Raw genomic sequence first — 55567 nt, forward strand, 5'->3', positions numbered from 1 at the left:
AACTCCAACTCCAACTCCACGCTGAGTCTGGAGCGAGGGAGCGCACCCAGCGCATGGCCGCGCTACAATGGCACAGCGTCTGTCGGCGCTAGCTGCTCACCAAGGCAAACCCGGTTCGCTGGGACGACGGTATTTCTCTTTCTTCCATTGCATTTTCCCGAACTTCTCGGAGTGCGGCAGTGAGCACCGATGTCCTCCGGTTCAGGAGCTGCAATGCACCTTTTCCCTATCACGAAGACCCGCGCTCAGAAGGTTGAACGCGAAGCCAAGCGTCTTCGCAAGCTGAATCCTGCTTTGAAGCACCCGCAGTCGCTAGACCAGGCTGCACAACAGCATGGCTTCCTTCACTGGAAGCACGTAACGCTTTGCCGCATCGAGGGCGAGAAAGCGTTGCAGAAAGCCCCACTGACAAAGCGCATGCAGCGGATCTTGGTACAGGCTGCGAAGCGCTACCCTGTGTCTGATGACACGTCTAACGCCTTTGCCGGTGGCCTCGTGGTAGCCGTCGACATCAAAGATGCTGAGCATCTGGTTTCATCGCCGATGTGCACCGAAATTGCCGATGGGTGGCCGATAGCTGCAGCCGACATTTGGCCTGTGATTCTGTTTGGTCGAAGGAGCGAACGTCCGAAGGAGGCAGAAGATCAGGCGGATTTAAAAGTACTCGACGACTTCACTTGCCTGCGCTTCTTTCGAGCCAACATGGTTTGCGATGAAAGTACATCGCTCGAATCCCTTGAGCAGCGGTTTGGAGTCGCGCTTCAGTGGTGCTGGATTCGCGGAAAGGCGGTGCATGCGACCAAGGTCGAGTGGGTCGGCCCCGAGCGCTCTCGCTTCGAGCGATTTCGCCATCTGATCGATGCGCCCTCAATGTCGTTCATCGAAAAGGAACCGCCTCACCTGGCGAACGACAGCGCGTTTCTGTATGAGAAGAAGACTCCACTTGGATCGCTGCGGTATCAGTCAGTGTCAAGCAGCGTGCAATTGAGGTGGAGCCGCGCTGTGCCCGTGGAGAAGAGCGTCGAGCAAAACGGGGCTTGAACCTCGACGTACCGAATAGGTTTGCACGAACCTATTCGGTACTAGGTCCATCCTATGCAGCCACAGCGAACCCTTCGTCGTTCTCGATTGCATGGCGAAGAGCTTCCTCTGCAAGCTGATTGAGGCTCTTTCCACCAGCAGCAGCAGCAATGGACGCCGCAGCATGCAGCTTCGGGTCCACGCGAACCACGAACTTCCCAGAGTACGGCTTGACAGGCTCTATGCCTGCCTTCTGGCATTCATCAAGGAAGATGTCCAGCGACTTCTGCCCCTCATCGCGCAGACCATCCACGGTAGAAGCGTAAAAGTCCGCACCACCGTTCAGGTTGACAAACTCGCCCCGAAACATCTCGATCTCTGGGTCGTAGCTAATCACGGCCTGGTGATCACCGAACTTCATGAGATTTTTGATCATGGCGAGACTCCGTTCTCTTCCAGCCACTTGCGGACTGATGCGACCGCGCCTTTATCAACGTCAGGTGATGGGTGCGGTCGGTGCATCACCTTGATCTGTCCAAAGAGATGGATCGCGACTCTTGATCCTTCCCTTTCAGTGAACTGCGCCCCTAGCTCGGTAAGCATAGAGACCAGATCTGGCCATTTCAGGCCAGCAGGGGTAGGCCGAGAGAAGATCAGTTCTAGGGTCTTCTGATGCTTGGCCTTCATGCAGCCATAGTATCAAAAAATGATATCAACGCGCAAGCGCATTGGTATCGAAGTGCTTCAAAAGGGAGTCGCCTGGACAAGCGTGAACGATCTTGGACGCGCATTTAAAGCAAAAGGCTACACCAAAGGCCTGAGCCTGGGCGTGTGAACGTGGTGGATGTGGCGGCGCGGAGTGGGTCTGCCCGCAGAACATCCACCGGGCTTCGGGCATTCAACAAGGAGCCCCATGAGCCAAACAATCATCAATCCTGAAACCTTGCTGCGCCTGCCCAAGGTGCTTCAGCGATTCCCCGTCTCGCGGTCTGACTGGTACGCCGGAGTGCGTGCAGGCAAGTACCCTGCCCCGCTCAAGCTGGGCGAGCGCTCGGTGGCCTGGCGAGCATCAGACATCGATGCCCTGATTGACGCGCTGCCACTGGCGCGCTGAGAAGGAGGACACACAACCAATGTGATGCGCCGATGCCACACGCAGGGGCACTCGTCGCGAAACTGGTAATGCTCTGGTAACGGAGCCACAAACAAAAAAGCCCGCTACCGTTTTAGTAGCGGGCTTTCCTTGTCCCACAAGGGGATTTTGGTAGGACGTGGCAGGCTCGAACTGCCGACCAACGGATTAAAAGTCCGCTGCTCTACCAACTGAGCTAACGTCCCATCAAACTCGAACGATCACCCTGGCTTGTGCAAGAGCTTCAAATAACCAATGTACTGGTGGGGCGTGAGTGACTCGAACACTCGACCTACGGATTAAGAGTCCGCTGCTCTACCAACTGAGCTAACGCCCCGCACACATGCCGTTGTTTTATCAATCGGATAGCGCGAAGCCTCAGATTATAGCGTCATTTCAGGCCGTTTCGAAAGTGCGCTCAGTTTGTTTGATGTGCTTTCCGCGAGAGCATTGAGCACGCTCCCCGCCGCACACAGCCCAAAGCTTGCAGTCACGCTGACCACCGACCCATAACCATGGCAGTTGAGCGATCCGTCGGATGGCGAAAGGTCGCACGACGCATCGGGCGGCGCCACGGCCTCGCGGCTGAACACGCAGTTCACACCCATGCGACCAGTTCGCGATGCACCATGTTCCCTGCGCAGTCTGTACCGCAACTGGGCCAGCAGCGGGTCGTGGGTGACCTCGGCCAGGTCGCCAACCTCGATGGCCTGCGGCTTGCGCTTGCCTCCGGCAGCGCCCACGGTCACAAACCTCTGCCGGTGCGACAAGGCCCACGCCGCCATGGCCGTTTTGGCGCGCACCTGGTCACAGGCATCGATGATCGCGACCGCGCCTGCATGCTCCAGCAGCTTGGCACCGAGCAACGGCCAGTTCGCCTCCGTCACGAAGTCATCGACCGACTCGACCACGCATGCGGGATTGATCAGCGCAATCCGCTCCCGCATGGCCTCGATCTTGGCCATGCCCAGGGTGTCGGTCATCGCATGGATCTGCCGGTTGACGTTGGACTCGGCCACGTGGTCCATGTCGACCAGCGTCAGGCGTCCCACACCACTGCGTGCGAGACCTTCCGCCGCCCAGGACCCCACCCCTCCAATGCCCACCACCACCACGTGCGCATCAAACACCGCTTGTGCGCCCTGAACACCGTAGAGACGGCGCATGCCACCGAAGCGCCGGTCGAAATCTGAGTTCATTCGCGTTCCAGCAGCCAGATCTGGAAACGGAAGCCCAGCACGGCTCCGATCATGATGCCGGTCACGGCAATGACACTGGTCAGGCTCAGCGTCGACAGACCCGACAGTCCCTGTCCGACGGTGCAACCCATGGCAGTCACACCGCCCACGCCCATGCAGGCGGCCCCGGCCAGGTGCAACGCCGTGTCCTGGGTGTCGCGAAAGCCCTCCCAGCGAAAGCTGCGAGACAGCAGTGCCTGAACGAACGAGCCAACGACCACACCGACCACTGTCACCACACCCAATGTCAGCACCTTGGAGGTGTCGCTGTAGTGAATGAGCCAGTCCAGCAGGTAGGCCATCGGCGCCGTGAAAGTCAGTGATTCCATGCGGCCGCTGTTGGTCGCGATGTACACAGACTCCAGCGTTTCGGGGTGCTCGGGCACAAAACCAAGGTGGCCACTGATCCACCACATCCCTGCGATCACCCCGCCCAGCCCGATCCCGGCCAGCAAACCATCCGCCGTACGGAAGTCCTTCCCCAGCAACGCCCAGACCATCAGCCCACCACCCACCAGCAGCGCGGCAATCAGACCAGACAGGCCGGGCACCAGATTGAAAAACTGCGTCAACCACATGGGCAGGCTCCCACCAGCGGCGATGTCCACAGCAACCTGATCGACCGTGTTCACGCGCAGCACGGCAAAGACTCCGCGCAGGGTGGCGAACGCAAAAAAACCCATGACGAAGAACACGACCAGCGACTTCAGGCTGCCCGCCCCGATGCGCACCAGCGTCTTGCTGCCACAGCCGGACGCCAGCACCATGCCGAAGCCGAACAGCAAACCACCCACGAGTGCCGACAGCCAGACGATGCGCCCGGAGCTGTAGATGGTCTTGCTGGTGTCGATCCAGCCCAGCCAGCCCATGCCGTAGAACCCGATCATGGCCACGCCCACCGCCATGCCCCACATCCGCATGCGGGTCCAGGACCCCATGTTGACGATGTCGCTCACCGCCCCCATGGTGCAGAACTGGGTCCGCTGGGCGATGAAGCCGAAAAGACAAGAGGCCGCGAATGCGGCCCAGAGAACAGTGGCTTGAAGAGTTTGAATGCCGGCGAGATCCATCCGGCGATTGTAGAAGCGGCCCTCCACCCCGGGCAGGGTGGAGGCTTCTTGCGGAATCAGCGCAGACGGGACAGCCGCTCGCGGCCTGCGGCAGCGGCCTCGGACTGGGGATAGGTCCGGACCAGGGTCTCCAGCGTGCGCTGGGCCGACTTGTTGCCCTTGAGTTCGACCTGGCTATTGGCCATGGCGAGCATGGCTTCAGGGGTGCGCATGTGGGTCGGGTACTGGCTCACCAGGCGCCGGTGGCTGTCAATCGACTCCTTGTAGGCACGGGTGGCGTACAAAGCATTGCCCTGCCAGTACAAGGCAGACGGGATGTAGCCACTGCCAGGAAAACGCCGCAGGAAAGCCGAGTAGGCAGAGGCGGCTCCGGCGAAATCCGACTTGCGCAGCAGTTCCATGGCCGCATCGTACTCGCGCTTTTCCTCTGGCGATGCGGAGAACTCCACGCCGTCGACCGACACCTTGCTGGGCTCGACCTGCTTCAGACGCTCGTCGACCCCTGCCTGGACATCCTTCTGCTGACGCTGCAACTCCGACACATCGCGAGCCAGCTGCTCGTTCTGGCCACGCAGACGGGCGATCTCAGCCCTGAGCTGTTCGTTCTGGTTGGACAGCTCAAGAAGGCTTCGCTGGCTGGCCGAGCCAGAATCGCGCGACTCCGCCGCCATGCGATTGAGCTTTGCATCGACTTCCAGCTTGTACGCGTCGAACTTCTGCCGAAGGTCCAGGATCGCCTTGCGCGCTTCGTCGTCATCAAACAGGGCGTGGGCCTGCAGCGGCCACAGGCAGGCGCCAACCAGCGCCATGGCCACCGCCACACGAACAGACAGGACAGCAGATGTGCGCACGGCCATGTCAGCGGTAGGTCATTTCCACACGGCGATTCTTGGCATAGGACGTCTCATCCATGCCCATCGCGGCAGGCTTTTCTTCCCCGAAGCTCACCGGCTCCATCTGGGACTCGCTCACACCCAGCAGTGCCAGCGAACGGCGAACGGCCTCTGCGCGCTTCTGACCGAGCGCCAGGTTGTACTCACGGCCACCGCGCTCGTCGGTGTGTCCTTCCAGGGCGACCTTGCGGTTCGGGTTGGCCTTGAGATAGCGGGCGTTGGCTTCGAGCGCTGCGGTGTACTCGGCACGAACCTCGAAGCTGTCGTAGTCGAAGTAGACGATGCGGGAGAGCGCAGCAGGCTGCTCCGTGTCCATGCCCGGAACCTGCACCCCGGTGACACCACGCGGATCGACGCCGGAACCTGAGCCATCCTGACCGGCCTGGCCAGTGGTGGTGTTGCGGTCTTCGACCGGCGCTTCATCCAGCTTCACGCTGGAGCCACAGGCCGCGAGCGACGCCACTAGGATCAGGGCGCCGAGCCGGGAAGCCCAATGGGAAGTTTTGCGTTGCGCAGCTGGGGTCGAGGAGTTATTCATTGACAGGTCCCTTTCTGAATCGGGTTGGTTGGTTTTAAAAAGAGGCAAGGCACCAAAGCGGCACGACGTCAGCGGGCGAACGGACCCCACTCGGGCTCTCGGATGTCGCCCTGGGCACCGGTCAGCCGCGTCTTGACGCGTCCGTCGACGGTCGACGTCATCAGTGCCTCTTGGCCTCGATCACGGGTGGCGTATACGATGAGTCGGCTATTGGGTGCAAAACTGGGGCTTTCGTCTGCGCTCGCATCGCTCAGCGCGGTCACGTTGCCGCTGGACAGCTCCATCACATGCAAGCGGAACGCTCCGCCCACGCGGGAGATGAAGGCCAGCCAGCGCCCGTCCGGGCTGGGCGCCGGAGAGATGTTGTAGTTGCCGGTGAAGGTCAGGCGTTGAGGGTTCTCGCCGCCGGCACCCATGCGGTAGATCTGGGGCGAGCCACCACGGTCGCTCACGAAGTAGATCGAGCGGCCATCAGCGCTGAACACCGGCTCGGTATCGATGCTGCCCGACTGGGTCAGCCTGCGCGGCTGGCCACCGTTGGCATCCATGGCGTACACCTGCGCATTGCCGGAGAGCGACAGCGTAGCCACAACCTGCCGGCCATCAGGCGACCAGGAGGGTGCACTGTTGGAGCCGCGGAAGTTGGCCAGCAGGCGGCGTTTGCCGGTGGCGACATCGTGCGAGTAGATGACGGGCTTGCGCGACTCGAACGACACATAGGCCAGTTGCCCACCACCGGGCGCCCAGCTCGGGGAAATGATCGGCTCAGGACTGCTCAGTGTGGCCTTCGCATTTTCGCCATCCGAGTCTGCCACCAGCAAGGTGTATCGCGGACCGTTCTTGGTCACGTACGCGATGCGAGTGGCAAACACCCCTTTTTCACCCGTGAGCTTCTCGTACACGTAATCGGCGATGCGGTGCGCCGCGTAGCGCAGATCGCCGGCGTTGACCGGGTAGCTGAGCCCTCCGAGGTCCTGTCCGCGAACCGAGTCCCAGAGCCGGAAGCGGATGTCAAAGCGACCATCGGCCAGCCTGGACACGCTGCCGGTGAGCACAGCGTCTGTGCCCTTCTCGCGCCAGGCGGCCAGATCTGGGCGGGAAGTCTCGTCCAGACGAACCGGCAGCGGCTCGAGAAACCTGAACTGTCCGCTGCGCTCGAGGTCGGCCCGGACGATCGCGATCATGTCCTGGTTGGCCAGACCGTTGTCGCGGAAGGTCACACCAGAAATCGGAATCTGGGTAACGCCGGCGCCAGAGACTTCGACGCGAAACTGCGCCAGAGCGTTTTGGAGGGGGAGGACCGCCAGCGGGAGCACGGCGGCTTGGGACAACAGATGCCGCCGCGTGGGCAGCCATTCGGGTCGATTCAAATCCAGCATGCGTCGGGTGTTGGTGTCAGCGACAGAAAGCGCAACCGTCGGATAATACCGGAAGCGCATCACGGGGCCGTGACAAGATGTGCCATATCCTTGCAGCGCGCGGGCTCTGGAGCCTGCTGTTGACCCACACGAACCACTGATCGCCGTCTTGACCTCGCCCTCCACACCTGCCGCACCGCCCACCGCCACCATCCGCGAGCGCCTGGTGAGGTTCTGGCCGTACTTCCGATCGGCGTCGGCGGGCATCGTGCTGGCGGTGATCTGCACCATCATCGGAGCACTCACCGAGCCGATGATTCCCGCACTGCTCAAGACGCTGCTGGACAGCGGCTTCTCTGAAGGAAACATCGACCTCTGGATGGTTCCGGTGGCCCTTTTGGGACTGTTCGGCATCCGCGGCCTGGCTGGCTTCCTGGCGCAGTATGCGTTGTCCTACACCGCCAGTCTGGGCCTGCTCAATCTGCGCCGCGCCATGTTTGCCAAGCTCAACGACGCGCAGCTGACGCTGTTCGCCCGTCAGAGTGCCAGCAAGCTCTCCAACACGCTGGTGTACGAGGTGCAGACGGGCTCCACCCTGCTGGTCAACGCCCTCTTGACCCTCGCCAAGGACAGCCTCACGCTGCTGGCACTGCTGGGTTATCTGATGTATCTGAACTGGAAACTCACCCTCATCGTGCTCTTCCTGTTCCCGGCGCTGGTGGTGGTGATGCGGGTGCTCTCGCGCCGCCTCTACAGCCTGACCAAGTCCAGCCAGCAGGCCACCGACGAACTGGCCTATGTGGTCGAGGAGAACGCCCTCGCCCACCGGATGGTCCGCCTGCACGGCGCACAGGAGCGCCAGTCCGAACGCTTCGAGTCGCTGAGCGTGCGCCTGCGCCGGCTGGCGCTGAAGTCGACCATCGCGCAGGCGGCCATGACACCGCTCACGCAGATGCTGGCGGCAGTGGCCCTGTCGGCGGTGATCGCCGTGGCCTTGTGGCAGAGCAGCCGCAGCGGCGTCACCGTCGGCAACTTCGTGGCCTTCGTGACGGCCATGCTGATGCTGGTGGCGCCCATCCGGCACCTGGCCGAGATCGCGGGCCCCATCACCAGGGGCCTGGCGGCGCTGGAACGCGGTCTGGAGCTGATCGAGGACACACCCGAACAGTCCAGCGGCGCCCACCAGGCCGATCGCGTCCAGGGTGCCATCGAACTGAGGGAGGTCTGGGTGCGCTACCCGTCGCGAGACGACGAGAACACCAGCGACGACGAGGTGAACCGCACCGCGCTGTGTGGCGTGTCCCTGCATGCCCAGCCGGGTGAAGTGCTGGCATTGGTGGGGCCTTCGGGCTCAGGCAAGACCACGCTCGCGAACCTGCTGCCCCGTTTTGTCGAGGTGCTGCATGGCGATGTGCTGCTCGACGGCGTGGCCCTGCCGGACTGGGACCTGCACTGCCTTCGCCGACAGTTTGCGATGGTCAGCCAGGACGTGATCATGCTCAACGACACCCTCGCCGCAAACGTGGCGCTGGGCGCTGCGGAAGGCGCCATCGACGAGGAGAAAGTGCTCGCGGCCCTCCACTCGGCCAACCTGGGCGAGCTGGTTTCGCGGCTGCCACGCGGCATCCACAGCAACGTCGGACACAACGCGGCCGAGCTGTCGGGCGGACAGCGCCAGCGGCTGGCGATTGCCAGGGCGATCTACAAGGATGCGCCGGTCCTGATCCTCGACGAAGCCACCTCCGCGCTGGACAACGAGTCCGAGCGGCTGGTGCAGGAAGCGCTGGCACGCCTCATGAAAGGCCGCACGACGCTGGTGATCGCCCACCGACTCTCGACCATCGAACACGCCGACCGTGTGGTCGTGCTGGCCAACGGCCGCATCGCGGAGCAAGGCACCCACCAGGAGCTGCTGCGCGCGGGTGGCCTGTACGCACGGCTGCACGCCCAGGGCTTCTCACCGGAGCCGGAGGCGGTGTGAACCAGGACTCAGAGCAGGACGATGTCGTACTGCTCCTGGGTCATCGAACTCTCGGCCTGCAGCGAGATGGGCTTGCCGATGAAGTCCGAAAGGCCTGCCAGGTGCTGCCCCTCTTCGTCCAGAAACAGCTCGATCACCCGGGGTGAAGCCACCACCCGGAACTCGCGCGGGCTGAAGGCCCGCGCCTCACGCAGGATTTCGCGCAGGATGTCGTAACAGACGCTGCGCGCTGTCTTCACCACACCTTTGCCATCGCAAGATGGGCACGGCTCGCTGAGCATGTGGGCCAGGGACTCGCGGGTGCGTTTGCGGGTCATCTCCACCAGGCCGAGCTGCGAGAAGCCGCCCGTCATGGTCTTCACACGATCCCTCGACAACTGTTTGCGGAACTCGGTCAGCACGGCGTCGCGGTGGTCTTCGCGCACCATGTCGATGAAGTCCACGATGACGATGCCACCCAGGTTGCGCAAGCGCAGCTGGCGGGCAATGGCCTGGGCCGCCTCCAGGTTGGTGCGGAAGACCGTGTCGTCGAAATTGCGTGCCCCGACGAACCCGCCCGTGTTCACGTCGACCGTGGTCAGCGCCTCAGTCTGGTCGATCACCAGATAACCGCCGGACTTGAGATCGACCCGACGACTGAGCGCGCGAGCGATCTCCTCGTCGATGTTGAACAGGTCAAAGATCGGCCGTTCGCCGGTGTAGAGCTGCAGCTTGCTGGCGGTGTCGGGCATGAACTCAGCCGCAAAGGCCTGCAGCAGCCCGAACTGCTCGCGGGAATCGATGCGGATCGAGTGCGTCTGCGCGCCCACCAGGTCGCGCAGCACCCGCTGCATCAGGTTGAGGTCCACATGCAGCACGGTGGCGGCGGGCTGGCGCGAAGCCGCGTCCTTGATGCGTTGCCAGGTCTTGCGCAGATAGGCGATGTCTTCGCCCAGTTCTTGGTCGCTGGCGTCCTCGGCGTTGGTGCGCAGGATGAAGCCGCCGGCCGCGCTGCCATCGGGCATGGCTGTCAGCGTCAGCAGGCGCTGGCGCAGCGACTCGCGCTGAGCCGAGGGGATCTTCTGCGACACGCCGATGTGGTTGTCCTGCGGCAGAAACACCAGCAGCCGGCCCGCGATGCTGATCTGCGCGGTCAGGCGCGCGCCCTTGGTCCCGATGGGGTCCTTCAGGACCTGAACCATCAGCGCCTGTCCCTCGAAGATCTGCCGCTCGATCGGCTGCACCGGGTCAGGGGCCAGCACGCGGTTGCCGCCGCCGTTGGGGGCATCGGAACCCGGCTGGGCGGCGGCCCGCTCGCGCGGCGCCGCGTGTTTGGCCGTGATGTTGGGCATCAGGTCGGCCACGTGCAGGAAGGCCGCACGGTCCAGGCCGATGTCGATGAAGGCCGACTGCATGCCCGGCAGCACGCGGGACACCTTTCCGAGGTAGATGTTGCCCACCAGGCCGCGCTCAAGGGTCCGTTCCAGGTGCACTTCCTGCACCGCACCCTGCTCCACCACGGCCACACGGGTTTCCTGGGGTGCCCAGTTGATCAGGATGTCCTGGCTCATCGATGCCTCGTATTTGTGTTCAGGGTTCAGCAGGCCAGCCGCACACCTGCAGCCCGCAGGAGTTGCGCCGTTTCATGCGCTGGCAAGCCCATGATGCCCGAGTAACTGCCGCTGATGTGCCGGATGTGCAGGGCCGCCGCGCCCTGTATGGCATAGGCTCCAGCCTTGCCCATGGGCTCGCCGCTGTCGACGTAGCGTCGGATGTCCGCGCCACTCCATGGGTCGAACTCGACCTGCGAGATGGACAGCGCCGCCCACTGCCGGCCCGGCCCCCGGACCGCGGGTCGCGCCACCGCCACCGCCGTCAGCACGCGATGGCGCCGGCCGGACAGATCGGACAGCATGCGCCGGGCCTCGGTGGCGTCGGCGGGCTTGCCCAGAATGCGGCGCCCGAGCGCCACGGTGGTGTCTGCGCACAGCACCGGCGCCAGCGGCCACCCCTTGCGCCGGAGCCTGTCCACGGACGCCTGCAGCTTGAGACCCGTCACCCGCTGCACGTAGGCGGCAGGCGCCTCCTCTGGTTTCACCGCCTCCAGAGCCTCGACATCCTCGTCGGCGTCGGGCAACAGCAGCTCGCAACGCACCCCCCATTGCTCCAGCAGTTGCTTGCGTCGGGGGCTCTGGGAGGCCAGGTAGATGAAGTCACTCACGGCGGATCATTCCCGGTGGTAGGGGTGGTTGGCGTTGATCGACCATGCGCGGTAGAGCTGCTCGATCAGCAGCACCCGGACCATGGCGTGGGGCAGTGTCATGTCCGACAGGCGGATGCGCTGGTGGGCCACCTCCCGAAACGCCGGTTCGAGGCCATCCGGGCCACCGATCACCAGCGCCACATCGTCGCCACCGAGCTGCCAGGCCTTGAGCTGCTGGGCCAGTGCCTTGGTGGTCAGCTGCGCTCCACGCTCGTCGAGCACCACCACGCGGCAGCCCTTGGGCAGGGCGGCCACGATGCGCTCGCGCTCGGCAGCCATGACGGTTTCCACCGTCTTGGCGCCACGCGGCTCGGTCTTCACAGTTTTGATCTCCACCCGGAGCTCGGGCGGAAATCGCTTGGCGTAGTCGTCGTAGGCGGTCTGGGCCCAGTCGGGCATGCGCTGCCCAACCGCGACGATCACCAGCTTCATGTCTTCTTCTTGGGCGCGGCTTTTTTCGCGGCGGCGGGTTTCTTTGCAGCCGGCTTGGGCTTGTTGACCACCAGCTTGGGCAGTGCGGCCTTGGGTTTGGTCGTCTTCGCTGCAGTGGTTGTCTTGCGCGGGGCCTTGGCCGCAGGGGTCTTGACGGCCGCCGTCTTGGCAGCAGCCTTCTTGGCGGGCGCCTTAGCCGGTGCGGCTGCCGCTGCCGCGGCGGCCGCCTTGGCCTGCTTGCGGGCCACGGACTTTGCGTCCACCGGCTTCACTTCCTTCTCGGCACCCTTGCGGGTGGTCTTGCTCGCCGGCTTGGCGGCCGCGCGCGCCTCGGCGGCCTTCTCCGCTGCGCTCTTGAGCCGCACCGGCTTCTGGCCCCAGATCTCTTCGAGGCGGTAGTACTGCCGGATCACCGGTTGCATCACATGGGCCACCGCCTGACCACAGTCGATGATGATCCACTCACCGTTGTCTTCGCCCTCGATGCGGGGCTTGTCGAAGCCGGCCTCCCGCACCGCGTCGCGAACGCTGGAGGCCAGCGCCTTGGTCTGCCGGTTGGAGGTGCCACTGGCGATGATCACGCGCTCGAACAGCGGCGACAGTGTTTCTGTGTTGAAGACCACGATGTCCTGGCCCTTGACGTCCTCCAGTCCGTCGACGATGGCACGCTGGAGTTTCTGAATGTCTTTTTTGGCGGTGGTTTCGCTGGTCATGAAGGCTGTCGGTAAAGGGAATGGGTGGAAATATAGCCGGCGACGGCCTCGGGCACCAGCGCGGCCAGTTCCTGGGGCGCCGCACCGGACGAAGCCATCGAGCGGAGAGTGGTGGAGCTGATGGGCGAAAGCGGCACCGGCAGCCGGAGGTGCGGCACGGGCGAGTCGTCGCTGGTATCACCAGACAACGGGGTCGCAGCAGATGGGAAACCGGGACGACCCGCCACCACCAGCTGCGCCGAATCGAGCACATCCGGCCAGCGCTTCCATGTCCTGAAGGCGGCCAGCTGGTCTTCGCCGATCACCAGGAACAACTCGGCACCCGGGTACTGGCGCGCCAGTTCATCCAGGGTGTCGATGGTGTAGGAGTCGCCCGGGCGATCAATTTCGCGGCGGTCCACGCACACGCGCCCCAGGTCGCCAAAGGCCAGCGCACACATGGCGAGCCGGTGCTCCGCCGAGCTGAGCGCGCGCGCCTTGTGCCAGGCGCGCCCGGTGGGCAGGATGTGTAGGCGGTCGAGCTGCAACACGTCCAGCGCAGACTCCACCAGCAGGCGGTGCGCACGGTGCGGCGGATCGAATGCGCCACCGAACAGGCCGACTCTCTGTACGGGCGCCGTCCGGTCATTCGACCGCGCAGAAGGCATCAAACCCAGTCCTTGCGCACCAAAAAGTCGCTGTAGAGCCGTGCCTCGTGGGAGTCGGGCGCTTCCTGTCGCTGGTAGGACCAGCTCACCAGGGGAGGCATGGACAGCAGGATGGACTCGCTGCGCCCGCCCGACTGCAAACCGAAGTGGGTGCCGCGGTCCCAGACCAGGTTGAACTCCACATAGCGGCCACGACGGTACAGCTGAAACTCCCGCTCACGTTCGCCGCAGGGAAGCGACTTGCGGCGGTCCACGATAGGCAGGTAGGCGTCCAGGAACGCATCGCCCACCGAGCGCATCATGGCGAAGCTGCCCTCGAAGCCCAGCTCCGAGAAGTCGTCGAAGAACACACCACCGATGCCACGCTGCTCGTCGCGGTGCTTCAGGTAGAAATACTCGTCGCACCACTTCTTGAAGCGGGGGTACTTGTCGACACCAAACGGGTCCAGCGCGGCCTTGCAGGTGCGGTGGAAGTGTTCGGCGTCTTCTTCAAAACCGTAGTACGGCGTCAGGTCCATGCCCCCGCCGAACCAGCACACCGGCTGTCCGCCCTTCGGCGTGGCAGCGATCATGCGAACGTTCATGTGGACGGTCGGCGCCATGGGGTTGCGCGGGTGAAACACCAGCGAGACGCCCATCGCCTCGAAGGGTGCCCCCGAGAGCTCCGGCCGGTGCTGGGTGGCCGAAGGCGGCAGGGCGGGCCCCGTCACATGCGAAAAACCGCACCCTGCCCGCTCGAACACGGCGCCGTCTTCGAGGATCTGGGTGATGCCACTGCCTTGCAGGCGCTCGCCCGCCGGCTTTTTCCAGTGGTCCACGACGAAGCTCCCGCCGTCCACCACAGCAATGGTGGACGTGATACGGTCCTGAAGATTGACGAGGTAGTCGCGGACAAGCCGTGCGGGATTGTTCATGGTCAGAGCGCCCGGTAACCGATGTCGCGGCGGCACTGCATGCCGTCAAAGCGGATGCCATCGACCACGCCGTAGGCCTTGTGCTGCGCGGCGGCCACCGTGTCGGCCAGCGCCGTCACGCACAGCACGCGGCCGCCCGACACCACCACCTCACCGTTGGCGTCGGCCGTTCCGGCGTGGAACACCATGCGGTCGGCCTCGTCGGCCGGTAGGCCACTGATGGCGTCGCCCTTGCGCGGGTTCATGGGGTAACCGGCGGCGGCCAGCACCACGCCCAGCGCCACGCGCGGATCCCATTCCAGCGTCACCTGGTCCAGTTCGGCGCGGGTGGCCGAGAGCAGCACCTGGGCCAAGTTGGAGCGCAGGCGCATCATGATCGGCTGCGTTTCCGGGTCGCCCATGCGGCAGTTGAATTCGAGCGTCTTCACACGGCCATCGGGCGTGATCATCAGGCCGGCATATAGGAAACCGGTGTAGGGAATGCCGTCGGCGGCCATGCCACGCAGCGTGGGCAGGATCACCTCGTCCGTGGCGCGCTGGTGCACCGCAGGCGTCACCACCGGCGCGGGCGAATAGGCGCCCATGCCGCCGGTGTTCGGACCCTGGTCGGCGTCCAGCAGGCGCTTGTGGTCCTGGCTGGTGGCCAGCGACAGCGCGTTGACACCATCGCACAGCACGATGAAACTGGCCTCCTCGCCTTCGAGGAACTCCTCGATGACCACGCGGGCGCCGCCTTCGTTGTGCGCCACGCCCAGCTTGTTGTCCAGCAGCATGAAGTCGATGGCCTCGTGAGCCTCGGCCAGCGACATCGCCACGACCACGCCTTTGCCTGCCGCCAGGCCGTCGGCCTTGATCACGATGGGCGCGCCCTTGGCGTCCACATAGGCGTGGGCCTGCACCGCGTCGGTGAAGGTCTGGTACTCGGCCGTGGGAATGCCATGGCGCTGCATGAAGGCCTTGCTGAAGGCCTTGGAGCTTTCCAGTTGCGCGGCCTTCTGCGTCGGACCGAAGATGGCCAGACCATGGGCACGGAACTCGTCCACCACACCGGCCGCCAGCGGCGCCTCGGGGCCGACCACCGTCAGACCAATGCCATTGGCCTGCACCCACTCGCGCAGCGCCACCTTGTCGGTAATCGGCAGATTGGTCAGTTGCGCGTCGCGCGCGGTGCCCGCATTGCCCGGTGCGACAAACACCTGCTCAACGCCCTCGGACTGCTTGAGCTTCCACGCCAGCGCGTGCTCGCGGCCACCGCCGCCAATCACCAGGACTTTCATTCGTTGATCTCGGCGTTGTGAAAGACTTCCTGCACGTCGTCCAGGTCTTCGATGATGTCCAGCAGCTTCTGCATGCGAGCGGCGTCCTCGCCGGTGAGCTCGATGGTGTTCTCGGGCCGCATGGTCACTTCGGCCACCTCGGGCTTGAGGCCTGCGGCCTCCAGCGCATTTTTCACGGCCTCGAAATCGGTGTAGGCCGTCAGCACCTCGATCGCGCCATCGTCGTCGGTGATCACGTCTTCGGCGCCGGCTTCCAGCGCCACTTCCATGACCTTGTCTTCGCTCGTGCCGGGCGCAAAGATGATCTGGCCGCAGTGCTTGAACTGGAAGGCCACCGAACCTTCGGTGCCCAGGTTGCCGCCGTGCTTGCTGAAGGCGTGGCGGATCTCAGCCACCGTGCGCACCTTGTTGTCGGTCATGGTGTCGACGATGATCGCCGCGCCACCAATGCCGTAGCCCTCGTAGCGGATTTCTTCCAGCGCCTGGCCTTCAAGGTTGCCCGAGGCCTTGTCCACGTTGTACTTGATGCGGTCGGCCGGCATGTTGGCCGCCTTAGCCTTGTCAATCGCCAGCCGCAGACGCGGATTCATGGCCGGGTCGCCGCCACCGGTGCGGGCCGCGACGGTGATCTCGCGGATCACGCGCGTCCAGATCTTTCCCCGCTTCTCATCCTGCCGGCCCTTGCGGTGTTGAATGTTGGCCCATTTGCTGTGTCCAGCCACGAGAGAGTCCTTTTTTCTGACCAGAATTTGGTGTAATAACCTTCGATTTTACGACCCACCCTCTTCTCTCTCTGCAAGGATGCCCGACATGGCCGAACCGATGCTGATCGCCCAGAACGCCAGTACACAGTGCCACCTGCTGCCCGGTCTGGCCAACCGCCACGGGCTGATCACAGGCGCCACCGGTACGGGCAAGACGGTGACGCTGCAGACCATGGCCGAGCAGTTCTCCAACATCGGCGTGCCGGTGTTCATGGCCGACGTCAAGGGCGACCTCACCGGCATCAGCCAAACCGGCAACCTGCCCGACAAGGTCCGCAAGATCCTGGCCGACCGGGGCCTCACCCCCACTCCGCCCCAGGCGTGCCCCACCACGCTGTGGGACGTGTTCGGCGAGCAGGGCCATCCGGTGCGGGCCACCGTGTCCGACATGGGGCCGCTGCTGCTCTCGCGCATGCTCGACCTCAACGAGACCCAGGCCGGCGTGCTCAACCTGGTCTTCAAGATCGCCGACGACAACGGACTGCTGCTGCTGGACATGAAGGACCTGCGTGCCATGCTGCAGCACGTGGGCGACAACGCCAAGCAGTTCACCACCGAGTACGGCAACATCAGTGCCGCCAGCATCGGCGCCATCCAGCGCGGCCTGTTGCAGATCGAACAGCAAGGCGGCGACAAGTTCTTCGGCGAGCCCATGCTCGACATCAGCGACTTCATGCAGACCGTTGGCGGCAAGGGCGTGATCAACGTGCTGACGGCCGACAAGCTGCTGAACGCGCCGCGCCTGTACGCGACCTTCCTGCTGTGGATGCTGTCCGAGTTGTTCGAGACCCTGCCCGAGATCGGTGACCCCGAAAAGCCCAAACTGGTGTTCTTCTTCGACGAGGCCCACCTGCTGTTCGACGAGGCGCCCAAGATCCTGGTCGAGCGCATTGAGCTGGTGGTGCGCCTGGTGCGCTCCAAGGGCGTGGGCGTGTACTTCGTAACGCAGAACCCGCTGGACATCCCTGATTCGGTGCTCGGGCAGCTGGGCAACCGCGTTCAGCACGCGCTGCGCGCCTTCACCCCGCGCGACCAGAAGGCCGTCAAGGCGACGGCCGAAACCATGCGCCCCAAGGCCGGGCTGGACATCGAGGCCGCCATCACCGAGTTGGCCGTTGGCGAGGCGCTGGTCAGCCTGCTCGACAGCAAAGGACGCCCGAGCGAGACCGAGCGCGTGTTCGTGCTGCCTCCGGGCAGCCAGCTTGGGCCCATCGCTCCCGAACAGCACAAGGCGCTGCTCCAGGGTTCGCTGGTCGCCGGTGTGTACGAAAAGGTGGTGGACCGCGAAAGCGCCTACGAGATGTTCCGCAAGCATGCGGGTGCTGCAGACGATGCCGACACACAACCGGCAGACGCACCCAAGACCCCGCGCATCCCCGGTGCTGCAGGCAAGAAGACCGAAGCAGAAGGCGGTGGTATCGGCGGCATGCTGAACGAAGCGCTGTTTGGCCGGACCGGCCCGCGCGGAGGCCAATACGACGGCATCGTCCAGACCATGGCCAAGACAGCCGCCCGGAGTGTGGCCAGCGGTATCGGTCGCCAGATCGTGCGCGGCGTGCTGGGCAGCCTGCTCGGCGGCAAGCGCTGAACCGGCCCCGAACACCAAGGACCTGTATGTCCCAGCGCTTTTTCGCTCATGCCTGCGTGGTGGTCGGCCTCAGTACCCTGTTGAGCGCCTGCGGAGGCGGCGATAGCGGCGACGACGCAGGGGGTGGTGGCAGCTCGGCCGAGAAGGTGGCCAGCTGTGGCCTCAACGGCGGCCCGCTGCGCATCATGCCTCTGGGCGACTCGATCACCGAGGGCGAAGCCGGCCACAACAGCTACCGCAGGGTGCTGTGGCAGCGCCTGAACGGCGCGGGGTGCTCGGTCAATCTGGTCGGCAGCAAGTCGGGCGTGTCCAAAGGCTCACGCGACAGCGGGTCGGTCAACCCACCCAACGCCGACTTTGATCTGGACCATGAAGGCTACTGGGACTATTCGGTCAACGAGCTCATTCCCCGGGTCGGCGGACTGGTGGCCCAGGCACAGCCCGATGTGGTTCTGGTTCACCTGGGCACCAACGACGTGCTCGGAGGTCAGTCGGCCGGCGGCGTTGCCCAGGAACTGGGTGGGCTGATCGACGCCATCCGCGCCGGCAAACCGGATGCACACATCCTGCTGGCCAAGATCATCCCGGCCGCCCCAGATCCCTCCGGTACCGCCGCCCTCAATCGCCAGATCGACGGCGTTGCGTCGAGCCGGTCCAGCGCCACCTCGCCGGTGGCGGTGGTCAACCAGGCCAGCGGGTACTCAACAGGTGACAACTACGATGGCGTGCATCCGAACCTCGGCGGCGAGGCCAAGCTGGGCAATCGCTGGGCTGATGCGGTGCTGGCCTGGCGCACCCAGTGACCGACTGACTCCAGCCATCAGACAAAAAGAAACCCGGCAGCGCCGGGTTTCTTTTTTCGTGACCTGGGCGACGGCTTAACCGGCGGTGGCTTCCTCGGGCTTGGCTTTGCCCTCTTTCTTGGGCAGCGGCTGGATGTCGAGCTTGACCTCCTGCGTTTCCTTGCCGTCCTCACCGACCTTGGACTCCAGGTCCACCGTCAGACGCCCACCCTCGGTCAGACGCCCGAACAGCAGTTCGTCGGCCAGTGCGCGGCGAATGGTGTCCTGGATCAGACGCTGCATCGGACGGGCACCCATCAGAGGGTCGAAACCCTTCTTGGCCAGGTGCTTGCGCAGCGTGTCGGTGAAGGTAACCTCCACTTTCTTCTCGGCCAGCTGGCCTTCCAGCTGCAGCAGGAACTTGTCCACCACGCGCATGATGATCTGCTCATCCAGCGCCTTGAAGCCGACGATGGCGTCCAGCCGGTTGCGGAACTCCGGCGTGAACAGGCGTTTGATATCGCCCATTTCGTCGCCGGCCACACGCGGGTTCGTGAAGCCGATGGTCGCCTTGTTCATGGTCTCGGCGCCCGCATTGGTCGTCATGATGATGATGACGTTGCGGAAGTCGGCCTTGCGACCGTTGTTGTCCGTCAGCGTACCGTGGTCCATCACCTGCAGCAGCACGTTGAAGATGTCTGGATGGGCTTTCTCGATCTCGTCCAACAGCAGCACGCAATGCGGCTTCTTGGTGATGGCCTCGGTCAGCAGACCGCCCTGGTCGAAACCGACATAGCCCGGAGGCGCGCCAATCAGGCGGCTGACCGCATGGCGCTCCATGTACTCCGACATGTCGAAGCGGATCAGGTCGATGCCCATGATGTAGGCCAGCTGCTTGGCGGCTTCGGTCTTGCCGACGCCGGTGGGGCCGCTGAACAGGAAAGCGCCGATCGGCTTGTCAGCCTTGCCCAGACCCGAACGCGCCATCTTGACGCTGGCGGCCAGCACTTCCAGCGCCTTGTCCTGGCCGAACACCACGCTCTTGAGGTCGCGCTCCAAGGTCTGCAGCTTGCCGCGGTCGTCGTTGGAAACGTTCGCGGGCGGAATGCGCGCGATCTTCGCCACGATTTCCTCGATCTCGGCCTTGCCGATGGTCTTCTTCCGCTTGGAAGGCGTGAGGATGCGCTGCGCCGCACCGGCCTCGTCGATCACGTCGATGGCCTTGTCCGGCAGATGGCGGTCGTTGATGTACTTGGCCGAGAGCTCTGCGGCAGCCTGAAGGGCGGCCACCGCGTACTTGACGCTGTGGTGCTCCTCGAAACGACTCTTGAGCCCCTTGAGGATGTCCACCGTCTGCTCCACCGTCGGTTCGACCACGTCCACCTTCTGGAAGCGGCGGGAGAGCGCAGCATCCTTCTCGAAGATACCGCGGTACTCGGTGAAGGTGGTCGCGCCGATGCACTTGAGCTGGCCGCTGGACAGCGCCGGCTTGAGCAGGTTCGATGCGTCCAGCGTTCCACCCGAAGCCGCACCGGCTCCGATGAGCGTGTGGATCTCGTCGATGAACAGGATGGCGTTGGGCTTGTCCTTCAGTGATTTGAGGACCGCCTTGAGGCGCTGCTCGAAATCGCCCCGGTACTTGGTGCCCGCCAGCAGTGCGCCCATATCGAGCGAGTACACCATGGCCTCGGCCAGGATGTCGGGCACATCGTTCTGGGTGATGCGCCAGGCCAGGCCTTCGGCGATCGCGGTCTTGCCCACGCCAGCCTCGCCAACCAGCAGCGGGTTGTTCTTGCGGCGGCGGCACAGGATCTGGATCGTGCGCTCGACCTCGTACTCGCGACCGATCAGCGGGTCGATCTTTCCTTCCTTGGCCGCCTGGTTGAGGTTTTGGGTGAACTGCTCCAGTGGCGACTGCTTTTCATTGCTCTTGGCCTCGGCGCCCTGCTCTTCATTGTCCGCAGCACTTTCGCCGGGCTTGGACGACTCGGGCGGATCACTCTTGCGGATGCCGTGGGCAATGAAGTTCACCACGTCCAGGCGCGTCACGCCCTGCTGGTGCAAGTAGTAGACAGCGTGCGAGTCCTTCTCGCCGAAGATGGCCACCAGCACGTTGGCGCCGGTCACCTCTTTCTTGCCATTGCCGGTGGATTGCACGTGCATGATCGCGCGCTGGATCACCCGCTGGAACCCCAGCGTGGGCTGCGTGTCCACCTCGTCGGTGCCAGCGACCTGGGGGGTGTTGTCCTTGATGAAGTTCGTCAGGGACTTGCGCAGGTCGTCGATATTGGCCGAGCAGGCACGCAATACCTCGGTTGCACTGGGGTTGTCCAGCAGCGCCAAGAGCAGGTGCTCAACCGTGATGAATTCGTGCCGTTGCTGGCGGGCCTCAACGAAGGCCATATGCAAGCTGACTTCAAGTTCCTGGGCGATCATGGACGCTTCCTTTGGGCTGGTGAGAATCTGAAACGCAAGCGTTCGGGTAGAGGTTTACAGGGAAGAGACCATCAGTTGGGGTAGACCCATCTTTATTCAACCGGTTCACTCAGGCATTGCAACGGATGACCTGCGGCACGGGACGCTGCCAGCACCTGATCGACCTTGGTGCTGGCCACGTCCCGGGTGTAGATGCCGCAGATGCCTTTGCCCTCCAAGTGGATCTTGAGCATGATCTGGGTGGCGGTTTCCCGGTCCTTGCTGAAAAATTCCTGAATCACATGCACGACGAACTCCATGGGTGTGAAGTCGTCGTTGAGCAACACGACCTGAAACATCTGAGGTGGCTTGGTGCGCTGCGTGCGCCGCTCAAGCACCACCGAGTCGTCGCTGCCGACGCCTGTCGGAGCTGCTGGAACTGGGGGTTTCTTCGGGATCTGAGTGGCCATGAAAATGATTCTAGCGGCCAGCCGCCCCGAAGATCCGGCTGTGGACATGTCCAGACAAGCCCCGGCCGGTGCGTTGCGCCCGCCGGGTGTCTGGTACATCTGCTGCTGACCCTTTCCATGGATCCATTGTCGGCCTTGCCGCCAAGAAAAAACCGCCAAGGAACGGCAATTCCTGGCGGCTTTTGTGCCCTTTCGTCGAAGGGAGAAAGACCAGACCTACATGTGGTCAATCATGACCTGTCCGAAACCGGAGCACGACACTTGGGTTGCACCGTCCATCAGCCGGGCGAAGTCGTAGGTCACCCTCTTGGACAGGATGGCCTGCTCCATGGCCGAAATGATCAGGTCGGCCGCCTCCGTCCAGCCCATGTGGCGCAACATCATTTCAGCCGACAGAATCTCGGACCCGGGGTTCACGTAGTCCTTGCCAGCGTACTTCGGCGCGGTGCCGTGGGCGGCCTCGAAGCAGGCCACCGAGTCGGACAGGTTGGCACCCGGGGCGATGCCAATGCCCCCCACCTGCGCCGCCAGGGCATCGGAGATGTAGTCGCCATTGAGGTTGAGCGTGGCGATCACCGAGTATTCGGCCGGCCGCAGCAGGATCTGCTGCAGGAAGGCGTCGGCGATCGAGTCCTTGATCACGATGTTGCGACCAGTCCTGGGATTCTTGAACTGGCACCACGGACCGCCGTCAATGGGCTGGGCACCGAACTCCTTCTGGGCCAAGGCGTAACCCCAGTCACGGAACCCCCCCTCGGTGAACTTCATGATGTTGCCCTTGTGAACCAGGGTCACGCTGGGCTTGTCGTTGTCGATGGCGTACTGGATCGCCTTGCGCACCAGCCGTTCGGTGCCTTCGATCGACACCGGCTTGATGCCGATGCCAGAGGTCTCCGGGAAGCGGATCTTGGTCACGCCCATCTCGTCCTGTAGGAACTTGATCAGCTTTTTCGCCTTGTCGCTCTGGGCGGCGTATTCGATGCCGGCGTAGATGTCTTCCGAGTTCTCGCGGAAGATCACCATGTTGGTCTTCTCGGGCTCCTTCAGCGGCGACGGCACGCCCTTGAAGTACTGCACAGGCCGCAGGCATACGTACAGGTCCAACTCCTGGCGCAGCGCCACGTTGAGCGAACGGATCCCGCCGCCCACCGGCGTGGTCAGAGGTCCTTTGATAGAGACCACATACTCTTTGAGCGCGGCCAGCGTCTCTTCCGGTAGCCAGACGTCGGGGCCATACACCTTGGTCGATTTCTCGCCTGCGAAGACCTCCATCCAGTGGATCCTGCGCTTGCCGCCGTAGGCCTTCTCCACCGCAGCATCGACCACTTTGAGCATCACCGGCGTGATGTCCAGACCGGTACCATCGCCTTCGATGTAGGGCACGATGGGCTCGTCCGGCACGTTCAGCGACATGTCCTGATTGACAGTGATCTTCTGGCCCTGGGCTGGCACCTTGATGTGCTGATACATGGAAAACGATCTCCGGTGGGATGATGGATGCGGACAACTCTGGGGCCAGGATCGGCCCAGACAGCCAGAAATTCTATTCCGCCTGACAAGACTGATCGCGCACAATGCGCGCTTGCACGACACGAGAACCTCCCCATGATTCGCCGGACCACCCTCATCGGCCTGCTGGCCCTGTTTGCTTCTTCCGCATGGTCTCAGACCGCGCCACAACTCGACCTACCCAAGGTCACACTGAAGGCCGGCATGCACCTGATCCACGCCCAGGTGGCCTCCACGCCTGAGCAGCGGGCGACGGGCCTCATGTTCCGCGCCGAGATGCCCGCCAACGAGGGCATGCTTTTCGTGTTCGAGGAGCCTGCCGGGCAGTGCTTCTGGATGAAGAACACCCTCCTGCCTCTCACCGCTGCCTTCGTGGCAGACGATGGCACCATCGTGAACCTGGCCGACATGATGCCCAAGACGCTCGACTCGCATTGCTCGGCCAAGCCGGTGCGGTACGTGCTCGAAATGCACCAGGGCTGGTTCGCCAAACGCGGCATACAGGCAGGGTCTCGGCTTGGGGGCCCTCCGTTCGACGGACGGCGTTGAGCCACAACGTGACAAAAAAGCCCGCTGGATGGCGGGCTTTTTTCATGGCGAGTGGCGTAGACCTCAGGCCACGGACTCCAGCGCAGCGTTGAGCGTCTTGCTCGGCCGCATCACGGTGGAGAGCTTGTCGAAGTCGGGCTTGTAGTAACCGCCGATGTCCACCGGCTTGCCCTGCACTTCGGTCAGCTCAGCGACGATGGCCTGCTCGTTGTCCGCCAGCTGCTTGGCCAGCGGCGCAAACTTGGCCGCCAGTTCGGCGTCCTCGGTCTGTGCAGCGAGTTCCTGCGCCCAGAACAGCGCCAGGTAGAACTGGCTGCCCCGGTTGTCGAGCTGACCCGTCTTGGGCGACGGATTCTTGTTGTTGTCCAGCAGCTTGCCGGTGGCGCTGTCCAGGGTCTTGGCCAGCAGCTTGGCCTTGCTGTTCCCCGTCTTCAGGCCCAGATCTTCCAGCGAAACAGCCAGTGCCAGGAACTCACCCAGCGAATCCCAGCGGAGGTGGTTTTCCTCCACCAGCTGCTGCACGTGCTTGGGTGCCGATCCGCCGGCACCCGTTTCGTACATGCCGCCGCCGGCCATCAGGGGCACGATGGACAGCATCTTGGCCGAGGTACCCAGTTCCATGATGGGGAACAGGTCGGTCAGGTAGTCGCGCAGGATGTTGCCCGTGGCACTGATGGTGTCCAGGCCACGGATCACGCGCTCAAGCGTATAGCGCATGGCACGAACCTGGCTCATGATCTGGATGTCCAGACCGTTGGTGTCGTGCTCGTGCAGGTACATCTTGACCTTGCGGATCAGCTGGGCCTCGTGCGGGCGGTAGGCGTCCAGCCAGAACACCACTGGCATGCCGGAGTTGCGCGCGCGGTTGACGGCCAGCTTGACCCAGTCGCGAATGGCCGCGTCCTTGACCTGGCACATGCGCCAGATGTCACCGGCTTCCACGTTCTGGCTCAGCAGCACCTCACCGGTTTCCAGGTCGGTGATGTTGGCAATACCGTCTTCGGTGATCTCGAAGGTCTTGTCGTGAGAGCCGTACTCCTCAGCCTGCTGCGCCATCAGGCCGACGTTGGGCACCGTGCCCATGGTCTTGGGGTCGAAGGCGCCGTGCCACTTGCAGAAGTTGATCATCTCCTGGTAGATGCGGGCGAAGGTCGACTCGGGCATCACGGCCTTGACGTCCTTGAGGCGGCCGTTGGCATCCCACATCTTGCCGCCATTGCGGATCATGGCCGGCATCGACGCGTCCACGATCACGTCGTTGGGCGAGTGGAAGTTGGTGATGCCCTTGGCCGAGTCCACCATGGCCAGTTCGGGGCGGTGCTCGTGGCAAGCGTGCAGGTCGCGCTTGATCTCGTCCTGCTTGGACTGCGGCAGCGTGGCGATCTTGTTGTACAGATCAACCATGCCGTTGTTGACGTTGACGCCCAGCTCTTTGAACAGCTCGCCGTGCTTTTCGAAGGCTTCCTTGTAGAAGATCTTCACGCAGTGACCGAACACGATGGGGTGCGAGACCTTCATCATCGTGGCCTTGACGTGCAGCGAGAACATCACGCCTGTCTTGCGGGCGTCTTCAATTTCTTTCTCGTAGAAAGCCAGCAGGGCCTTCTTGCTCATGAACATGCTGTCGATCACTTCGCGGTCGAGCAGGGAAACCTTCGGCTTGAGCACGATGGTCTTGCCGCTCTTGGTGATCAGCTCCATCTTCACGTCGCGCGCCTTGTCCAGCGTGATCGACTTTTCACCGTGGTAGAAGTCGCCGGCGTGCATGTGAGACACGTGCGATTGCGAGGCCTGGCTCCATTCGGCCATGCTGTGCGGGTTCTTGCGGGCGAACTCTTTGACCGCGCGCGGGGCGCGGCGGTCCGAGTTGCCCTCGCGCAGCACCGGGTTTACGGCCGAACCAGTGCACTTGGAATAGCGGGCCTTGATGGCCTGCTCTTCTTCGTTCTTCGGGTTTTCGGGGTAGTCCGGAATCGCATAGCCCTTGCCTTGCAACTCCTTGATCGCGGCCTTGAGCTGGGCGATCGAGGCGCTGATGTTGGGGAGCTTGATGATGTTGGCTTCGGGGCGCAGCGTCAGCTTGCCCAGCTCGCCCAGGTAATCCGGGACGCGCTGTTCTTCGGTCAGGTGTTCCGGGAACTGAGCCAGGATGCGGGCGACGACGGAGATGTCGCTGGTGGTCACGTTGACGCCCGCAGGGGCGGCAAAGGTGCGGATGATGGGCAGGAACGACGCCGTCGCCAGCAGGGGCGCTTCGTCGGTGAGGGTGTAAACGATGGTCGAGGACGGTTGGCTCATGGCATGGCTCCTGATGTCGTTGTTGGAAATCCGCCGCTCCCGACAAGCTCGGGGCAAGCGATCGATGGTGTGGGATTTTGCTTTCAGTCCTCTGACCTCGGCTTCAAAATTCGAAGCGTTATCTCACATAACAAAATTGAACATCAAAAATCCCAACTTTTTTCGCTGTTGCCGCGACTGCATGGGCCCGAGGCCATGAAAAAAGCCCGGAGGCACGACACCTTCGGGCTTTGTAGAACCGGATCGGTTCGTCGCCGTCAGGCGAAGTTGCTTTCAGCAAACGACCAGTTGACCAGCTTGTCCAGGAAGGTTTCAACGAACTTCGGGCGCAGGTTGCGGTAGTCGATGTAGTAGGCGTGCTCCCACACGTCAACGGTCAGCAGGGCCTTGTCGCCGGTCGTCAGGGGCGTGCCGGCGGCACCCATGTTGACGATGTCCACGGTGCCGTCGGCCTTCTTGACCAGCCAGGTCCAGCCGGAACCGAAGTTGCCCACGGCGGACTTGACGAAGGCTTCCTTGAAGGCGGCATAGCTGCCCCACTTGGCATTGATAGCAGCGGCCAGCGCACCGGAAGGCTCACCACCACCGTTGGGCTTCATGCAGTTCCAGAAGAAGGTGTGGTTCCAGATCTGGGCGGCGTTGTTGTAGATGCCACCGCTGGACTTCTTGACGATCGATTCGAGGTCCATGGACTCGAACTCGGTGCCTTTCTGCAGGTTGTTGAGGTTCACCACGTAGGCGTTGTGGTGCTTGCCGTGGTGGAACTCCAGCGTTTCCTTGGAGTAGTGCGGCGCCAAGGCGTCGATGGCGTACGGCAGTGCGGGCAGGGTGTGTTCCATGTGGGGTCCTCGTCTGTTGAGTGGGAAAAGTCCGGCGCATTGTAGGCAACACGTTGAACCGCTGCTGCCCTCAGGGGAAAAGAGGTCCGCCCATCAACGGTCTGCTGTCAGATCCACCGAACCGTCTGCCAGGGTCGCAGTGACGGATTGGCCGGGCTGCACCAGAGCGGCTTTGGTGATCGCTCGCCCATCACGGTCGGATAGAAACGCATAGCCGCGTTCAAGCACAAGCATCGGATCCAGCAGACCGAGTGCAGTCTCACAGCGTTCCAGCCGCTGCGCGTGCGCCGACAGAGCGCGCGCGACCGCCTGGGGCAACGTGGAAGACAACCGCTCCAGATGGAGCGCGTGGCGCTGCTGGCGCAACTGCACCGCCGACGTGAGCCGGTGCTGCAGGGCCGACAGCCGCTGGCTGCTGTCGTGCAGGCGACCAGAGGGGCGCCCCAGCCGCTGAGCCAGCCGGTCCAGCCGCTGCGCCCGCAGGTCCAGACCCCGCCACACCAAATCCCTGAGATCGGTTTCGAGCTGCTCCAGTTCGTCGAGCCGTTGTTGACGGGTTGGTGCGCACAGCTCTGCTGCCGCGGTAGGCGTGGGGGCCCGCAGGTCGGCCGCAAAGTCGGACAAGGTGAAATCGGTCTCGTGCCCTACGCCGCAGACCACCGGCATAGGCGCGCGCACGACCGCGCGCACCACCGATTCGTCGTTGAACGCCCAGAGGTCTTCCAGCGATCCGCCTCCACGAACCAGCAGAAGCACATCGCCTTCACCGGAGTCCCTGAAGCGATGGTAGGCCTGCTCCAGCGCCCGGCAGATCTCCTGCGGCGCCTGCGCGCCCTGCACCGACGCAGGATGCACCAGCACCGGTATGTGGGGCACCCGCCGCCGCAAGGCAGTCACCACGTCGCGCAGCGCAGCCGCTCCCATCGAGGTGACGACAGCGATGCTCCGGGGCTGCGAGGGCAGAGCCCGTTTGCGCTGGGGATCAAACAGCCCCTCAGCCTCCAGCCTCGCCTTGAGCCGGATGAACTGTTCGAACAATGCGCCCTGCCCCGCCGGCTTGAGCGATTCAACGATCAGTTGCAGGTCACCGCGCGGACCATAAACATCCAGCCGGCCCTGAGCCTGCACCAGCACCCCATCCCGGGGAGCAAACTGCAGCTGATCAGCCGCACGGCGGAACATGGCACAACGCAACTGACCCGATTCGTCCTTCAGCGAAAAGTAGCAGTGCCCGCTGGCGGCACGGGAGAAGCCCGAGATCTCGCCACGCACCGCCACCGGGTTGAAACGAACAGACAAAGCGTCCGCAATCGCTTGCATCAGCGGCCCAACCGCCCACACGCGCCGCGCAGAGCTGTCGTCCGGCGTGAAAAACGGCTCAGACACAGGCATCTCCGGGTTGAACCTGTCCACAAGGCGCGCCGTTGCTGGAATCCGAGCCATCCACCCCCGTGTCGTCTGCGATCCGCAGGAAGTGGCTTGATTTCAAAGCACTTTGGGCTGCCTGTTTTGTCATCGAACTGTTGAAATGCAGACGTTTGGCGGGATCCACCGGTGTCGGGGCGCTGTTTTGCACAAAGTTATCCACAGAATCTGTGCATGGCCCCAGGGTTGGCTGCCGATGGCCGACCCCGGTCGTTGGAGCGAAAGGCCACGCCGGGCGGGCGCAAGGCCTGAGACATAATCAAAAGATTGCACCGGAGCCCTGATTTGTTTTCCATCATACAAGCCGCTGGCTGGCCGATCTGGCCCCTCATCTTCTGTTCAGTGATCGCTCTCGCCCTCGTGATCGAGCGTTTTGTCAGCCTCAAGGCGGCCAAGGTTCTGCCCCCGAAGCTGCTCGACGAAGCCATCATGGTCTCCCGCAATGGCGTGCCCAACCCGGATGTGGTCACCCAGCTGGAGCAGAACTCGGTGTTCGGCGAGGTGCTCGCCAGCGGCTTTCGCACCCTGAACAGCAACCCCAGGGCCACCGAAGACGACCTGAGATCTTCGCTGGAGGGGGCGGGCCGTCTGGCCGGTTCGCGCCTGCAACGCTACCTGGGGGCTCTGGCCACAATCGCCTCCGCAGCCCCTCTGCTGGGTCTGCTGGGCACGGTGATCGGCATGATCGAGATTTTCGGTTCCCAGGGCGGCGACGCCGGCATGGGCACCATGCCTGGCGGCGGCAATCCCACCCAGCTGGCGCACGGCATCTCGATCGCGCTTTACAACACGGCCTTCGGCCTGATGGTCGCCATTCCAGCGCTGATTTTCTGGCGCTACTTCCGCGCCAGGGTCGACGATTACCTGCTGACCATGGAGGTCGCCACGGAGCGGTTCGTCCGCCACCTGGTGACACTGCGCAACAAGTAAGCAGCGCCCGGGAACCACCGCATGAACTTTCGTCCTGGCACCCGCGATGAGCCGGAGATCAACCTGATCCCCTTCATCGACATCCTGCTGGTCGTGCTGATCTTCCTGATGCTGACCACGACCTACAGCAAGTACACACAGTTGCAGGTCAATCTGCCTGTGGCCGATGCCGAGGCCCAGCGCAGCGCTCCGAAGGAAGTCATCGTCTCGGTCAGCAGCGATGGCCGCTATGCGATCAACCAGGCGTTGCTGGACAGCTCGTCCGTCGAGTCGCTGACCCGTGCGCTCGAAGAAGCAACGCAGGACACCCGCGACATGGTGATCATCATCAGCGCAGATGCCGCGGCCACCCACCAGTCGGTGATCAACGTGATGGACGCAGCCCGCCGCGCGGGGCTGGTGCAGATCACCTTCGCCACCCAACAGTCCGGCTCGGCCCCGTCGCGCGGCAAGTCCTGACACCCGCCACATGACACGCCCGGACACCGAGGCCCGGTGGCAAGCGATCTGGGCGCAGCGGGGTTGGAAAGCCCGCCTGTTGTGGCCGCTGTCCCAGATCTACCGGGCGCTGATCGCCTGGCGGCGGCGGCGCTATGCACAGGGTCGGCAACCGGTGGAACGCCTGCCCGTGCCGGTGATCGTGATCGGGAATGTGGTCGTCGGTGGCGCGGGCAAAACGCCGACGGTGATGGCGCTGATCGCCCATCTGCGCGTGCGGGGCTGGTCGCCGGGCGTGGTGTCCCGGGGGCACGGAAGGCTGGGCGATGGACTGCTGGAGCTCACACCGGGGACAACGGCCGCGGAGGCCGGGGACGAACCCACCTTAATTCACCGGAGCACAGGCGTGCCGGTCGTGGTCGCAAAGCGTCGCGCAGACGCCGCCCGCGCCCTGCTGGCGGCGCACCCCGAGGTGAACCTACTGTTGTGCGACGATGGGTTGCAGCATCTGGCGCTGGGACGGGACATCGCCATCGCGGTGTTCGATGACCGGGGCACCGGCAATGGATGGTTGTTGCCAGCAGGCCTGCTCAGGGAGCCCTGGCCTCCTGCCGCCAAAGATCCGTTCTCGCCGCAGTTTGTCCTGCTTCAGCGGCGAGCCGGTTCGGCACCGGTTTTGCCACCTGCCTTGCCCGCGGGCGCGACCTCGTTTGCAGCCACCCGACGTCTCGCCGGTGTCGCCCGCGGCCCCGGTGGCGATGAACGGCCTTTGTCCGGGCTGACGGGCCAAGACCTGGTGGCCGTGACTGGCATCGCTAGGCCAGAGGTCTTCTTCGAAATGCTGCGTGACCAGGGGCTGACCTTGTCCAGGTGCGTGGCCCTGCCGGACCACGCGCCACCGGACGCCTACCAGGCGGTCCTGGATTCACCCTCATCCACCGTGGTGTGCACAGAAAAGGATGCGGTCAAGCTGTTCGCCTTGGCGCAAGCATTGCCCGCCGACAAACGTCCCTCGCTGTGGACTGTGCCATTGGAGCTTCAGCTCGACCCGGCCTTTCTGGCTGCGCTGGATCAGCGGCTGGAGGGTCTGCATGCAAGCGCGCGACTATCATCGCCGCATGGACACCAAACTGCTTGATCTGCTGGTCTGCCCGGTCACCAAAGGCCCTCTAATCTTCGACCGCGAGGCCCAGGAGCTGATTTCCCGCAGCGCCCGCCTGGCTTATCCGGTGCGCGATGGCATTCCCATTCTCCTGGAGCACGAAGCCAGAACACTGAGCGACGAAGAAGCCGCCCGGCCACCGGCACCCACCACCTGACCATGGCGGCTCAGACATCGGTTTTCAGCGTGCTGATTCCAGCGCGCATGGCCTCCAGCCGCCTTCCGGACAAACCGCTGGCCGACATCGAAGGCCTGCCCATGGTCGTTCGTGTGGCCCGGCAGGCGCAGCTCAGCGGTGCCCGTCAGGTGCTGGTGGCGGCCGACGATCCTCGCATCCTGAGCGCCTGTGCGGCGCATGGCGTGACGGCGTTGCTCACACGGGCCGACCATCCCTCCGGCAGCGACCGGCTGGCCGAAGCCTGTGAACAGCTGGGGCTGGCCGACGACGAACTCGTGGTGAATGTGCAGGGGGATGAACCGCTGGTGGACCCAGCGCTCATCGCCGCGGTGGCCACGCAGCTGGCGCAACGGCCAGACTGCGTGATGAGCACTGCTGCCCACGCCATCGAGCAGGTGGAAGACTTTCTCAATCCGAACGTGGTCAAGGTGGTGCTCGACCGGAGGCAGGTGGCGCTGTATTTCAGCCGAGCGCCCATCGCCTGGTGGCGCGACGGTATGGCGGCAGGCCAGCCGTCGTGCCTGCCTTCTCCGCTCCCTTTGCGCCACATCGGCGTCTACGGATACCGGGCAGGCTTCCTGCGCCGGTTTCCGTTGCTGGAGCCGGCACCGCTGGAGTTGACGGAGTCGCTGGAGCAGCTGCGCACCCTCTGGCACGGCGAGCGCATTGCGGTGCATCTGGCGACCCACGCAGCCGCACCCGGCGTCGACACCCCCGCGGACCTGGAAAGAGTCCGGACGCTGCTCCGGAAGTCTTGAACTGCGACACTGTCTGTAAGGCAGTGTCGGGGTGGGCCATGCTATCCTCGTTCGACCCTCGATTCCGGGGCTGGCTCTGCCGCGGAGACAGGCGAGCACGAATGAAACATTGATACAAGGAAGACGATGAGACTGATCCTGTTGGGCGCTCCTGGTGCGGGCAAGGGCACACAAGCCACCTTCATCTGCCAGAAGTACGGCATCCCCCAGATCTCGACCGGCGACATGCTGCGGGCCGCCGTCAAGGCCGGCACCCCCCTGGGCATGCAGGCCAAGGCGGTGATGGACGCCGGTGGTCTGGTGAGCGACGACCTGATCATCAACCTCGTCAAGGAACGCATCGCCCAGCCCGACTGCGCCAGTGGCTTCCTGTTTGACGGCTTCCCACGCACCATCCCGCAGGCCGACGCCATGAAGGCGGCCGGCGTGAAGCTGGACTATGTGCTGGAAATCGACGTGCCGTTCGACGCCATCATCGAGCGCATGAGCGGCCGCCGCTCGCACCCTGCCTCGGGACGCACCTACCACGTGAAGTTCAATCCTCCCAAGGTGGAAGGCAAGGACGACGTCACCGGTGAACCGCTGATTCAGCGCGACGATGACAAGGAAGAGACTGTCAAGAAGCGCCTGGAGGTGTACAGCGCCCAGACCCGACCTCTGGTCGACTACTACAGCCATTGGGCCAAGACAGATCCGGCCGCTGCCCCCAAGTACCGCGCCATCAGCGGCACCGGCTCGGTGGACGAAATCACCTCCCGCGCGTTCCAGGCCCTGGCCGCCTGACCCAGCGCCCACTCCTCCTGCAAACCCGGCAACTTGCCGGGTTTCTTTTTTTCGTGGCACCTGTCTGGCGCGTCAGGGTTCCAGCAGTGAGAGCGCCAGTGCCAGCCGTGCCTTCACCGGGGACAGCCCGGCGGAGTCTGGCATGGGATTGACCGTGTCCGGAATCACACGACCTCGGGCGCAGCGAGTGGCCCTGACCACCCGCACACCACAGGCCATGGCCTCCGACAAGGCCGAGGCCAGCGACTGGTGAACCGTGCCGTTGCCAGTGGCCGCCACCACAATGCCCTGCGGACGCAGGGCCGGTTCCGCCTGCAGCAGCGCGCGAACAATGGAGCCGTCGGCATCGGCATGGCTGGTCACCAGCTGGACGCGTGGCAGCGCATCGGCCCGCAGCACCCGCGCCAGAAGCGCCTCCGAACGCTTGGCAGTCGGGCGGCTTGCCAGAGGATGGAACCACCGGACCTCGCCTTCTTCCACACACGCCACAGGGCCGGCGTCCCCCGAATCGAACGCATCCACCCGGTAGCTGTGAACCTTGGTCAAGTGCTCGGGCGCGTGCACCTCTCCCGCACAGACCACCACGCATCCATCGATCTCGGGATGACCCGCCACAGTCACCGCATCCAGCAGGTTCTGAGGTCCGTCGGGCACCAGGGCGGTGGCAGGGCGCATCGCGCAGGTGAACACCACCGGCTTGCGGGGCTGCAGCACCTTCTGGATGAAAAAGGCTGTTTCTTCCAGTGTGTCGGTGCCGTGTGTGACCACCACGCCGGCCACCTCCTCGCGTGCAAGGTGGTGAGAGAGCCGAAGCAACAGCCGCTTCCACAGACCGAAGTGCATGTCCTTGCTGTCCACCTGGTCCACCTGCTCCACCTCCAGTGGGCTGCCTTGCAGCGCTGGAACGCCCTCCAGAAGATCTTCCACACGAACCTGCCCCGCGACGTAGCCCACGTTATCACCAGACCGGGCCGCCCGCCCGGCGATCGTTCCGCCGGTCCCCAGAATCACGCAAAGGCTCCTGTTGTTGTCGTTCACTTGCCAAGTCTCCAAAACTGTTTAAAAATACAGATACTGGATATGCAAACAGCTCATCCAGCATTACCCCGCCAAACCACGAGGTTGACATGATCGAGTCGTTCCCGCCCAAGCTCACGGCCCGCCAGCAGCAAATCCTGGAGCTGATCCAGAACGCCATTGCCCGCACGGGCGCTCCGCCCACCCGCGCAGAAATTGCGACCGAGCTTGGCTTCAAGTCGGCCAATGCAGCCGAGGAGCACCTTCAGGCGCTCGCTCGCAAAGGCATGATCGAACTGGTCAGCGGTACATCCCGCGGAATCCGCCTTCGCAGCCGGGACTTGCAGGCCATCAACGATCAAAGGGCTCAGCAGCTTACACTGCCGCTGCCCGGCCTTGCGCAGCTCATGCTGCCCTTGATCGGACGGGTGGCAGCCGGCTCCCCGATCCTCGCGCAGGAGCATGTCGACCAGACCTACCACGTCGAACGCAGCCTGTTCCAGCGCACCCCCGACTACTTGCTGCGCGTGCGCGGCATGTCCATGCGCGACGTCGGCATCCTCGACGGCGACCTGCTGGCGGTCCAGTCTGGCAAGGAAGCAAAAAATGGACAGATCGTGGTGGCCAGACTCGGTGACGACGTGACTGTCAAGCGCTTCATGCGCCGCGACCACCAAATCGAGCTGCACGCGGAAAACCCCGACTACAAAACCATCGTGGTGCAACCGGGTGAACCCTTCGAAATCGAAGGCCTCGCCGTGGGCCTGATTCGCAACAGCTTCCAGATCTGACCCGCTGGGTCGGTGCCGCCCTCGCAGGTGGCGGGCGTTTTGCCAGGACAGCGCACTGTCCTTGGCAAACCCTGCGAAGGCGGCTCTTCCGAACCAATCCTGCCTGTGTCCAACCCCTTTCCGGAGTTTCACATGGGAATCCGCATCACATCCAAGACCTGGCGCGCACCGCTGCAGCTGATCGACAGCTGGCTGCCGTCCCCTCCTTGTCCGTACAAGACCCGCAAGCCGCTGCCAACGCTCATGCAGCGGTTTGTCAGGGCCGGATGGTTGGCCAACAAGCAACCAAAGCAGTCGCCGCCGGTCTCTCCCAGCGCTTCCATGGCCGAGGTGTCTCGCCCCTCAAGGCCTGCAACCATTCGCCTGAAGCACGCCAGCCAACCGGATCAAAACGCTTGCCTGGTGATTTCAGGGCGCATGGCCGATGTCTGTGCCGAACTGGACCGTCTGGCTGCGCTCGAGCACTGCACCGAACCCGCCTGACAGCGCAAAGGCTGAACAGAATGCTCATGGCGGCACAATAGTGCCCCATGAACATCGTGATATTGGACGACTATCAAGACGCCGTCCGAAAGCTGGATTGCGCAGCACGCCTTGACCCCTATCCCGCCAAAGTCTTCACCAACACGGTCAAGGGGGTCGGGCAGCTGTCCATACGGTTGCGGGATGCCGACATCGTGGTCCTGATCCGGGAAAGAACACCAATATCCCGCCAACTGGTTGACAAGCTGCCTCGCCTGAAACTCATTGCGCAGACCGGGCGTATCGGCAGCCACATTGACGTCAATGCCTGCACCGAGCGTGGCATTGCTGTGGCCGAAGGCAAAAGTTCCCCGGTGTCCACAGCTGAGCTCACATGGGCGCTGGTCATGGCGTCGATGCGGCGCATCCCCCAGTATGTGGCAAGCCTCAAGCACGGCGCCTGGCAACAGTCGGGGCTGAAGTCATCGTCCATGCCTGCCAACTTCGGCCTGGGCATGGTTCTTCACGGCAAGACACTCGGCTTGTGGAGCTATGGCCGTATCGGCAAGCTGGTTGCGGCCTATGGCAAAGCTTTTGGCATGCAGGTGCTGGTCTGGGGTGGCGAAGAGTCCTGCCAGCAGGCAGTTGCCGATGGCTTTGAGGTCGCAACCAGCCGCGAAGATCTCTTTGAACGCTCGGATGTGCTGAGCCTCCACCTTCGACTCAGTGACCGCAGCGCGGGCTGTGTCACGCTGGAGGATCTTTCTCGCATGAAGCCAACCGCATTGCTGGTCAATACTTCGAGAGCCGAACTGATCGAGGCCGAGGCCTTGCTGACCGCCTTGAACCGGGGCCGCCCTGGCATGGCGGCCATTGATGTGTTCGAATCCGAGCCGATTCTTCAGGGCCACGCACTGCTCAGGCTGGAGAACTGCATCTGCACGCCTCACATCGGCTACGTCGAACTCAGCAACTACGAGACGCTGTTCTCGGCTGCCTTTGACAACGTGGTCAATTTCATCAAGGGTACGCCCACCAACATCGTCAACCCCGGCGCCCTACAGGTGAGGCGCTGACCCAAAAGCTCTGGAGCACTTCCCCATAAAAAAAAGCCAGAGAACGTGTCTGGCTTTTTTGTTGAGCACCCTGCTCTTCACTTGGATTGTGTGTCCCTGCCGGGCGGGACGTCCTCATCATCGGGCGGCATGAAGTCCAGGACTTCAAAGTCGATCAGGTTGCCCATGTCTGCGGATTCTGAAGCAGGCATACCCGTCGATCGCGCAGGCTTGGCCGTGGGCTCCACCGGCACCACCACGTCGGGCAGGGACGCCTCGAACGCCGACGCGTCGTGCAACGCATCCAGGTCAATGTCCAGACCAAGGCGGGGAGAGGCGTGCGGTACTTCATCCATCGGTTCGGTCAACCGTTCGGATGCAGCCGCAGCAGCCGCAGTCATCTTTGGTCCCGCAGCCTTGAGCGGACGGATCGCCGTGTGCTGGAAGTCCGAAGAAGGGGTACTCGAATCGCGCTGGATCACATCCTTCGCGATGGCGTGAAGAAGCAGGAGCTCTCGGTACGCTTCGAGATCAAAAACCTCCGACTCGGGATCAGCCGCATCCTTGAAGATGGACTTCTCGATGACGTCCAGCACCTTGGGCTGAGGCCACAGGGCCTGAATCCGCCCGAACGCAGTTTCGTAAGCTTCGAGCCCCCGGTTGGAGTCGCTGTACTGGTCAAACGGCGGTGCACTCGCATTGAACTGGTGGTTGAACTCTTCGCGCAGCTTTTCGTACTCGTCGCGCCGCCCCAGCCGGTGGTAGAGCTTGAAGAGATCGAGATAGGCGAGCGCGCTGGGCTCCTGGCTTTCGTGCAAATGCGTCTTGAGGATACCGATCGCCTGGTCAAACTCGCCCAGCGACACGAAGAAATCCGACTGCTGCTGGACGTCGAACAGTTCTTCCGTGGCAACGGACCGGGACACGCCGATGTGGCTGGTTCGGAAATCGCGGCGCTCGGAAGTGGACAAGGGCATCGCTCCGCTGTCACCAGAACCTCTGCGCATCGGACCCAGTTCGTCCAGCCCCGAATCGGCATCCAGATCAAGGTCAAGATCCAATCCTTTGACCGCCACATTCCTTGCAGGCTTCTCGGCAGACACCTTGGCCGCCTTCGCAGTACCAGACGTCCACCAGTCCTTCTGAGCGGTACCCGCAACGCCGACGGGCACCTTGCGTTTCCACAGCCAGGCGAGTGCCGCCAAAGCGAGAAGCAGCAACGCCCCCAGCGCGTATGCTGCCCATGACATAAAGCGGGACTGTTCGAGTCTGGCTTCCATGTCCTGCATGGCGGCCTTGTTGCGCGCCTCCTGCTCACGCAAGCCTTTGGACTCGGCTTCAAGGACTGTCAGCTTCTGGGCGTCGCGAAGAATGTCCTCGGGGGATGCGTTCAACGCCTTCCAGAGCTGGGCAGCGGCGGCCCGCTCCTGGGGGTTCGAGACAGGCTCGCTGAGCAAAGACAGAGACAGTTTGAGAACCGGATCACGCTCGATCGCGAGACTCACATCCACAGGGTCCAACTGGAGCCGCGGGACCGTGTCCCTTGCGGGTTCCGCCGGTTTGCGCACCACGCTGGCGGGCCTGGGCCTGGAAGAAGATGAAGCGGAAGCGGCAGGCGCCGTACTGCGCGTCGGGGCCGCCGCAGCACCACTGCTGCGGGCGCCAGAACCGGCCGCAGTCCTCGGGTTCGCTGTCGAACCTGCCACAGCGTTGGGCAGCGGCCTCACCGCCTCTTGTGCACCGGAGAACGCAGGGGCTGTTTGCGGCGCCGCGGGCTCGGACACGAAGTCCGCCAGCAGCACGTACCGGCGGGAGAACGGAGAAGCGCAGCCCGCCTTCACCACCACCGAGACAACGGGTTCGTTCACTGGCACCGTGGTCTGAATCCGCACCGAAGCCTCGGCATCGGGCGCGTTGTGCTGCGTCGTGGTGCGCACGGACGAAGGACCCAGCTGGTTGTCGCCGAAGAACACATCCGCCTGCAGGCACAGCGCCGACAGATCTTCACCGGGAGCAGCGACGGCCTGCACCCGGATATCAAGAGGCCTGCCAATGACAACAGCGCCGCTGTGTCGCCCCAAAGTAGCCGCCGAACCGCCCAACGCCGTTGATAGCAAAATAGAGCCAACCAAGATCTGGCGCACGTCACAGCCCTTCCGTTCTTCGTGGCAACATTTTGTCATAGGTCGTTGCCCTCCCCTCTCAAATAATACTTTCATATGACCCCAACTTTTCAAACGGTCGGCATCGTGGGTGCCGGCGCCATGGGCCGCGGCATCGCGCAGATGGCGGCCCAGGCCGGCAGCGCAGTCATCTTGTTCGATCTGCAGCCCAATGCAGCCGAAGCTGCCCGACAGGCGCTGGCGGACACCTGGCAAAAACTGGTGGAAAAGAACAAGCTTGATGCCGCGCAGCGCACCGCCATGCTGGATCGGCTCCGCTGTGCCGAAGCCCTCGCTTCGCTGGCCCCCTGCGACCTGGTCGTGGAAGCCGTCGTCGAGCGGCTGGAAGTCAAACAGAAGCTGTTTTCCGAACTGGAGTCCATCGTTTCCGAACAATCGGTGCTGGCAACCAACACCTCCTCGTTGTCAGTGACGGCCATCGGCGCGGCGCTTCAGCGCCCTCGACAGCTTGCCGGGTTCCACTTCTTCAACCCCGTGCCGCTGATGCGCGTGGTCGAAGTGATCGCCGGTCTCAAGACCGACCCGGAGGTGTGCGAGCGGCTGACCGCCTTTGCCCGCGAATTCGGGCATACCCCCGTATCGGCGCAAGACACCCCCGGCTTTATCGTCAACCACGCAGGCCGCGGCTACAGCACGGAAGCGCTGCGGGTGGCGAGCGAGCGGGTGGCCGAGTTCGCGACCATCGACCGCATCCTCAAAGACCAGATGGGCTTCCGGCTCGGTCCTTTCGAGCTGATGGATCTGACCGCCCTGGACGTCTCGCACCCGGTCATGGAGTCGATCCACCGCCAGTACTACGACGAACCGCGCTACCGCCCCAGCGTAATCACGGCACAACGACTCGCCGGCGGCGTGGTCGGCAAGAAGGTCGGTGACGGCTTCTATGCATACAAAGACGGCATAGCGCAGGTTCCTGCCGAGCCGCCGGTGCCCGAGGTCGGTGCCCTGCCGCCGGTCTGGGTTTCGCCCAAGGCCGCGCGTCGGGCCGAGATCTACCAGTTGCTCAAGAACCTGGGCGCGAACATCGAAACAGCCCAGGCACCATCGGCCAGCGCGCTGATCGTGGTGGCACCGCTCGGACTGGACGTGACCACCCTGGCCGCGGTCGAGCGGCTCGACCCCACCCGCACCGTTGGCATCGACATGATGCTGGAGGACGCCGCCACCAAGCGCCGCGTGCTGGCCACCAACCCGGCGACGCGACCCGACATGCGCGATGCAGCGTACGCCCTGTTCGCAAAGGACGGCAAGGCGGTGAGCGTGGTCAGGGACAGTGGCGGCTTCGTGACGCAGCGCGTCGTCGCCACCATCGTCAACATCGCGGCCGACATGTGCCAGCAGGGCATCTGCACACCCAAGGACCTGGAAGTGGCGGTGACACTGGGTCTGGGATACCCCATGGGTCCGCTGGCCATGGGCGACAAGGTCGGCCCCACCAATGTGCTGGAGATCCTGTTCAACATGGGCACGGTCTACGGCGACCCGCGCTACCGCCCCTCGCCCTGGCTGCGCCGCCGCGGCGCCCTGGGCCTGAGCCTGATGCACGAAGAGGTCTGAGGATGAGCGCCAGCCTCAAAAGCCACAGCCATGGCCAGACCATGGTGCTGACCATCAGCAACCCGGAACACCGCAATGCCCTGGGGCCGGAGATCTATGCCGCGGGGGTCGAGGCGCTGAACGTGGCCGAGTCAAGCCCGGAGGTGCGTTCGGTGGTGATCACCGGCGAGGGGAGCCATTTCTGCGCGGGTGGCAACCTGCAGCGCCTGCTGTCCAACCGCCAGCAGCCGCCCGAGGTGCAGGCCCAGAGCATCGAAAGCCTGCACAACTGGATCGAAACCATCCGCGCGTTCCCCAAGCCGGTGATCGCCGCCGTGGAAGGCGCCTGTGCCGGTGCGGGCTTCTCGCTCGCGCTGGCCTGCGATTTGCTGGTGGCCGCACAGGACAGCGTCTTCGTAATGGCCTACAGCAATGTGGGCCTGTCCTCCGACGGCGGTGCCACCTGGAGTCTGGCGCGCGCCCTGCCCCGCGCCACGGCGATGCAGTTGCTGATGTGCGGCGACCGCATCGACGCCGCCCGCCTGCAGATCCTGGGCGTGGTCAACCAGGTGTGTGCCAGCGGCGAGGCGATGGCCACCGCGCTGGCGCTGGCCGAGAAGCTCAACACCCGGGCACCCAATGCCATGGCCAGCATCAAGGAGCTGGTGAACGAGGCACAGACCGCGCCGCTGCACACCCAGCTGGCCGCCGAACGCGACCACTTCGTGCGCAACCTCCATCACGCCAACGGCGGTGAAGGCATCTCGGCCTTTCTTGAGAAGCGCCGCCCCGGCTACCGCTAATTAACAAGCCTGCCGTGCTGCGGTTTTGAAAGCGGCACGGCGACACCTGCGGGACAGTCCCCCGCGCTATCCCTGATGCTTCCGGCGCGTCCCAGTGGTGACAATGGGAGCGCTCTCAGTCACTCAAAAGACATCCGATGGACGAACCCATTCTGACAATGGAAGAACGCGAGGCGATCAACAACGGTCGCTGGTTCCAGAGTCTTTCCCCCTCCCTGCGTCACGACATTCTCCGATGCGCCTACGTCAAGCGATTCAAGGACGGCGACCTGATCGTCGCCCGCGGCGAACCGCCCACCGAGTGGACGGGGGTTGCCAAGGGCGCGGTGCGTGTCAGCTCGACCTCGCTTTCGGGCAAGCTGATCACGCTGACCTATGTGGAGCCCGGTGTGTGGTTCGGGGACGTGGCATTTTTCGACGGGGACCGCCGCACGCACGACGCCTATGCGCATGGCCCGACCACGCTGTTGTGCGTGGCGCGCAACGATTTCCAGAAGATCCTCAGTGCCCATGTCGAGCTTTACGAAGCGCTGATGCGCCTCCAGGCGCGGCGCATCCGCACGTTGTTCGGCCTGGTGGAAGACCTCAACACCCTGCCGCTGCGTGCGCGCCTTGCCAAGCAGCTGCTGCACCTGGTGCGCTCCTACGGCGTGCCCTGCCTGTCGGATGGCAACGAGATGCGCATCGGCCTGCAGCTGGCACAGGAAGAACTGGCGCAACTGCTCGGCGCCTCGCGCCAGCGCGTCAACCAGGAACTCAAATCCATGGAGCGCGAAGAAGCGATCCGCATCGAGCAGGGAGGGCTGGTGGTGCGCAACCGCGACATGCTGATGCGCATCGCCGAAGCCGAGCACTGACCGTTTTCCTGCCCTCACCGACCGTGACCGAATGAACGACCTACAGAACTTCACCGGCACACGGCCGGTGGCGGCCCAGCACGCTGTCGACACCGCCGCCCTCCAGGCCTGGCTCGAACGTCATGTCGAAGGCTTCAGCGGCCCCCTGAGCATCGAGATGTTCAAGGGTGGCCAGTCCAACCCCACCTACAAACTCATCACGCCGGCGCGCGCCTACGTCATGCGCGCCAAGCCCGGTCCGGTGGCCAAGCTGCTGCCCTCTGCCCACGCCATCGAGCGCGAGTTCCGCGTGATGGGCGCGCTGCACGGCACCGGTGTGCCGGTGGCCCGCATGCACGCTCTGTGCGAGGACGAGTCGGTGATCGGCCGCGCTTTCTATGTAATGGAGTGCGTCGACGGCCGTGTGATGTGGGACCAGTCGCTGCCCGAGCTGACCAATGACCGGCGCGACGCCATCTACGACGAGATGAACCGCGTGATGGCCGCGCTGCACTCAGTGCGCCCAGCAGACATCGGTCTGGCCGACTACGGCAAGCCCGGCAACTACTTCGAACGCCAGATCGGCCGCTGGAGCAAGCAGTATGTGGCGTCGATCACGCAGCCCATCCCCGAGATGGACCAGCTCATGGAATGGCTGCCCCGGAACATTCCGGCCATGGCGCGCGACGAATCGCTGGTGTCCATCGTGCACGGCGACTACCGGCTGGACAACCTGATGTTCCACCCCACCGAGCCGCGCGTGCTCGCGATCCTCGACTGGGAGCTGTCCACGCTGGGCCACCCGCTGGCCGACTTCAGCTACCACTGCATGGCCTGGCACATCCCGCCCGGCGCCTTCCGCGGCATCGGCGGCCTGGACGTGCAGGCGCTGGGCATTCCGACCGAGGCCGAGTACATCCGCCGTTACTGCGAGCGCACCGGCTTTGTCACACCCGAACAGCTCAAGGCCGACTGGAACTTCTACCTGGCCTACAACCTGTTCCGCCTCGCCGCCATCCTGCAAGGCATCGCAAAGCGCGTCGAGATGGGCACCGCCTCCAGCGCGCAGGCGGTGTCGTCCGCCGCCGGCGCGCGCCCGCTCGCCGAAATGGCCTGGCGCTTCGCGCAGCAGGCCTGAGCACCCCTTCCCCCAACGTCCAGACCACACACAAGGACCACCCCATGCATTTCGACTACACCGACAAGGTCAAGGACATGCGCCAGCGCCTGCTGGCCTTCATGGACGAGCACATCTACCCCAACGAAGGCCGCTTCTTCGCCGAAATCGCGGCCAACCGCGCCAAAGGCAATGCCTGGATCCCGACCACTGTCATCGAGGAGCTCAAGCCCAAGGCGCGCGCCGCTGGCTTGTGGAACCTGTTCCTGCCGATGAGCAAGCGGGCCCCCGAAGGTCTGTCCAACCTGGAATACGCGCCGCTGTGCGAGATCATGGGCCGCGTGCCGTTCGCGGCCGAGGTGTTCAACTGTTCTGCGCCCGACACCGGCAACATGGAGACGCTGGAGCGCTATGCGTCCGAGGAGATCAAGGACGAATGGCTCGAACCTCTGCTGCGCGGCGAGTTCCGCTCGGCCTTCCTGATGACCGAACCCGCGGTGGCGTCATCTGATGCCACCAACATCCAGTGCGAGATCGCGCGCGACGGTGACCACTACGTGCTCAATGGCCGCAAGTGGTGGTCGTCGGGCGCCGGCGACCCGCGCTGCAAGGTCTACATCGTGATGGGCAAGACCGACCCGGAGGCGCCGCGCCATTCGCAGCAGAGCATGATCGTCGTGCCCGCCGGCACGCCAGGCGTGACCGTGGTACGGCCGCTCTCCGTGTTCGGCTACGACGACGCGCCGCATGGCCACATGGAAGTGGTACTCAAGGACGTGCGCGTGCCGGTGAGCAACCTGCTGCTCGGCGAAGGCCGCGGCTTCGAGATCGCCCAGGGCCGCCTCGGCCCGGGTCGCATCCACCACTGCATGCGCTCCATCGGCGCGGCCGAGCGTGCGCTGGAACTCATGTGCAAGCGCCTCAACAGCCGCGTCGCCTTTGGCAAGCCGATCTCGTCCCAATCCGTCTGGCACGAGCGCATCGCCGAGGCCCGCTGCAAGATTGAACAAGCGCGCCTGCTCACGCTCAAGGCCGCCTACATGATGGACACCGTCGGCAACAAGGTGGCCAAGGCCGAGATCGCGATGATCAAGGTGGTGGCGCCCAACATGGCCTGCGAGATCATCGACATGGCCATCCAGGCCCACGGTGGTGGCGGCGTCAGCGACGACTTCCCGCTGGCCTACAGCTACGCCAACCAGCGCACGCTGCGCTTGGCCGATGGTCCGGACGAGGTGCACCGCGCGGCGATTGCCAAGCTGGAACTGGCCAAACACATGGCCATCAAGAGCGACGTCGAGATGCCGGTGACGCGCGGTTGCTGATGCGCACCAACAAACCGCGCAGAGCCCCCTGGCGACAGGGTATACTCGCCGGCTTGTCGGAGCGTAGCGCAGCCTGGTAGCGCATCTGCTTTGGGAGCAGAGGGTCGCGAGTTCGAATCCCGCCGCTCCGACCATTCTTCAGGACAAAAAAGGCCCACTGCGTGGGCCTTTTTTGTATCCTGTCCGCACCGGCTGCCCGTAGCTCAACCGGATAGAGCAGCTGCCTTCTAAGCAGCAGGTCGGGGGTTCGAGTCCCTCCGGGCAGGCCAGCGATTTCTCCCCAAGCCCCCTTCTGCGCGGCCACCGTCGCATGCAATCACACGAACAACCTGTCCTGCGCGATCTGGTCCTCGTCGGTGGCGGCCACAGCCATGTGGTTGCGCTGCGCATGCTGGCCATGCGGCCCGAACCGGGCCTGCGCATCACCATGGTCTGCACCGACATCGACACGCCCTACTCCGGCATGTTGCCCGGCTACATCGCGGGCCACTACAGCTTCGACGAGGTCCACATCGACCTAGGCCGCCTGGCGGTGTTCGCCGGCGCGCGCTTCATCCACGGCGAGGTGACCGGGCTGGACCGCGCGAACCAGCGTGTGCTGCTCAAGGGACGGCCCTCCATTCCTTACGACCTGCTGTCCATCAACACCGGCTCCACGCCGAATGTGCGTCAGGTCGACGGCGCCCAGGCCCACGCGGTGCCGGTCAAGCCCATCGCCCACTTCAACCAGCGCTGGCTCGCCCTCCTGGAGCGCGTGCGCAGCCTGCGCGACCGCTTCACCGTGGCGGTGGTGGGCGGCGGCGCGGGCGGCGTGGAACTGGTGCTGTCCATGCAATACCGGCTGCGCCAGGAGCTGCAGGCCCTGGGCAAGAGCCCGGACCTGTTGCAGTTCGTGCTGCTCACCGCGGGCGACAGCCTCCTGCCCACCCACAACCCCAGGGTCCGGGCGCGCTTTGCCCACGTGCTGAAGGAGCGGCGCGTGGCCGTGCACACGCGTGCCGAGGTGACGCAGGTTTCGCCCGGCTGCCTGACCACGCAGGACGGACGCACCTTCGACGCCGACGAGACCATGTGGGTGACGCAGGCAGGCGGCCCGGCCTGGTTGCAGGGCACGGGTCTGGCGCTGGATGAACACGGCTTCGTCTGCGTCAACGAATACCTGCAGACGCCGGACGACCCGAAGATCTTTGCGGCCGGCGACGTGGCGTCTTTCCTGCCACGCCCGCTGGAGAAGGCCGGCGTGTTCGCGGTGCGCATGGGCCCTGCACTGGCGCGCAACCTGCGCAACGCCCTGCGCGGTCAACCCCTGCAGCCCTACCGCCCGCAGAAACACTGGCTGGCGCTGATCTCCACCGGCGCCCGCCACGCCGTAGCCTCGCGCGGCCCCATCGGCTTCGCGGGCGACTGGGTCTGGCGCTGGAAGGACCACATCGACCAGCGCTTCATGCGCAAGTTCACCGAGCTGCCCGCCATGGCGCCGGCCGCACTATCGCAGGCCGCGCGCGCCAGCGGCCTGGTGCTGAGTGCCGAAGAGTCGCGCCAGGCGATCTCGGCGATCGCCATGCGCTGCGGCGGCTGCGGCGCTAAGGTGGGGGCCAGCATCCTCAGCCGCGCTCTCGGCAACTTGCAGCCGGTGCAGCGCGACGACGTGCTGATCGGCCTGCACGCGCCGGACGACGCCGCCGTGGTGCGCGTGCCGCCGGGCATGGCGATGGTGCACACGGTGGACTTCTTCCGCAGCTTCATCGACGACCCCTACCTGTTCGGCCAGGTCGCGGCCAACCACGCGCTGGGCGACATCTTCGCCATGGGCGCCGAACCGCAGTCGGCCACGGCCATCGCCACCGTGCCGCCCGGCCTGGAGGCCAAGGTCGAAGACCTGCTGTTGCAGATGATGACCGGCGCGGTCGAGGTGCTCAACGCGGCGGGCTGCTGCCTGGTCGGCGGGCACACCGGCGAAGGGCGCGAACTGGCGCTGGGCTTCGCCGTCAACGGCCTGATCGACGAGCGCATGACCGGCGTGATGCGCAAGGGCGGCATGCGGCCCGGCGACGTGCTGCTGCTGACCAAACCCATCGGCACCGGCACCCTGTTTGCGGCGCACGCACAGCACGCGGCCAAAGGCCGCTGGGTCGATGCGACGCTGCAGTCGATGGTGGTCTCCAACCAGGCCGGTGCCCGCATCCTGCGCGAACACGGCGCCACCGCCTGCACCGACCTCACCGGCTTCGGCCTGCTCGGCCACCTGGTCGAAATGACCCGCCCCTCGGGCATGGACGCCGAGCTGCAGCTGGGCGCCCTGCCCCTGCTCGACGGCGCGGTGGAGTGCGTCCAGGCCGGCATCGTCAGTTCGCTGCAGCCGGCCAACGTGCGCCTGCGCCGCGCACTGCGCAACGCCGAGGCCTTCGTGGACGACCCGCGCTACCCGCTACTGTTCGACCCTCAGACGGCGGGCGGCCTGCTGGCCAGCGTACCGGCCGACCGTGCAGCCGACTGCGTCCGCGCGCTCCAGGCGGCGGGCTACCCGCACACCGCAGCCATCGGCCGCGTCAGCGCTGCGAGCGACGCGCTCGAACCAGTGGTGCTGAGCGCCTGAGTCCGCCTGGGCGTCGCGGTCCGCTCAGTCCGGCGGCACCTGCCACTGCTGAATATCGAACACCTGCCCGCCCGGCGGCACGTCGTCCGGATCATGCGTGACCAGCACGGTCGGGATGCGCTGGCGCTGGATCTGTTTGAACACGAAACCGCGGAACTGCGCGCGCAGCGCCGCGTCCAGCCGCGAGAAGGGCTCGTCCAGCAGCAGCGCGCGGGGTTCGGCCAGCAGCGCCCGCATCAGGCTCACGCGCGCGCGCTGCCCGCCCGAGAGGGTGGCGGGGTCGCGGTCGTGAAAGCCCTCCAGACCGATGTCGCGCAGTGTCTGCGCCACCCGCTCGCGCCGGGCCGTGGCGCCGCGCACCGTGGCCGGCAATGCGAACGCGAGGTTCTGCCCCACGCTCAGGTGGGGAAACAGCAGGTCGTCCTGGAACAGGATGCCGATGCCGCGCGCCTCCACCGGCAGACCGTCGCGCCGCTGGCCGTCCAGCCACAGCTCGCCCTGCGCCTGGAACGCCGGGTCCAGATCGCCCACCAGCCAGTTGAGCAGGGTCGACTTGCCCGAGCCCGACGCTCCGGTGAGCGTGACGATGGCGCCCTGCCCGACCTGCAGGTCCAGACCCGCGATGAGCTGATGGCCGTCCTTGGCGATGGTCAGATGTCGAATCTCAAGCATTTCAGCGCAACCCTCGACGGTGTCGACCCGCCCATTGAGACAGCAGCGCCGCCAGCCCGAAGCCCAGCAGCGGCAGCACGATCTGCAGCAGCGCCTGCGCCGCCAGCGCGCGGCGGTTGCCGCCGGCGCTCAGCGCCACCGCTTCGGTGGTCACAGTAGCAAAGCGCCCGCCGCCGGCAAACAGCGTCGGCAGGTACTGCGCCACGCTGACCGAAAAACCGACCGCCAGCGCGGCCAGGATGGGTTTGAGCAGCATCGGCCACTTCACCCGCAGGCAGGCGCCGAGTGGGGAGTGGCCCAGCGCCTGCGCGGTGGACATCAGCCGCCGGTCGAATGCGCGGTAGGGCCCGATCAGGGTGAGCACGATGTAGGGCAGCACCCACAGCAGGTGGCTCCACAGCAGGCCGCCCGTGGTGCCATCGGCCGGCACCCGCAGCAGCGCTGCGTACTGCGCCGCCACCAGGGGCAGCGAGGGAATGATCAGCGGCAGATACAGCACAGCGTTGTAGCGCTGCGGCCCCCACTCCAGCCAGACCAGCGCGGCCGGCAGGCACAGCAGGGTCGCCGCGGTCGCCAGCCACAGGGTGGTGCCGAACGGTGCCCAGTTGGCCTGCATCCAGGTCTGCAGCGACAACGCATCGGGCCACAGCGCCGGGAAAAACCATGTGTCCGCCAGCGACCACAGCAGCAGCACCGCCACCACCGCATAGCCCACCAGAAACAGCGGCTGGTGCAGCCCCCAGCGGGACGGGTTGCTTGCGGGCTGGCGCACACCCGCAGGATAGGCCGCGCGCCGGACCATCCCATGCCATGTCCAGCGGGCGCCCGCTGTGATCAGCAGGAACACGCCCAGCAGCACCAGCGATCCTGCCGCCCCCTGCGCCTGCAGGGCGGGGTCGGGATCGGTCAGCCACTGCCAGATCAGCACGGCCAGCGTGGGCGGCGTGCTCGGCCCCAGCACCACGGCCATGTCCACCACCGACAGGCCGTAGGCCAGCACCGCGGCCAGCGGCCAGCCCAGGCGCGGCAGCAACTGGGGCCACAGCACGTGCCACCACACCTGGGCGCGGTTGTATCCCAGCGACCGCGCCACCACCATGTGGCGGTGCACCGCCTGCTCACCCAGCACCGCCGCCAGCACCCAGAGCAGGAACCAGCTCTCCTTAAGTCCCAGCGCCAGGGCCAGGCCCAGGCCGAAGGGGTCCTGCACGGTGGTCCAGGCCGGGGGGTCGATCCAGCCTGCCAGCGGTGCCACCGCACGCGCGAGCCAACCCGAGGGCGCGATCAGGAACAACAGGCCGACGGCAAAGGCTGCGTGCGGCACCGACAGCATCAGCGGCAGCCGGCGCTGCATCGTCAGCCAGCGCGGCCCCGGGTACAGCGCGGTCGCCAGCGTGGCCGCCAGGGCCATGCCCAGCACGCTGCCCAGCCCGGCCGACACCAGGGTGGTGCGCAGGGCTTGAGGCCATTGGACGTCGGACCACAGTGCCCGCCAGACCGACAGTTCCAGCGAGGGTGCCAGCGCCCAGTACAGGCCGGGCAGCACCGGCCCGAGGATCGCCAGCACCGGCAGGGCCGCCAGCCAGGTCCGCGCCTGGCGCCAGCGGTCTCCCAATGGCGCGGAAGGTGGGCTGCGCCGGCTCAGCGGGTCCCGTAGCGCTTGAGCCACTCGCTCTCCAGCGCATCCACCCAGCTGGCGTGGGGCTCGGCCAGCGTGGGCACGGCCTCGGCCAGCGCGCCCGGCGCCGTCTTGCGCATGGCGGTCTGGATCGCAGCCGGCAGCTTGCCCACATCCAGCACGCTGCCGTCGCCCCAGACCGTAATATCGGCCTTGCGCGCCTGGGCCTCGGGCGACAGCAGGAAGTTGGCCACCACCTGGGCCCCGGCGCGGGCCTTGGCGTTGACGGGAATGGCCACGAAGTGCACGTTGCCGATGGTGCCGCCCGTGAAGCCGAAACTGTAGGCGGTGGCGGGCAGCTGGCGCGAGCTGATCAGATTCGCGGCCTCGTTCGGGTTGAAGGTCAGCGAGAGCCGCAGCTCGCCATCGGCCAGCATGCGGTGCATCTCGGCGGCGCTGGCCGGGAAGGTCTTGCCACTGCGCCAGAGCGCCGGGTGCAGCTGGTCCAGGTAGGCCCACAGCGGCGCGGTGGCGGCGCCGAAGCTGGCGGGACTCACCGGCGACTGCAGCACCTTGCGGTCAGGCGCCAGCTCGATCAGCACCTGTTTGAGGAAGGTGGTGCCGTGGAAATCCGGCGGCTTCGGGTAGCTCACACGCCCAGGGTTGGCCTTGGCAAAGGACAGCAGTTCGGCCGCCGAGCGCGGCGGAATGGGGGTGCGGGCCTTGTCGGCGATGAAGGTCAGCTGGGCCGTGCCCCACGGCGCCTCGTAGCCCTCCGTGGGCACCGAAAAATCGCTGCGCACCGGCTTGTTCAGGTCCACCGCGCCCCAGTTGGGAAGTGACTCGGCCCAGGGACCAAACAGCAGGCCGCCCTGCTTGAGATTGCGGAAGTTCTCACCGTTGATCCACACCAGGTCGACCGAGCCGTCGGTGCGTCTGCCGGCCGCCACCTCGGTCTGCACCCGCTTGACCACCTCGGCCGCATCCGTCACCTTGACGTGCCGCAGTTCCACCCCATAGCGGCCCTTGACCTGCTGTGCCACCCAGGCGATGTAGGCATTGATGGCCTCGCCGCCGCCCCAGGCGTTGAAGTACACCGTCTGGCCCTTGGCCTCGGCTTCGGTCTTGGCCCAGTCGGCGTGGGCAGCGAACGGAACGCTCAGGCCCAGGGTCAGTGCGGTCAGCGAAAACAATTTCATGCGCGAACTCTCGATAGAACAGGGAAAGGGAGCCCAACAGTCGGGCGAGACGCCAGGAACTTACAGACGACGCCGACTGTACGGCCTGACGAGGCCGCCCGAGCGCCACGTGCCATGAAGGCGTGCACTGATCGACCAAGAGACGCCCACAAAAAAGCCGCCCTGAAGGCGGCTCTTTTGAGGCTGGTCCGCAGATCAGCGGATCACGGCCAGTTCCGAACGCTTGCCACCCTTGTAGGTGTACAGCGTCAGGGCACCGTTCTTGATGTCGCCCTTTTCGTCGAAGGCGATGGTGCCGGTCACACCCTTGTAGTTGGTTTCCTTCAGCTTCGGCAGGTACTTGGCCGGGTCGGAGGAGTCGGCGGCCTTCATGGCCTCGACCATCACCTTGACGGAGTCGTACACGTACGGTGCGTACACCTGGACGTCGGCATTGAACTTGGCCTTGAAGTCGGTCTTGAATTTCTCCATGCCGGCCTTGGCTTCGCCTTCCACGCCACCGGCTTCCGCGCAGTAGACCTGCTCGTCGGACATGCCGTCGCCAGCCAGATCGACCAGACCGGACGAGCAGATGCCGTCGCCGCCCATGAACTTGGCCTTGATGCCCAGCTGCTTCATCTGCTTGAGCATCGGGCCAGCCACGGCGTCCATGCCGCCGAAGAACACGATGTCCGGCTTCTTGGCCTTCAGCGTGGTCAGGATGGCGTTGAAGTCGGTGGCCTTGTCGTTGGTGAATTCACGACCCACGACCTTGCCGCCAGCGGCTGTCACACCCTTCTCGAACTCGTCGGCCACACCCTGGCCGTAGGCGGTGCGGTCGTCGATGACGGCAATGCTCTTGCCCTTGAGGGATTCCACAGCGTACTTGCCCAGCGTGCCACCCAGGTGCACGTCGTCGGCCACCACGCGGAACGCACCGGCGTAGCCCTGGCGGGTGTACTTGGGGTTCGTGGCGGAGGGAGAGATCTGGGGAATGCCAGCGTCGTTGTAGATCTGGGACGCGGGGATGGTGGTGCCCGAGTTCAGGTGACCGATCACGCCGTTGACCTTGGCGTCCACCAGCTTCTGAGCGGCGGCCGTGCCCTGCTTCGGATCACCAGCATCGTCTTCAGCCAGCAGCTCGAACTTGGCAGGCTTGCCACCGATGGTCAGACCAGCGGCGTTCAGCTCTTCGATGGCCATGCGTGCGCCATTTTCGTTGTCCTTGCCGAGGTGGGCGATGGCACCGCTGGTGGGACCGACGTGACCGATCTTGATGACGCCGTCATCTGCTGCGGGTGCAGGAGCGGCAGCAGGTGCCGGGGCAGCAGCAGGAGCGGCGGCCGGAGCTGCCTCTTCTTTTTTGCCGCAGGCGGCCAGAACGACGGCTGCGGAAATGACGGCCAGTTTCAGGTTCAGTTGCATAGGTATCCTCGGAAAGGAATGAATTTTGGAATGCGGAGGGAACTTTTCTCCACATCCATAAAGATACTCCAAATCGTTGCGCAGAGGACGCTGCATCAGGACTTGCGCAAATCGCTTCAAGGGTTTGCCCCAGTGAGCATCATTCCAACGCATGCACCATAAGCACACCGCATGCAAGGCATGCGGCCATCCATCACGCCACCGACCCGGACAGGTCGTGGGCCGTGGGCTCAACGCCCGCCTGGCGGTAGAGCCGCCACCGATCCCGGCCTTTCTCCCTGCCCCCAGGTTCCGAGCCCACCACCTCGATGATCCGCGGCACCACCCCGACACCGCACAGGGCCTGATCCGACAGATTGATCAGCACATCCACCTGTGCCCATTCGGGCTCATGCTCACCCAGCACGATGGGCGAACGGCGGCGGACGTGCTCTGCAGATCCGCTCCTGGCATGAGGCACAAACTCACCCTGCGCCATGAGCCAGAGAGCCCTGTCGAGCGGGTCGATGGACGACGCGCCGCCGAGCACGTACACGCGGGAGCCTTTGAGGTAGGCCTTGCGCAGCAGCCGGCAGAGGTAGGCTGTCCGGTCTCCGACGTTCAGGTGGAACGCGACCTCGGTCATGCCTTGCGGGATGTCCTGCCACCCGCACGCGCCTTTTTGGGCGTGGTCTCACCCTGAAGATCGCTGAGGTACTGCAGCAGCAGCGGAACCGGTCGCCCGGTCGCGCCTTTGCTGGCGCCGCTCTTCCAGGCCGTCCCTGCGATGTCTAGGTGCGCCCAGGGCATTTCTGCCACGAATTTCTGCAGGAACTTGGCTGCGGTGATCGCACCACCGGCGCGTCCGGCCACATTGCCCATGTCCGCGAAATTCGACTTGAGGCCTTCGGCGTAATCGTCGTCCAGCGGGAGCCGCCAGCAGAGATCCATCGACCGATCTCCCGCAGCGAGCAAGGCGTCGGCCAGGTCGCTCCGGTTCGCGAACATACCGGACCGGACCGCCCCAAGGGCGATCACGCAAGCACCGGTGAGTGTTGCAATGTCGATCACGCAACGCGGCTTGAACCGGGCTGCGTAGGTCAATGCGTCGCAAAGAATCAGGCGGCCTTCGGCATCGGTGTTGAGAATCTCGATGGTCTGTCCGCTCATGCTGGTGACCACGTCCCCCGGTTTGACGGCGCTGCCGTCCGGCATGTTCTCGCAGCTCGGAATGATGCCCACCACGTTGACCTCGGGCTGCAGCTCGGCCAGCCCTGCGAAGGTGCCCAGCACGCTCGCAGCCCCTCCCATGTCGAACTTCATCTCGTCCATCTCGGCCGCAGGCTTGATCGAGATGCCACCGGTGTCGAAGGTGATGCCCTTGCCCACCAGCACCACCGGCGCACTGCCTTTGGGCCCGCCCTGGTAGTGCATGACGATGAACCGCAGCGGCTGGGACGAGCCCTGCGCGACCGCCATGAAGGCGCCCATACCCAACGCCGCCACTTCCTTGGGGCCCAGTACTTCGGTCTTGATGCGCGGTTTGCGCCCGAGCTTGCGCGCGGCCTCGGCCAGGTGGCTGGGTGTGGCATGGTTGGCGGGCCGGTTGGCCCACTCCTTGGCCAGCTCGATCCCGGCGACCTGGGCCTGTCCGAACCGGAACGCAGGACGTGCGGCGGCCACATCGCTCACACCAACGATCACCTGGCGGATCGCGCGGGCGGTGGCCGAAGGTTTGGTGGTCACATAGGCATAGGTGCTGTCCGCCACCGCCACCATCGCGCTGTGAACCGTGGGCTGGTCGCTCGCCATGCCGCTGAGCAGCACAGCCACCTTCTTCACACTGGACGACTTCAGGCCCGACATTGCCACCATGACCGCCTTGCGGACCGCTGCAGGTGTTCCGTCGCCAGCGCGTGCCAGCACCACCCGCACCGGCTTGAGCCCCTGGGGCCGGTAGACCGACAGACATTTGCCCACGCCGGTTTCAAGATCTCCCCGGCGGGAGGCGTCCCGCACCAGCTCGCTCAGGGCGTCGGCGCCTTCCAGGCCCTGGGTGTCGTCGGGCACCAGCACCACCAGTGCATCCACCGCGAGCTGGCTTGCCTGAACCAGGGAAAGGGCTTTGAGTTCGAAGTCCATAATCGTGTCTTTCCTGTTTGATTCGATGTTATTCCATTCATCCATCCGCACCGAGCTGGCACGCAGCTTCGGCGCCACCCTGGTGGTTCTCTTCACCATCGTGCTGACGGTGCTGCTGATCCGCACGCTTGGGCTGGCCTCGCGCGGCAGCGTGAACCCGGAAGAGGTCATGCTGGTGCTGGGCTACACGGTACTGGGTTACACCCAGACCATCCTGACACTGGCCCTCTTCATCGCCATTGTCTCCACCCTCTCGCGCATGTACCGCGAGAGCGAAATGATCATCTGGTTCTCCAGCGGCCGCTCGCTGGGGGGCTTTCTCAGCCCTGTGCTGCGGTTTGCATGGCCGGTGCTGCTCGTGATCGTGCTGATGGTCCTGTTCGTCTGGCCCTGGGCCAACCAGCAGACCGCCGAACTGCGCAACCGCTTCGAAAACCGCGGCGACCTCCAGCGCATTGCCCCCGGGCAGTTCCAGGAGTCGTCCAGCGGCCGTCGGGTGTTTTTCATCGACAAGGACACGGCCGACGGCACCGAGGGCCGCAACGTGTTCATCTCCAGCATCGAGAAAAACGGCAACGAAACCGTGACCTCGGCGGTGTCCGGCCGCATCGAGTGGCAGGGTGACCGCCAGTTCCTAATGCTCAACAACGGCCAGCGCCTTGAAAGCGACCCCAAAACCGGCCGCATCAAGGTCAGCCAGTTCGAGCAGTACGGCGCACAGATCGGTGCCGCGTCCGCCTACATCCGCGGCGGTCAGGCGCTCAAGGCGCGCAGCACCCTGGCGCTCATCCAGGACCCGACGCCGGCGAACATGGGTGAACTGGGCTGGCGCATCGGCGTGGCCCTGACCGCCTTCAACCTGGTCCTGCTGGGTGTCGCGACCACGGTCAGCAACCCCCGCGCCGGCCGCAGCGGCAACCTGCTGTTCACACTCTTCGCTTTCATCGTGTACTTCAACCTGCTCAACGTCGGACAGCGCTGGGTGACAGCCGGACAAATCAGCTGGCTGACGCTGACCATCCTGCTGCACGGATCGGTGTTCCTGTTCAGCGCCCTGTGGCTGGCCAAGCGCCACCACAACATCCACTGGCGCACCTGGTTCAGCCGGCTCGCAGGCGGCGGTGCCGCAGGGGCATCCGCATGAAGACGATCCGCCGACTGATTTACGGCGAGGTCCTGATCGCCACCGGCTACGTGCTGCTGGCTTTCCTGTCGCTGTTCTTCTTCTTCGATTTCGTCGAAGAGTTGGCCGCGATCGGCCAGCCGTCCCGCCTCGACCCCAAGGTCACCTACGAGTTGACGCACGCCATGCTGTATGTGGCGCTGCTGATGCCCAGCCGCATCTACGAGCTGTTGCCGATCTCGGTGCTCATCGGATCGGTGGCCGTGCTCGCGCGCCTGGCCCAGAGTTCCGAATACACCATCCTGCGCACCAGTGGCCTGGGACCCTGGAAAGCGCTGCGCACGCTGCTGGGCCTGGGCCTGCTGTTTGTGGCGCTCACCTTCGCGGTCGGAGACTACGTCGCCCCCATTGCAGACAAGACCGCACAACTGCTCAAGGCCCGATACCAGGGCAAGCTGAGCCTCGGCCAGACCGGCGCCTGGCTCAAGGAGCGGCAGGCGCACAGCAACTTCTCGGTCAATGTTGGGTCGCTCTCGCCTTCTGGCGAGCTGGGAGAGGTCCGCATCTTCGAATTCGACAACCAGGGGCTGCTGGTGTCCACGGTGCAGGCCGAGCAGGGCCGGATCGAAGGCCATGGTTCCTGGACGCTCAACAAGGTGGTGCGCAGGGAGTTCGACGTGGCAGGCCAGCAGTCGGCCCGGATCGTCAGCAGCAAGCATGAATCGCTCTCCTGGCCCAGCACGATTTCTGCGGAAATGGTGTCGGTGGCGCTGCTCAAGCCAGACCGCATGCGAACGACCGATCTCTACGCCTATGTGCAGCACCTGGAGGCCAACGGCCAGACCGCGCAGCGCTATGAAATCGAGTTCTGGCGCAAGGTGTTCTACCCCCTTTCCTGTCTGGTGATGGTGGTGCTGTCCCTGCCGTTTGCCTACCTGCATTTCCGCAGTGGCGGCATCACCGGCTATGTGTTCGGTGGCGTGATGATCGGCATCAGCTTCTTCCTGCTGAACAACGTTTTCGGCTACATCGGCAACCTCAACCACTGGCGCCCCTGGCTGGCGGCGGCGTCTCCGGCCATCATCTATTCGTTCCTCTCGCTGGGCGCGTTTGGCTGGCTGGTGCTCAGGAGGTAGCCATGCTGGGCGTCATCGTTTTTGCGCATGGGTCGCGCGACCCGCTGTGGCGGGCGCCGGTCGAGTCTGTGGCGCGGCAGATCCGTGACGCCGATCCGGCGGTCCGGGTGGCCTGCGCCTATCTGGAGCTGAGCGAACCCGACCTCCCCACCGCTGCCGCGGAGCTGGTGGATCAGGGGGTGTCCCACATCCGGGTGCTGCCCCTGTTCTTCGGTATGGGCAAACACGCC

Annotated in this window: 53 protein-coding genes and 4 tRNA genes (1 of these 57 cut by a window edge); 26 read left to right on the top strand and 31 right to left on the bottom strand. The window is 64.6% G+C overall.

Annotated elements, in window-relative coordinates; translation table 11 throughout:
* Window positions 1-213: 213 nt before the first annotated feature.
* On the top strand, window positions 214-1041 hold the full coding sequence (locus tag HFL01S_RS19015) for a hypothetical protein (protein ID WP_066261406.1): 828 nt from the start codon (window positions 214-216) through the stop codon (window positions 1039-1041).
* Window positions 1042-1093: 52 nt separating this feature from the next.
* On the opposite strand, the gene HFL01S_RS19020 is transcribed toward HFL01S_RS19015, so the two are convergent.
* Window positions 1094-1456 carry a type II toxin-antitoxin system HicB family antitoxin gene (locus HFL01S_RS19020; RefSeq protein ID WP_066261407.1) on the bottom strand — a complete coding sequence of 121 codons (363 nt, stop codon included), beginning with the start codon at window positions 1454-1456 and terminating at the stop codon, window positions 1094-1096.
* Window positions 1453-1707, bottom strand: coding sequence for a type II toxin-antitoxin system HicA family toxin (locus tag HFL01S_RS24790; RefSeq protein WP_084383502.1), 255 nt, complete (start codon window positions 1705-1707; stop codon window positions 1453-1455). Before HFL01S_RS24790 ends, HFL01S_RS19020 begins: the two co-directional genes overlap by 4 nt.
* A gap of 226 nt (window positions 1708-1933) precedes the next feature.
* Here HFL01S_RS24790 and HFL01S_RS19025 point away from each other — a divergent pair, with 226 nt between their 5' ends.
* Window positions 1934-2134, top strand: coding sequence for a helix-turn-helix transcriptional regulator (locus HFL01S_RS19025; RefSeq protein WP_066261409.1), 201 nt, complete (start codon window positions 1934-1936; stop codon window positions 2132-2134).
* Between the two features lie 148 nt (window positions 2135-2282).
* Here HFL01S_RS19025 and HFL01S_RS19030 read toward each other — a convergent pair.
* The 7 genes from HFL01S_RS19030 to tolB form a co-directional block, all read right to left on the bottom strand.
* Window positions 2283-2358 (bottom strand) — tRNA-Lys (locus tag HFL01S_RS19030).
* Between the two features lie 55 nt (window positions 2359-2413).
* Window positions 2414-2489, bottom strand: a tRNA-Lys gene (locus tag HFL01S_RS19035).
* 46 nt (window positions 2490-2535) lie between these two features.
* Window positions 2536-3351 carry a tRNA threonylcarbamoyladenosine dehydratase gene (locus tag HFL01S_RS19040; protein WP_066261410.1) on the bottom strand — a complete coding sequence of 272 codons (816 nt, stop codon included), beginning with the start codon at window positions 3349-3351 and terminating at the stop codon, window positions 2536-2538.
* Complete coding sequence (locus tag HFL01S_RS19045) at window positions 3348-4460, bottom strand: YeeE/YedE family protein (RefSeq protein ID WP_066261411.1); 1113 nt, start codon at window positions 4458-4460, stop codon at window positions 3348-3350. The genes HFL01S_RS19040 and HFL01S_RS19045 overlap by 4 nt, the downstream gene beginning before the upstream one ends.
* Window positions 4461-4516: 56 nt before the next feature.
* Complete coding sequence (gene ybgF, locus HFL01S_RS19050; RefSeq protein WP_066261412.1) at window positions 4517-5317, bottom strand: tol-pal system protein YbgF; 801 nt, start codon at window positions 5315-5317, stop codon at window positions 4517-4519.
* A 1-nt stretch (window position 5318) separates the two neighbouring features.
* Window positions 5319-5786 carry a peptidoglycan-associated lipoprotein Pal gene (gene pal, locus HFL01S_RS19055; RefSeq protein ID WP_245644865.1) on the bottom strand — a complete coding sequence of 156 codons (468 nt, stop codon included), beginning with the start codon at window positions 5784-5786 and terminating at the stop codon, window positions 5319-5321.
* 173 nt (window positions 5787-5959) lie between these two features.
* Window positions 5960-7270 carry a Tol-Pal system beta propeller repeat protein TolB gene (gene tolB, locus HFL01S_RS19060; protein WP_157538950.1) on the bottom strand — a complete coding sequence of 437 codons (1311 nt, stop codon included), beginning with the start codon at window positions 7268-7270 and terminating at the stop codon, window positions 5960-5962.
* 136 nt (window positions 7271-7406) lie between these two features.
* On the opposite strand from tolB, the gene msbA reads away from it, so the two are divergent.
* Window positions 7407-9230: a lipid A export permease/ATP-binding protein MsbA gene (gene msbA, locus HFL01S_RS19065; protein WP_066261556.1), complete on the top strand. Its 1824-nt coding sequence runs from the start codon at window positions 7407-7409 to the stop codon at window positions 9228-9230.
* A gap of 8 nt (window positions 9231-9238) precedes the next feature.
* On the opposite strand, the gene rng is transcribed toward msbA, so the two are convergent.
* Genes rng through HFL01S_RS19105 form a run of 8 tightly spaced genes read right to left on the bottom strand, consistent with a single transcriptional unit; the run spans window position 9239 to window position 16177 of the window.
* Window positions 9239-10780: a ribonuclease G gene (gene rng / locus HFL01S_RS19070; protein WP_066261414.1), complete on the bottom strand. Its 1542-nt coding sequence runs from the start codon at window positions 10778-10780 to the stop codon at window positions 9239-9241.
* A 26-nt stretch (window positions 10781-10806) separates the two neighbouring features.
* Complete coding sequence (locus tag HFL01S_RS19075) at window positions 10807-11430, bottom strand: Maf family protein (protein ID WP_066261416.1); 624 nt, start codon at window positions 11428-11430, stop codon at window positions 10807-10809.
* Window positions 11431-11436: 6 nt separating this feature from the next.
* Complete coding sequence (rlmH, locus tag HFL01S_RS19080; RefSeq protein WP_066261417.1) at window positions 11437-11904, bottom strand: 23S rRNA (pseudouridine(1915)-N(3))-methyltransferase RlmH; 468 nt, start codon at window positions 11902-11904, stop codon at window positions 11437-11439.
* A complete protein-coding gene (rsfS, locus tag HFL01S_RS19085; RefSeq protein WP_066261419.1) occupies window positions 11901-12617 on the bottom strand; it encodes a ribosome silencing factor in 717 nt (238 codons plus the stop codon). The genes rlmH and rsfS overlap by 4 nt, the downstream gene beginning before the upstream one ends.
* A complete protein-coding gene (nadD, locus tag HFL01S_RS19090) occupies window positions 12614-13264 on the bottom strand; it encodes a nicotinate (nicotinamide) nucleotide adenylyltransferase (protein ID WP_066261420.1) in 651 nt (216 codons plus the stop codon). The genes rsfS and nadD overlap by 4 nt, the downstream gene beginning before the upstream one ends.
* The gene (hemF, locus tag HFL01S_RS19095; protein WP_066261422.1) at window positions 13264-14178 is read right to left on the bottom strand and encodes an oxygen-dependent coproporphyrinogen oxidase; all 915 of its coding nucleotides are present in this window, start codon (window positions 14176-14178) and stop codon (window positions 13264-13266) included. The genes nadD and hemF overlap by 1 nt, the downstream gene beginning before the upstream one ends.
* Window positions 14179-14180: 2 nt before the next feature.
* Window positions 14181-15455, bottom strand: a complete 1275-nt coding sequence (purD, locus tag HFL01S_RS19100) for a phosphoribosylamine--glycine ligase (RefSeq protein WP_066261424.1) — start codon at window positions 15453-15455, stop codon at window positions 14181-14183.
* A complete protein-coding gene (locus HFL01S_RS19105; RefSeq protein ID WP_066261426.1) occupies window positions 15452-16177 on the bottom strand; it encodes a YebC/PmpR family DNA-binding transcriptional regulator in 726 nt (241 codons plus the stop codon). Before HFL01S_RS19105 ends, purD begins: the two co-directional genes overlap by 4 nt.
* An 88-nt stretch (window positions 16178-16265) precedes the next feature.
* On the opposite strand from HFL01S_RS19105, the gene HFL01S_RS19110 reads away from it, so the two are divergent.
* Both HFL01S_RS19110 and HFL01S_RS19115 read left to right on the top strand, forming a co-directional pair.
* The gene (locus HFL01S_RS19110) at window positions 16266-17807 is read left to right on the top strand and encodes a helicase HerA-like C-terminal domain-containing protein (protein ID WP_066261565.1); all 1542 of its coding nucleotides are present in this window, start codon (window positions 16266-16268) and stop codon (window positions 17805-17807) included.
* A gap of 26 nt (window positions 17808-17833) precedes the next feature.
* Complete coding sequence (locus HFL01S_RS19115; RefSeq protein ID WP_066261427.1) at window positions 17834-18610, top strand: SGNH/GDSL hydrolase family protein; 777 nt, start codon at window positions 17834-17836, stop codon at window positions 18608-18610.
* Window positions 18611-18685: 75 nt separating this feature from the next.
* Here HFL01S_RS19115 and clpA read toward each other — a convergent pair whose 3' ends face one another.
* The 3 genes from clpA to icd all read right to left on the bottom strand — a co-directional run bounded on the left by clpA (window position 18686) and on the right by icd (window position 22944).
* Window positions 18686-21025 carry an ATP-dependent Clp protease ATP-binding subunit ClpA gene (clpA, locus tag HFL01S_RS19120; RefSeq protein ID WP_066261428.1) on the bottom strand — a complete coding sequence of 780 codons (2340 nt, stop codon included), beginning with the start codon at window positions 21023-21025 and terminating at the stop codon, window positions 18686-18688.
* Window positions 21026-21117: 92 nt separating this feature from the next.
* Window positions 21118-21474, bottom strand: a complete 357-nt coding sequence (clpS, locus tag HFL01S_RS19125) for an ATP-dependent Clp protease adapter ClpS (RefSeq protein WP_133156860.1) — start codon at window positions 21472-21474, stop codon at window positions 21118-21120.
* A gap of 216 nt (window positions 21475-21690) precedes the next feature.
* Window positions 21691-22944 carry an NADP-dependent isocitrate dehydrogenase gene (icd, locus tag HFL01S_RS19130; RefSeq protein WP_066261430.1) on the bottom strand — a complete coding sequence of 418 codons (1254 nt, stop codon included), beginning with the start codon at window positions 22942-22944 and terminating at the stop codon, window positions 21691-21693.
* 135 nt (window positions 22945-23079) lie between these two features.
* Between icd and HFL01S_RS19135 the strand changes: the two genes are divergently transcribed.
* Window positions 23080-23532: a DUF192 domain-containing protein gene (locus HFL01S_RS19135; protein ID WP_066261431.1), complete on the top strand. Its 453-nt coding sequence runs from the start codon at window positions 23080-23082 to the stop codon at window positions 23530-23532.
* Window positions 23533-23595: 63 nt separating this feature from the next.
* On the opposite strand, the gene HFL01S_RS19140 is transcribed toward HFL01S_RS19135, so the two are convergent.
* From HFL01S_RS19140 to xseA, 3 genes are all read right to left on the bottom strand, one after another.
* On the bottom strand, window positions 23596-25830 hold the full coding sequence (locus HFL01S_RS19140) for an NADP-dependent isocitrate dehydrogenase (RefSeq protein WP_066261432.1): 2235 nt from the start codon (window positions 25828-25830) through the stop codon (window positions 23596-23598).
* 257 nt (window positions 25831-26087) lie between these two features.
* Entirely contained in the window at window positions 26088-26669 is a 582-nt protein-coding gene (locus tag HFL01S_RS25790; RefSeq protein ID WP_066261435.1) for a superoxide dismutase, read from the bottom strand.
* A 93-nt stretch (window positions 26670-26762) separates the two neighbouring features.
* A complete protein-coding gene (xseA, locus tag HFL01S_RS25795) occupies window positions 26763-28061 on the bottom strand; it encodes an exodeoxyribonuclease VII large subunit (protein ID WP_066261570.1) in 1299 nt (432 codons plus the stop codon).
* 318 nt (window positions 28062-28379) lie between these two features.
* Between xseA and HFL01S_RS19155 the strand changes: the two genes are divergently transcribed.
* The 6 genes from HFL01S_RS19155 (at window position 28380) to adk (ending at window position 32343) form a co-directional block, all read left to right on the top strand.
* Window positions 28380-29024, top strand: coding sequence for a MotA/TolQ/ExbB proton channel family protein (locus HFL01S_RS19155; RefSeq protein WP_066261437.1), 645 nt, complete (start codon window positions 28380-28382; stop codon window positions 29022-29024).
* Between the two features lie 21 nt (window positions 29025-29045).
* Window positions 29046-29483, top strand: a complete 438-nt coding sequence (locus HFL01S_RS19160) for an ExbD/TolR family protein (RefSeq protein ID WP_066261438.1) — start codon at window positions 29046-29048, stop codon at window positions 29481-29483.
* Window positions 29484-29493: 10 nt separating this feature from the next.
* The gene (lpxK, locus tag HFL01S_RS19165) at window positions 29494-30600 is read left to right on the top strand and encodes a tetraacyldisaccharide 4'-kinase (protein ID WP_066261440.1); all 1107 of its coding nucleotides are present in this window, start codon (window positions 29494-29496) and stop codon (window positions 30598-30600) included.
* On the top strand, window positions 30581-30781 hold the full coding sequence (locus tag HFL01S_RS19170) for a Trm112 family protein (protein WP_066261441.1): 201 nt from the start codon (window positions 30581-30583) through the stop codon (window positions 30779-30781). Before lpxK ends, HFL01S_RS19170 begins: the two co-directional genes overlap by 20 nt.
* A gap of 2 nt (window positions 30782-30783) precedes the next feature.
* Window positions 30784-31560 (top strand): 3-deoxy-manno-octulosonate cytidylyltransferase, encoded by a 777-nt coding sequence (kdsB, locus tag HFL01S_RS19175; RefSeq protein WP_066261443.1) that lies wholly within the window; start codon window positions 30784-30786, stop codon window positions 31558-31560.
* A gap of 126 nt (window positions 31561-31686) precedes the next feature.
* Entirely contained in the window at window positions 31687-32343 is a 657-nt protein-coding gene (adk, locus tag HFL01S_RS19180) for an adenylate kinase (protein ID WP_066261444.1), read from the top strand.
* Between the two features lie 72 nt (window positions 32344-32415).
* Here adk and HFL01S_RS19185 read toward each other — a convergent pair whose 3' ends face one another.
* Window positions 32416-33354 (bottom strand): asparaginase, encoded by a 939-nt coding sequence (locus HFL01S_RS19185; protein WP_245644866.1) that lies wholly within the window; start codon window positions 33352-33354, stop codon window positions 32416-32418.
* Between the two features lie 116 nt (window positions 33355-33470).
* Here HFL01S_RS19185 and lexA point away from each other — a divergent pair, with 116 nt between their 5' ends.
* The 3 genes from lexA to HFL01S_RS19200 all read left to right on the top strand — a co-directional run bounded on the left by lexA (window position 33471) and on the right by HFL01S_RS19200 (window position 35689).
* Complete coding sequence (lexA, locus tag HFL01S_RS19190) at window positions 33471-34151, top strand: transcriptional repressor LexA (protein WP_066261449.1); 681 nt, start codon at window positions 33471-33473, stop codon at window positions 34149-34151.
* Between the two features lie 132 nt (window positions 34152-34283).
* Window positions 34284-34634 (top strand): hypothetical protein, encoded by a 351-nt coding sequence (locus HFL01S_RS25190; RefSeq protein WP_157538951.1) that lies wholly within the window; start codon window positions 34284-34286, stop codon window positions 34632-34634.
* 47 nt (window positions 34635-34681) lie between these two features.
* On the top strand, window positions 34682-35689 hold the full coding sequence (locus tag HFL01S_RS19200) for a D-2-hydroxyacid dehydrogenase family protein (protein WP_066261452.1): 1008 nt from the start codon (window positions 34682-34684) through the stop codon (window positions 35687-35689).
* 77 nt (window positions 35690-35766) lie between these two features.
* Here HFL01S_RS19200 and HFL01S_RS19205 read toward each other — a convergent pair whose 3' ends face one another.
* A complete protein-coding gene (locus tag HFL01S_RS19205) occupies window positions 35767-37812 on the bottom strand; it encodes a replication initiation and membrane attachment family protein (protein ID WP_157538952.1) in 2046 nt (681 codons plus the stop codon).
* A 75-nt stretch (window positions 37813-37887) separates the two neighbouring features.
* On the opposite strand from HFL01S_RS19205, the gene HFL01S_RS19210 reads away from it, so the two are divergent.
* The 8 genes from HFL01S_RS19210 to selD all read left to right on the top strand — a co-directional run bounded on the left by HFL01S_RS19210 (window position 37888) and on the right by selD (window position 46064).
* The gene (locus tag HFL01S_RS19210; RefSeq protein ID WP_066261457.1) at window positions 37888-39408 is read left to right on the top strand and encodes a 3-hydroxyacyl-CoA dehydrogenase; all 1521 of its coding nucleotides are present in this window, start codon (window positions 37888-37890) and stop codon (window positions 39406-39408) included.
* A gap of 2 nt (window positions 39409-39410) precedes the next feature.
* Window positions 39411-40190: an oxepin-CoA hydrolase, alternative type gene (locus tag HFL01S_RS19215; RefSeq protein ID WP_066261458.1), complete on the top strand. Its 780-nt coding sequence runs from the start codon at window positions 39411-39413 to the stop codon at window positions 40188-40190.
* A gap of 137 nt (window positions 40191-40327) precedes the next feature.
* Window positions 40328-41047: a Crp/Fnr family transcriptional regulator gene (locus HFL01S_RS19220; RefSeq protein WP_066261461.1), complete on the top strand. Its 720-nt coding sequence runs from the start codon at window positions 40328-40330 to the stop codon at window positions 41045-41047.
* A gap of 31 nt (window positions 41048-41078) precedes the next feature.
* Window positions 41079-42164, top strand: coding sequence for a phosphotransferase family protein (locus HFL01S_RS19225; RefSeq protein WP_066261463.1), 1086 nt, complete (start codon window positions 41079-41081; stop codon window positions 42162-42164).
* 44 nt (window positions 42165-42208) lie between these two features.
* On the top strand, window positions 42209-43468 hold the full coding sequence (locus HFL01S_RS19230; protein ID WP_066261464.1) for an acyl-CoA dehydrogenase family protein: 1260 nt from the start codon (window positions 42209-42211) through the stop codon (window positions 43466-43468).
* Between the two features lie 57 nt (window positions 43469-43525).
* Window positions 43526-43602 (top strand) — tRNA-Pro (locus HFL01S_RS19235).
* A gap of 58 nt (window positions 43603-43660) precedes the next feature.
* Window positions 43661-43737 (top strand) — tRNA-Arg (locus tag HFL01S_RS19240).
* Window positions 43738-43778: 41 nt separating this feature from the next.
* The gene (gene selD / locus HFL01S_RS19245) at window positions 43779-46064 is read left to right on the top strand and encodes a selenide, water dikinase SelD (protein WP_066261466.1); all 2286 of its coding nucleotides are present in this window, start codon (window positions 43779-43781) and stop codon (window positions 46062-46064) included.
* Between the two features lie 24 nt (window positions 46065-46088).
* Here selD and HFL01S_RS19250 read toward each other — a convergent pair whose 3' ends face one another.
* From HFL01S_RS19250 to HFL01S_RS19275, 6 genes are all read right to left on the bottom strand, one after another.
* The gene (locus tag HFL01S_RS19250) at window positions 46089-46736 is read right to left on the bottom strand and encodes an ATP-binding cassette domain-containing protein (RefSeq protein ID WP_066261471.1); all 648 of its coding nucleotides are present in this window, start codon (window positions 46734-46736) and stop codon (window positions 46089-46091) included.
* Between the two features lies 1 nt (window position 46737).
* Window positions 46738-48405, bottom strand: a complete 1668-nt coding sequence (locus tag HFL01S_RS19255; RefSeq protein ID WP_157538953.1) for an ABC transporter permease — start codon at window positions 48403-48405, stop codon at window positions 46738-46740.
* A complete protein-coding gene (locus HFL01S_RS19260) occupies window positions 48378-49553 on the bottom strand; it encodes an ABC transporter substrate-binding protein (RefSeq protein WP_066261473.1) in 1176 nt (391 codons plus the stop codon). Before HFL01S_RS19260 ends, HFL01S_RS19255 begins: the two co-directional genes overlap by 28 nt.
* Window positions 49554-49748: 195 nt before the next feature.
* A complete protein-coding gene (locus HFL01S_RS19265; RefSeq protein ID WP_066261475.1) occupies window positions 49749-50957 on the bottom strand; it encodes a branched-chain amino acid ABC transporter substrate-binding protein in 1209 nt (402 codons plus the stop codon).
* Window positions 50958-51150: 193 nt separating this feature from the next.
* Window positions 51151-51582 carry a DNA polymerase III subunit chi gene (locus tag HFL01S_RS19270; protein WP_066261478.1) on the bottom strand — a complete coding sequence of 144 codons (432 nt, stop codon included), beginning with the start codon at window positions 51580-51582 and terminating at the stop codon, window positions 51151-51153.
* On the bottom strand, window positions 51579-53078 hold the full coding sequence (locus tag HFL01S_RS19275) for a leucyl aminopeptidase (protein ID WP_066261481.1): 1500 nt from the start codon (window positions 53076-53078) through the stop codon (window positions 51579-51581). Before HFL01S_RS19275 ends, HFL01S_RS19270 begins: the two co-directional genes overlap by 4 nt.
* Window positions 53079-53103: 25 nt before the next feature.
* Here HFL01S_RS19275 and lptF point away from each other — a divergent pair, with 25 nt between their 5' ends.
* The 3 genes in view from lptF to HFL01S_RS19290 are tightly spaced (at most 2 nt apart) and all read left to right on the top strand, a layout consistent with a single transcriptional unit that may run on beyond the window.
* Window positions 53104-54222, top strand: a complete 1119-nt coding sequence (lptF, locus tag HFL01S_RS19280; RefSeq protein WP_066261572.1) for an LPS export ABC transporter permease LptF — start codon at window positions 53104-53106, stop codon at window positions 54220-54222.
* Window positions 54219-55337 carry an LPS export ABC transporter permease LptG gene (lptG, locus tag HFL01S_RS19285; protein ID WP_066261487.1) on the top strand — a complete coding sequence of 373 codons (1119 nt, stop codon included), beginning with the start codon at window positions 54219-54221 and terminating at the stop codon, window positions 55335-55337. Before lptF ends, lptG begins: the two co-directional genes overlap by 4 nt.
* A gap of 2 nt (window positions 55338-55339) precedes the next feature.
* Window positions 55340-55567: the 5' portion of a sirohydrochlorin chelatase gene (locus HFL01S_RS19290; RefSeq protein ID WP_066261489.1), read on the top strand. It continues 138 nt past the right edge of the window; 228 of the gene's 366 nt are visible here — the first part of the coding sequence; it begins with the start codon at window positions 55340-55342; its stop codon lies beyond the right edge, outside the window.

The organism is Hydrogenophaga flava NBRC 102514 (assembly GCF_001571145.1).
GTDB lineage: Bacteria > Pseudomonadota > Gammaproteobacteria > Burkholderiales > Burkholderiaceae_C > Hydrogenophaga > Hydrogenophaga flava.

What these genes read in the sequence shown, in the direction of transcription:
- HFL01S_RS19015 (WP_066261406.1), top strand. Translation starts at nt 214, where the DNA reads ATGCACCTTTTCCCTATCACGAAGACCCGCGCTCAGAAGGTTGAACGC.
- HFL01S_RS19020 (WP_066261407.1), bottom strand. Translation starts at nt 1,456, where the DNA reads ATGATCAAAAATCTCATGAAGTTCGGTGATCACCAGGCCGTGATTAGC.
- HFL01S_RS24790 (WP_084383502.1), bottom strand. Translation starts at nt 1,707, where the DNA reads ATGAAGGCCAAGCATCAGAAGACCCTAGAACTGATCTTCTCTCGGCCT.
- HFL01S_RS19025 (WP_066261409.1), top strand. Translation starts at nt 1,934, where the DNA reads ATGAGCCAAACAATCATCAATCCTGAAACCTTGCTGCGCCTGCCCAAG.
- HFL01S_RS19040 (WP_066261410.1), bottom strand. Translation starts at nt 3,351, where the DNA reads ATGAACTCAGATTTCGACCGGCGCTTCGGTGGCATGCGCCGTCTCTAC.
- HFL01S_RS19045 (WP_066261411.1), bottom strand. Translation starts at nt 4,460, where the DNA reads ATGGATCTCGCCGGCATTCAAACTCTTCAAGCCACTGTTCTCTGGGCC.
- ybgF (WP_066261412.1), bottom strand. Translation starts at nt 5,317, where the DNA reads ATGGCCGTGCGCACATCTGCTGTCCTGTCTGTTCGTGTGGCGGTGGCC.
- tolB (WP_157538950.1), bottom strand. Translation starts at nt 7,270, where the DNA reads ATGCTGGATTTGAATCGACCCGAATGGCTGCCCACGCGGCGGCATCTG.
- rng (WP_066261414.1), bottom strand. Translation starts at nt 10,780, where the DNA reads ATGAGCCAGGACATCCTGATCAACTGGGCACCCCAGGAAACCCGTGTG.
- rlmH (WP_066261417.1), bottom strand. Translation starts at nt 11,904, where the DNA reads ATGAAGCTGGTGATCGTCGCGGTTGGGCAGCGCATGCCCGACTGGGCC.
- rsfS (WP_066261419.1), bottom strand. Translation starts at nt 12,617, where the DNA reads ATGACCAGCGAAACCACCGCCAAAAAAGACATTCAGAAACTCCAGCGT.
- nadD (WP_066261420.1), bottom strand. Translation starts at nt 13,264, where the DNA reads ATGCCTTCTGCGCGGTCGAATGACCGGACGGCGCCCGTACAGAGAGTC.
- hemF (WP_066261422.1), bottom strand. Translation starts at nt 14,178, where the DNA reads ATGAACAATCCCGCACGGCTTGTCCGCGACTACCTCGTCAATCTTCAG.
- purD (WP_066261424.1), bottom strand. Translation starts at nt 15,455, where the DNA reads ATGAAAGTCCTGGTGATTGGCGGCGGTGGCCGCGAGCACGCGCTGGCG.
- HFL01S_RS19110 (WP_066261565.1), top strand. Translation starts at nt 16,266, where the DNA reads ATGGCCGAACCGATGCTGATCGCCCAGAACGCCAGTACACAGTGCCAC.
- HFL01S_RS19115 (WP_066261427.1), top strand. Translation starts at nt 17,834, where the DNA reads ATGTCCCAGCGCTTTTTCGCTCATGCCTGCGTGGTGGTCGGCCTCAGT.
- clpA (WP_066261428.1), bottom strand. Translation starts at nt 21,025, where the DNA reads ATGATCGCCCAGGAACTTGAAGTCAGCTTGCATATGGCCTTCGTTGAG.
- clpS (WP_133156860.1), bottom strand. Translation starts at nt 21,474, where the DNA reads ATGGCCACTCAGATCCCGAAGAAACCCCCAGTTCCAGCAGCTCCGACA.
- icd (WP_066261430.1), bottom strand. Translation starts at nt 22,944, where the DNA reads ATGTATCAGCACATCAAGGTGCCAGCCCAGGGCCAGAAGATCACTGTC.
- HFL01S_RS19135 (WP_066261431.1), top strand. Translation starts at nt 23,080, where the DNA reads ATGATTCGCCGGACCACCCTCATCGGCCTGCTGGCCCTGTTTGCTTCT.
- HFL01S_RS19140 (WP_066261432.1), bottom strand. Translation starts at nt 25,830, where the DNA reads ATGAGCCAACCGTCCTCGACCATCGTTTACACCCTCACCGACGAAGCG.
- HFL01S_RS25790 (WP_066261435.1), bottom strand. Translation starts at nt 26,669, where the DNA reads ATGGAACACACCCTGCCCGCACTGCCGTACGCCATCGACGCCTTGGCG.
- xseA (WP_066261570.1), bottom strand. Translation starts at nt 28,061, where the DNA reads ATGCCTGTGTCTGAGCCGTTTTTCACGCCGGACGACAGCTCTGCGCGG.
- HFL01S_RS19160 (WP_066261438.1), top strand. Translation starts at nt 29,046, where the DNA reads ATGAACTTTCGTCCTGGCACCCGCGATGAGCCGGAGATCAACCTGATC.
- lpxK (WP_066261440.1), top strand. Translation starts at nt 29,494, where the DNA reads ATGACACGCCCGGACACCGAGGCCCGGTGGCAAGCGATCTGGGCGCAG.
- HFL01S_RS19170 (WP_066261441.1), top strand. Translation starts at nt 30,581, where the DNA reads ATGGACACCAAACTGCTTGATCTGCTGGTCTGCCCGGTCACCAAAGGC.
- kdsB (WP_066261443.1), top strand. Translation starts at nt 30,784, where the DNA reads ATGGCGGCTCAGACATCGGTTTTCAGCGTGCTGATTCCAGCGCGCATG.
- adk (WP_066261444.1), top strand. Translation starts at nt 31,687, where the DNA reads ATGAGACTGATCCTGTTGGGCGCTCCTGGTGCGGGCAAGGGCACACAA.
- lexA (WP_066261449.1), top strand. Translation starts at nt 33,471, where the DNA reads ATGATCGAGTCGTTCCCGCCCAAGCTCACGGCCCGCCAGCAGCAAATC.
- HFL01S_RS25190 (WP_157538951.1), top strand. Translation starts at nt 34,284, where the DNA reads ATGGGAATCCGCATCACATCCAAGACCTGGCGCGCACCGCTGCAGCTG.
- HFL01S_RS19200 (WP_066261452.1), top strand. Translation starts at nt 34,682, where the DNA reads ATGAACATCGTGATATTGGACGACTATCAAGACGCCGTCCGAAAGCTG.
- HFL01S_RS19210 (WP_066261457.1), top strand. Translation starts at nt 37,888, where the DNA reads ATGACCCCAACTTTTCAAACGGTCGGCATCGTGGGTGCCGGCGCCATG.
- HFL01S_RS19215 (WP_066261458.1), top strand. Translation starts at nt 39,411, where the DNA reads ATGAGCGCCAGCCTCAAAAGCCACAGCCATGGCCAGACCATGGTGCTG.
- HFL01S_RS19220 (WP_066261461.1), top strand. Translation starts at nt 40,328, where the DNA reads ATGGACGAACCCATTCTGACAATGGAAGAACGCGAGGCGATCAACAAC.
- HFL01S_RS19225 (WP_066261463.1), top strand. Translation starts at nt 41,079, where the DNA reads ATGAACGACCTACAGAACTTCACCGGCACACGGCCGGTGGCGGCCCAG.
- HFL01S_RS19230 (WP_066261464.1), top strand. Translation starts at nt 42,209, where the DNA reads ATGCATTTCGACTACACCGACAAGGTCAAGGACATGCGCCAGCGCCTG.
- selD (WP_066261466.1), top strand. Translation starts at nt 43,779, where the DNA reads ATGCAATCACACGAACAACCTGTCCTGCGCGATCTGGTCCTCGTCGGT.
- HFL01S_RS19250 (WP_066261471.1), bottom strand. Translation starts at nt 46,736, where the DNA reads ATGCTTGAGATTCGACATCTGACCATCGCCAAGGACGGCCATCAGCTC.
- HFL01S_RS19260 (WP_066261473.1), bottom strand. Translation starts at nt 49,553, where the DNA reads ATGAAATTGTTTTCGCTGACCGCACTGACCCTGGGCCTGAGCGTTCCG.
- HFL01S_RS19265 (WP_066261475.1), bottom strand. Translation starts at nt 50,957, where the DNA reads ATGCAACTGAACCTGAAACTGGCCGTCATTTCCGCAGCCGTCGTTCTG.
- HFL01S_RS19270 (WP_066261478.1), bottom strand. Translation starts at nt 51,582, where the DNA reads ATGACCGAGGTCGCGTTCCACCTGAACGTCGGAGACCGGACAGCCTAC.
- HFL01S_RS19275 (WP_066261481.1), bottom strand. Translation starts at nt 53,078, where the DNA reads ATGGACTTCGAACTCAAAGCCCTTTCCCTGGTTCAGGCAAGCCAGCTC.
- lptF (WP_066261572.1), top strand. Translation starts at nt 53,104, where the DNA reads ATGTTATTCCATTCATCCATCCGCACCGAGCTGGCACGCAGCTTCGGC.
- lptG (WP_066261487.1), top strand. Translation starts at nt 54,219, where the DNA reads ATGAAGACGATCCGCCGACTGATTTACGGCGAGGTCCTGATCGCCACC.